The sequence below is a fragment of the Pseudomonas sp. R4-39-08 genome (genome assembly GCF_003852275.1).
Classification (GTDB): domain Bacteria; phylum Pseudomonadota; class Gammaproteobacteria; order Pseudomonadales; family Pseudomonadaceae; genus Aquipseudomonas.
Window position 1 is genome coordinate 4284396 of record NZ_CP027733.1, and the last position, 57671, is coordinate 4342066.

Genomic DNA, 57671 nt, shown 5'->3' on the forward strand with positions numbered 1-57671 from the left:
GTTTCTGCGCCGGGTCGCCGGCCGCGCGTTCCCTGAAGTGCATGCCGCCAGCGGGCGTCAGCATTTGTACTACGTGATGCGTGAATATCCGGGGCAAACCCTGGCCGAACTGTTCAAGCGCCAGGGCCCCTTGCCCCTGGCTCAATGGCAGTCCATCGCCGAGCGTTTGCTGCGCGCGATCGGCCTGCTGCATCGGCGGCAGATCCTGCACCGCGATATCAAGCCGGAAAACCTGTTGCTGGGGGACGATGGCGAACTGCGCGTGCTGGATTTCGGCCTGGCCTACTGCCCAGGGCTGTCCGAAGACCGTGCGCATGTGCTGCCCGGCACCCCGAGTTTTATCGCGCCGGAGTCGTTCAATGGCGAGCGGCCTACGGCGCAACAAGATTTGTATAGCGTCGGCGTCACGCTCTATTACCTGCTGACCGGCCACTATCCCTACGGCGAAATCGAAGCCTTCCAACGTCCGCGCTTCACTCAGGCGGTCAGCGCCAGCCGCTACCGTCCCGACTTGCCCGACTGGTTGCCCGCGAGCCTCGAACGGGCCGTGGCCGCGCAACCGCAGCAACGTTATGAAACCGCCGAAGAATGGCTGCTGGTGCTGGAACAGGCCGACCGCCGTGAGCTGAGCGTGCGCGCCCGCCCCTTGCTGGAGCGTGAACCGCTGAAGGTCTGGCAAACCCTGGCGATGGCTTCGCTGCTGATCAATCTGGTGCTGCTCTACTGGCTATTGCACCACTAACGGGCAAAACCCTGCGGCATTCGGGTTAAACGCTCAATAAAACCAGGGACATCGGCACTTGGCACAGCTGCTGCATTAGCTATCCCAACAACCCACATATAGCCGCTCCTTCAACGTCGAAGGGCCGAGCTTCCCGAGAGAACGGGACCAGGACAAAGGCGTCCTCGCTAGGTAACTAGCGGGGACGCCTTTTTTTGTTTGCGCGTGATTGGTCGGAGAGCGACATGAAAAAACTCAAACTGGTGATGATCGGCAACGGCATGGCCGGGGTTCGCACCCTGGAAGAACTGCTCAAGCTCAGCAGCGACCTCTATGACATCACCGTGTTCGGCGCCGAGCCCCACACCAACTACAACCGCATCCTGCTGTCGCCGGTGCTGGCCGGCGAGCAGACCTTCGAAGAGATCGTGCTCAACGACCTGGACTGGTACCTCGATAACAACGTCAAGCTGCTGCTCAACCGCAAGGTGGTGCAGATCGACCGGATCAAGCGCCGGGTCATCGCCGAAGACGGTACCGAAGCCGAGTACGATCGCCTGCTGATCGCCACCGGTTCCACTCCGTTTATCCTGCCCATTCCCGGTAACACCTTGCAGGGCGTGATCGGCTACCGCGATATCGCCGACACCCAGGCCATGATCGACACCGCCAAGACCCACAAGCACGCCGTGGTTATCGGTGGCGGGCTGCTGGGCCTTGAGGCCGCCAACGGCTTGATGCTGCGCGGCATGCAGGTGACCGTGGTGCACATCGGTGAATGGCTCCTGGAGCGGCAACTGGACAAGACCAGCGGCCAACTGCTGCAAACCGAACTGGAAAACCGTGGCCTGGTGTTCCGCCTGTGCGAACAGACCCAGGCCTTGCACGATGCCGGCAACGGCCGGGTCGGCTCGGTGCAGTTCAAGAATGGCGACATCATTCCCGCCGACCTGGTGGTGATGGCCGCCGGTATCCGCCCCAACACCGAACTTGCAGAAAAGTCCGGCATCCCCTGCAACCGTGGGATTCTGGTCAACGACACGATGCAAACCTACGACCCGCGCATCTATGCCATCGGCGAATGCGCCAGCCACCGTGGGATTGCCTACGGCCTGGTGGCGCCGCTGTTCGAACAGGCCAAGGTCTGCGCCAACCATCTCGCCCAACTGGGTTTTGCCACCTACAAAGGTTCGGTCACCTCCACCAAGCTGAAAGTCACCGGCATCGACCTGTTCTCTGCCGGAGACTTCATGGGCGGCGAAGGCACTGAAACCATCACCCTCTCCGACCCCATCGGCGGCGTGTACAAAAAACTGGTGATCAAGGACGACATCCTGGTCGGCGCCTGCCTGTACGGCGATACCGCCGACGGCGGTTGGTATTTCCGCCAGATCCGTGAGAACCACGCGATTGGCGAGATCCGTGACCATCTGATGTTTGGCGAAAATGCACTGGGCGATGTAGGCCATCAGGGCCAGGACAAAGCCATGAGCATGGCCGACAATGCCGAGGTCTGCGGCTGCAATGGCGTGTGCAAGGGCACCATCGTCAAGGCGATCCAGGAACAAGGGCTGTTCAGCGTCGATGAGGTGAAAAAGCACACCAAGGCCGCCAGCTCGTGCGGATCTTGCGCGGGGCTGGTGGAGCAGATCCTGATCAACACCGTGGGCGGCGCCGCCGACGTCAAACCCAAGAGCGAAAAAGCCATCTGCGGTTGCAGCGACCTCAACCACGGGCAAATCCGCCAGGCTATTCGCGACCAGCACCTGCTGACCATCGCCGGCACCATGAGCTACCTGAACTGGCGCACGCCCAACGGTTGCGCCACCTGCCGTCCGGCGCTGAACTACTACCTGATCTCCACCTGGCCGGGCGAAGCCAAGGACGACCCGCAATCGCGCCTGATCAACGAGCGCGCCCACGCCAACATCCAGAAAGACGGCACCTATTCCGTCGTCCCACGGATGTGGGGCGGTGTGACCAATCCGTCGGAGCTGCGCCGTATCGCCGATGTGGCCGACAAGTACAACGTGCCCATGGTCAAGGTGACCGGCGGCCAGCGCATCGACTTGCTCGGCATCAAGAAGCAGGACTTGCCCGGCGTCTGGAAAGACCTCGACATGCCGTCCGGGCATGCCTACGGCAAATCCATCCGTACCGTGAAGACCTGCGTGGGCAGCGAGTTCTGCCGCTTCGGTACGCAAAACTCGACGCAACTGGGCATCGAGCTGGAGCACGACCTGTTCAATATGTGGTCGCCGCACAAGGTCAAGCTGGCGGTGTCCGGTTGCCCGCGCAATTGCTCGGAAGCAGGCATCAAGGACGTGGGAATCATTGGTGTGGACTCGGGCTGGGAGATGTACATCGGCGGCAACGGCGGGATCAAAACCGAAGTCGCGGAATTCTTCGTCAAGCTCAAGACCGCCGAGGAAGTGCGCGAATACAACGGCGCATTCCTGCAGTTGTACCGCGAAGAAGCCTTCTACCTGGAGCGCACCGTGCATTACCTGCAGCGGGTGGGCATGGACCATATCAAGAAAGCCGTGCTCGAAGACCCGGCCCGGCGCCAGGCCCTCAACGAGCGCTTGCAGTTTTCGCTGTCGTTCGAGCAAGACCCCTGGAAAGAACGCCTGGAACAGCCGCTGCTGAAAAAGGAATTCGACGTCATCCCGGTCAAGCAATTGGAGGTGCCAGCATGAACTGGCTGGATATCTGCGCCCTGGAAGAAATCAACGCATTGGGCTCGCGCATCATCAGCGGGCCCAAGGGCGACATTGCGATTTTTCGCACCAGCGACGATGAGGTCTTCGCACTCGATGACCGTTGTCCGCACAAAGGCGGGCCACTGTCCCAAGGCTTGATCTATGGCAAGCGCGTTGCCTGCCCGCTGCACAATTGGCAGATCGACCTGGCGTCCGGCGAAGCCCAGGCGCCGGATATCGGTTGCGCCCATCATCACCTCGCCCGCGTGGAAAACGGCCGAGTGATGCTGGCCCTGCGGGACGCAGGGTGATGGACCGCCAGGTCACCGCATCCACCTGCTGTTATTGCGGGGTGGGCTGCGGCGTGCTGATTGAGCATGACGGCACCCGAATCCTTGGCGTGCAAGGCGATCCGGACCACCCGGCCAACTTCGGCAAGCTGTGCAGCAAGGGTGCCAGCCTGCATCTGACCGGTGACCTCGACGCCCGCGCCTTGTACCCGGAGTTGCGCTTGGGCAAAGACCTGGCCCGCGCCCGTACCGACTGGGATACCGCGCTGGAACATGCGGCCACGGTATTTGCCGAGACCATCGCCGCGCACGGGCCGGACAGCGTGGCCTTCTACATCTCCGGGCAATTGCTGACCGAGGACTACTACAGCTTCAACAAACTGGCGCGCGCCCTGGTCGGCACCAACAATATCGACAGCAACTCACGGCTGTGCATGTCCTCGGCCGTCGTTGGATACAAGCGCAGCCTGGGCGCCGATGCCCCACCCTGCAGCTATGAAGATCTGGACACCAGCGACTGCGTGATGATCGTCGGCAGTAACATGGCCTACGCTCATCCAGTGTTGTTCCGACGTTTGGAAGAAGCCAAGGCGCGCCGCCCACAGATGAAAGTCGTGGTGATCGACCCACGGCGCACAGACACCTGCGAACTGGCTGACCTGCACCTGGCGATCCTGCCGGGGACCGACGTCGCGCTGTTCCATGGGATTTTGCATCTGCTGTTGTGGGAAGACTGGATCGACCGCGATTTTATCCAGGCGCATACCGACGGCCTGGCCGAGCTCAAACGCCTGGTGCATGACTACACGCCGCAGATGGTCACGCAACTGTGCGGGATCAGCGTGGAGCAGTTGCGCCTGTGCGCGCAGTGGGTGGGCACCTCCAATAGCTTTTTGTCGCTGTGGTGCATGGGGTTGAACCAATCTACTGCGGGCAGTGCAAAAAACAGCGCGCTGATCAACCTGCACCTGGCCACCGGGACGATTGGCCGGCCAGGCTGCGGGCCGTTTTCCCTGACCGGCCAACCCAATGCCATGGGCGGGCGCGAGACCGGCAGCTTGTCGAATTTGCTGCCTGGGCATCGCGACGCCGCCAACCCCGAACATCGCGCAGAAGTCGCCGCTTATTGGGGCGTCGATCAACTGCCCGCCACCACCGGCCTCACGGCCATCGAACTGTTCGAGCAGGTACAGGCGGGCAAGATCAAAGCGTTGTGGATCGCCTGCACCAACCCCGCCCAATCATTGCCGGACCAGAATGCCGTGCGTGCCGCCTTGGCGACATGTCCGTTTGTGGTGTTGCAGGAGGCGTTTCGAACCACCGAGACCGCCGCCTACGCCGACCTGCTGCTGCCCGCCGCCAGCTGGGGTGAAAAAGAAGGCACGGTGACCAACTCCGAACGGCGTATTTCCCATGTGCGACGCGCCATCAGCGCACCGGGAGAAGCGCGGCCGGATTGGGCGATTACGGTGGATTTCGCCCGACGCCTGGAGCGTCGTCTGCGGCCGGGGCTGAACAGCCTGTTTGCCTTCGAGCAACCTGCGCAGATTTTTGACGAGTTCAAGCTGTTGACGCAGGACCGCGACCTGGATTTGTCAGGCATCAGCCATGCCCTGCTGGACCGGCTCGGCCCGCAACAGTGGCCGTTTCCCAGGGGTGCACAAGCCGGAACGCCGCGCCTCTACGTGGATGGCATTTTCCCCACCGCTAATGGCCGTGCGCAGTTTGTCGCCGACCCTTACCGCGCCGCCAAGGAGCAGCGTGACGCACGCTTCCCCTTGACCCTGATCACCGGCCGCCTGCGCGACCAATGGCACGGCATGAGCCGTACCGGCACGGCAGCGCAGTTGTTCGGGCATGTCAGCGAAGCGCTGTTGAGCCTGCACCCGGACGAGTTGCGCCGTCACCGCTTCAAAGAAGGCGACCTGGTCAGCCTGAAAAGCCGTCGAGGCAATGTCATCGTCGCGGTCACCAGCGATGACAGCGTGCGCCCCGGCCAGGCGTTCCTGCCCATGCATTGGGGCGACCGTTTTCTCAAAGGCGGCGTCAACGTGCTGACCCAGCCGGCGTGCGACCCGTTGTCGAAACAGCCGGAACTCAAACACAGCGGTGTGCGCCTGGAAGCGGTGCAACTGCCGTGGCAGCTGTTTGCGCTGATCGAGGGCGACGTGCAGCGACATTTCGAAGCCCTGCGTCCGCTCTGTGAGGGTTTTGCCTACGTCAGCCTGAGCCTGTCCGGACGTGAGCGTCCCGCGTTGCTGGTACGCGCAGCCCATACCGAGGCGCCCGACCTGCAGTTGCTGAACCGCATCGATCAGTTACTGGGGCTCAATGACGGCCCGGTGATGGCGTATGACGACCCGCGCCGTTCCATCGGTAAACGGGTAAAAATCGAAAAAGGCCGCATTACCGCGTTGCGCCTGGCCGGCGAAACCCTCGCCCGCCATTGGCTGCAGAGCCTCTGGCTGGAAGGCCGCGCCGACGATCAATTACGCCGCTGGCTATTGGCGCCGTTAAGCGCGCCACCGGGGGGTGCCGCAGCCAGCAGCAAGGTCCTGTGCAACTGCATAAATGTCAGCGAAAACGCAGTGTGCGCCGGGATCGCCCGTGGCCTGGACCTGAGTGGACTCAAACAAGAACTGGGGTGCGGCACGCAATGCGGCTCCTGCGTGCCAGAAATCAAACGTCTTTTGGCCGCCAGCCCGCAGCCAATCGCAATCAGTCTGTGAGGTAACAACATGAGCGCAAAAGTTTGGCTGGTAGGCGCCGGGCCCGGTGATCCGGAATTGCTCACCCTCAAAGCGGTAAGGGCCCTGCATGAAGCGGATGTGGTGCTGATTGACGATCTGGTCAACCCCGCCGTGCTGGAACACTGTGCCGATGCGCGAGTGATCACCGTCGGCAAGCGTGGCGGCTGTCGTTCCACGCCGCAGGATTTTATTCACCGCCTGATGCTGCGTTACGCGCGCCAGGGCAAGTGCGTGGTGCGGCTTAAAGGTGGCGACCCGTGCATTTTCGGCCGGGGTGGTGAGGAAGCAACCTGGCTGCGCGAGCGTGGAGTCGAGGTGGAGTTAGTCAACGGCATCACCTCAGGGCTGGCCGGAGCGACGAATTGCGATATCCCGTTGACGTTGCGCGGTGTAAGCCGTGGCGTGACGCTGGTCACGGCGCATACCCAGGACGACAGCAGCCTGAATTGGCGCGCACTGGCCGAGGGGGGCACGACGCTGGTGGTGTATATGGGCGTCGCCAAGCTGGAAGAGATTCGGCAACAGTTGCTGGAAGGTGGCATGGCTGCGGATATGCCGGTGGCGATGATCGAAAATGCGTCGTTGCCCGAACAGCGCGAATGCCGTAGCGACCTCGCCGCCATGCATGAAGACGCGCAGGCGTTTGCGCTGAAGAGCCCGGCAATCCTGGTGATTGGCCGTGTTGCCAGCGCAGCCCAGATGGCTTGCGCCGCAGCAGCCGCCAGCGCCTGAGGCAAATCGCAGGCGAAAAAAAGCCCGGCCTAAGCCGGGCTTTTTGTGAAACTCGGCTAATTACTTAGCTTGAGCTTCAACCGCTGCTTCTACGCGACGGTTTACAGCGCGACCAGCTTCAGTTGCGTTGTCAGCAACTGGGCGGGATTCGCCGTAACCTACGGAAGTGATGCGGCTAGGAGCTACGCCATCTTTAACCAGGACTTGCTTAACAGCGTCAGCACGACGCTGGGACAGCTTCTGGTTGTAAGCGTCTGGACCTACGGAGTCAGTGTGACCAGCAACTTCTACGTTGGTGTCTGGGTACTGAGCCATGAAGTCGGCCAGGTTTTTGACGTCGCCGTAGCTGTTAGGCTTAACAACGGCCTTGTCGAAGTCGAACTTAACGTCCAGCTCAACACGAACAACCTGAGCAACCGGAGCTTCTGGCTCTGGAACTGGCTCTGGAGCTGGTGCTGGGGTAGGAGCTGGAGCAGCTGCGCCAGCGTTACCGCCGAAGTTCACACCCAGGCCAACCAGTGCGGAGTAGTCCCACTTGCCGTTGTCCAGACCGTAGTCAGCTTCAACGCCAGCACGAGCGTACAGGTTGTTGGTGAAGTAGTACTTCACGCCGGTACCGATGGTAGCGAAAGTAGTCTGATCGCGACCGCTGTGACCGTCAGCTTTTACGTTGCCACGGCTCTGGTGGCCGAAACCGCCTTCAACGTATGGACGCAGGCTGTCAACGCCAGCTTGACCGAAGTGATATTGGGCAACCAGGCTGCCGGTATCACCTTTGATCTTCTGGCTACCAGTACCGTCGTTCGAACGGGTGTGGTTAGTCTTGTCGTAGGACAGGTTCAAGGACAGGTCGTCGGTCAAGAAGTAACCGATGCGAGCGCCAGGATTGAAGCCGTCTTCGATGTGCTTGACGCTATCGTTGTACTGCTTCTTGTAGAACAGCTCGCCTTCAACTGCGCCTTGGCCTTGTGCCAGAACGCCGAAAGAAGTAGCGGCAATAAGAGAACCAATGGCCAAGCCCAAGGTGTTTTTCAGTTTCATCCGTTAAATCCCCATCTGGTGATTGTAAAGCAGTCCCACAAACCGGGGGACAACTCGGCGACAAGTCTAACAGAACTTGCCTACACGTAAGAGATATTTGCTACGCACTAAGTTTCAGTCTCGCCCGCAAATTTCTCACGTAATTTATCAAGAGCACGTTTGTAACGCATTTTTGTAGCACTCAAGCCCATATGCATGATGTCAGCGATTTCCTGAAATTCCAATTCTGCGACGAAACGTAGCACCAGAATTTCACGGTCAATCGGGTTCACATGCACCAGCCAGCGATCAAGTCCGCCCTTTTCCTCGGGTGCCGGCGCCTTTTCCTCAGACGCCTCCTCAAGGGGGTCCAGACTCAAAGCGTCCATCAAGCGACGCTTTCGCCGTTCCTTCCGATACTGCGTGATGCACTCGTTGTAGGTGATGCTGTAGAGCCAGGTCTTGAACTTCGATTTGCCCTCGAAGTTCTTCAGGCCGTACAGCACCTTGAGCATCACTTCCTGACAGACATCATCCGCATCTCTATCGTTCCCCAAATACCTTGAACAAACGTTGAACAGAGTGCGTTGATACCTGCGCATCAATTCTTCGTACGCGCGTGTTACGTGAAACAGCTCCGTGTGCGAACGCGCGACCAACTCCTCATCAGAGAGCTCACGGGGGTCATAGCGCGTGGACAGCGTTTGGGCTTTATTCAAAACAAGTCGTGCCGGCAGTCAGGTCAATGTCCGCTGCAACCCGGTCAGCCGGGTTCGCGGCGGCGTACATTAGCAGGGTTTGCCGGTTTAGCGGCTACTGACCTGCTGCTCCAGGAGAATCCGGTTGGACAGCGACACCAGTTCTCCGTCATCGGTCAGCACGGTCGTCTTGACTGTGCCGATCTCCTCGATTTGCCCTTCGACCTCGCCCACACGCACCTGTTGCCCAACTTGATATAGCTCACGCACATAGATTCCCGCAAGAATCTGACCGGCAATTTCCCGGCTTCCCAACCCCATGGCCAGCGCAACGGCCAGACCAACGGTAATCAAAACGATCACAATAACGTGGTTCAGCAGGTCAGTCTTGACCTCCAGCTGGCTGATCGCGACGGAAATGCTGATGATGATCACCAGCCCCTGGGCAATTCGCCCCAGGCCTGCCGCGTAGTCCAGCCCGACGCCTTCAGCGGCTCCGCGCACCAGGCCATTGGCCAGTTGCGCGAGCAAAACACCGACCAGCAACACCAGCGCGCCGCCGAAAACTTTCGGCAAATACAGTGCCAGCATGTCGAGCGTAGCTGAAACTCGCTCAAGTCCAAGGGACTGAGCCGCAGAAACCAGGAAAATCAGTAGAACGAACCAATAAACGATCTTGCCGATCAGCGTAGAGATCGGCACTTGCAGCCCGGCGCGGCCCAGCAGCTTGGTCAGGCCGGTGCCGGCCATCAGGCGATCCAGCCCGAGTTTGGCGAGCAATTTGGACAGCAGGGTGTCGAGCAACTTGGCCACGACAAAGCCCAGCAATACCAGGACCAGGGCACCAAACAGGTTGGGAATGAAATTCGCCACCTTGGTCCACAATGCGGTCATCGCGGTGACCAGGCTCTGGGTCCAGAGATCAAGTTCCATATTCAGTCAGCCTTATCAGCAGTGCGAGCAAGAGGTTTACTACGGGAAACCGGTGACACATGGGCCGAACCGTTGTTCAGGGCCATCATCAATGCCGGCACCCAGCGCCCGAGCAGACCGAACAGGTCACCCGCCCCTACCCGACGGTTGGCGGTTTTCAGTACGCGACCCAGGCAAGCGTCGTCATCACGGTTGGATGGCGAAGCATTGAGCATGTCACGCAAAGACTGTTCGAACGGATCGTGCATAAGAGACCTCTCGCAAGTGATTTAAAAGACGAGGGTAAAATTCATCGGGTCACATCGGCCCTTTCCTACGCTCAGCTCATATTCAGTTCAAACCCAGCGCAACCGTCGAAACAACCACCATTGCCCCAAGGCCACGCAGACCATCAGCAGGCAGGCAATCATGAATCCGTAGGGGCTGCTGGAAAACGGTATCCCCCCCACATTGATGCCCAGCAGGCCGGTCAAAAAACTCATCGGCAAGAAGATGCCGGTGATGATTCCGAAACGGTACATCGTGCGGTTCATGCGCAGGCTCAAGCGCCGGTCTTCTGCCTCAAGCACAAGCCCCACGCGCTCCCTGGCCAATTCGAGCTCTTCCAGGTAACGGGTCAGGCTGTTGTGCAATTCGTTCCAGTAGTCGGCGTCGTCTTCACAGAACCACGCCAGTTTGATCCGCGTCAGTTGCGCGAAAATATCCCGTTGCGGCGCCAGAAAACGCTTGAGCCCGGCCGCTCGCCGACGGATCTGCAAGACGCTGCCGTGCTCCGGCGTATACCGTTCGTCGGCATCGAGTTTTTCTTCCTCGGAATCGACAATTTCGGACAGCCCGGTGACCAGATCCTGCACTTTGTTGGTCAGGTACTGCGCCATATAAAGGATGAGTTCAGACGCAGTTCTTGGCCCCTTACCCTCGGCCAGTTGCACCAGCAGCTCATCGGTGGCGCGTAGCGGGCGCAAACGCAGGGAAATCACACGACTGGCAGCTGCGAAGATACGTACCGAAACCATATCCTCCGGTTCCGCGCCGGGATTGAGATTGATCCCACGCAAAAACAGCAGCAGTTCGGCATCCGGTAACGGCAGCAGCCGCGGGCGGGTGTTTTCTTCCAGCAGGAGGTCACACGCAAATTCGCTCAAACCGCTGGATTTGCGCAGCCAGGTCTGGGTTTGAGGGTGGCTGCGGTCCCAATGCAGCCACAGGCTCTCCTGAGGCTGCAGTTGCAACGCGTCAAGCTCAGTCCGGGCAATCGAACGCGCACCGCCTTTACCGTCCAGCACCAGGGCATGCACCAGCCCCCATTGCGCGTTTTCTTCCTCGAACATCCTCACCCCTTTCGGCTACTGCGTTTATTCAGGCATTTTCAGTGGGCTGGGCGAGACGATCACACCGTTGTTATCGGCATACACGTATTCGCCTGGGCGGAACGTCACGCCCGCAAAGGTCACCACCACGTTCAGGTCGCCAAGGCCGCGCTTGTCGGTTTTCATAGGATGGGAAGCCAGGGCCTGCACGCCCAGATCGGTCTGGGCAATCACATCGACGTCGCGGATGCACCCGTAGATCACCATGCCTTCCCAGCCGTTTTTCGCGGCTTTCTCGGCGATCAGGTCACCCAGCAACGCACGCCGCAGCGAACCACCGCCATCGACCACCAACACCTTGCCGGTGCCGGGCTGCTCGGCCTGTTCCTTAACCAGGGAGTTATCTTCGAAGCACTTGATGGTGACAATTTCGCCGCCGAAGGAATCTCGGCCACCGAAGTTGCTGAACATCGGCTCGACCACCTGTACCAGCTCCGGGTACGCGTCGCACAGGTCGGGGGTCACGTAATGGTTCATCGAGAAACTCCAGTCGTCAAAAATGAGGTCGGACATCCCAGGGTGTACATCAGAAAAACGTCTTGCAACAGGCATTCTTTAAGGGCTTGGCCGGTAATGGCGGCCATGATCAGACTCACCTGCGCGTAACGCAATGGCCGTTACGCGACTGAATATGACCAGAGGCGTCTGAGGCGTCATATCTTAGCCGCAACCACATAAGAGTGAAACGCCCCGGTAGAGCGCTTCGTTAAACCGCAACAGCCACCTCGGGCCGGGAGCCGAACAAAGGTGTCAACGGGTCTTTCAACCAACGTTCCACCAACGGCCACACTTCGGCCTGTGCGGCTTTGCTGACCAGCATTTGTACATGCCCGAAATCCTCGCTGAAACCCTGCCGACGCCCCAGGCACAGGTATTGGCGATGTTCGCTGCCGAATTGCTCGAACAGCTTGCGACACGCCCAGTCCGGATCTTGCCGGTCGCCCGCCGCGCTGACCGCCAACAGCGGCACGTCGACTTCTGCCAGGCCTTTCCACCAATCACGCTCGGCGTCGCCAAAGCGGCCGAACAGGCCATTCCATCGCATGACTTCGATCATCACGCCGGCCGGCTCGTCCTCGGGCCCGCGTTTGAATCGTGGGCCGGACACCTGGGCAAGACGCTTCAAGATAAATCGGCCGCCCCATTCCACCGGAGGGATTTTCAACGGCCAATGGGTGCGGCTGACCTGGCAACCAAAGATCGCCACCGAAGCCACCCACTGCGCGCTCAGGTATTGCCCGCCCAGCGCGGCAACCAACGTGGTGGCGCCGAGGGAATGCCCGATCCAGTGCGCAGCCTGCCCGCTTTGCTCGTGCACAAATGCACCAATGGCCGGCAAATCGTAACGGGCGTAGCCGGCGACACGGTTGCGGGCGTAGTCGTGGTTGCGCTTGGACAGGCCATGGCCGCGCATTTCCGGGATCCATACATCAAACCCCTGGCGTGCCAGGTGAGCTCCCAGGCCTATGCCCTTGGGCGAATACCAGAAGCGCCGATTGGAAAAACTGCCATGCAAGAAAATAACCGGCGTGCCCCGGTTTTCCGGGACATCGGCCAGGCCCAGACGGGTAACCGCCAGCTCGACGGTAGCGTCGGGGCTGTTACCGGGTTTGAGGCGGTACACATCTTCACTCAGGTCGCCACGACGTTCAGCGCTGATCAGGGCGACGGGAAACAGGTTACTGCTGCTTTGCATAATCTTCTTGCACAAAAAAGGGCGGCGTCCGGTAGGAGTTCCGCCCTGTACAGATAAGAATGCCGGTCACCCTCAACGAGTGACCGGCACTTTTGACGTAGCGACGTTAAGCGGGCGCTTGGCCTTCGGCGAGGAAGAACCAGGTTTCCAGCACGGAGTCGGGGTTCAGCGAGACGCTTTCGATGCCCTGTTCCATCAGCCACTTAGCCAGGTCAGGGTGATCGGAAGGGCCCTGACCGCAGATACCGATGTACTTGCCGGCCTTGTTACACGCCTGGATAGCGTTGGCCAGCAGCTTCTTGACCGCAGGGTTTCGCTCGTCGAACAGGTGAGCGATGATCCCGGAGTCGCGGTCCAGGCCCAGGGTCAGCTGGGTCAGGTCGTTGGAGCCGATGGAGAAACCGTCGAAGAATTCCAGGAACTCCTCGGCCAGGATGGCGTTGGACGGCAGCTCGCACATCATGATGACCCGCAGGCCGTTCTCGCCGCGCGTCAAACCGTTTTCAGCCAGCAGGTCGACCACCTGGCTCGCCTCACCCAGGGTGCGCACGAACGGCACCATGATTTCGACGTTGGTCAGCCCCATCTCGTTGCGCACACGCTTGAGGGCGCGGCATTCGAGTTCGAAGCAGTCACGGAACGCTTCGCTGATATAACGCGAGGCGCCACGGAAGCCCAGCATCGGGTTTTCTTCTTCCGGCTCGTAGAGCTTGCCGCCGATCAGGTTCGCGTATTCGTTGGACTTGAAGTCCGACAGGCGCACGATGACCTTTTTCGGGTAGAACGCTGCCGCCAGGGTGCTGATGCCTTCCACCAGCTTCTCGACATAGAAGCCCACCGGGTCGTTGTAGCCGGCGATGCGCTTGTCGACGCTTTCCTTGATGTCCAGCGGCAGGCCGTCGTAGTTCAACAGGGCCTTGGGGTGCACGCCGATCATGCGGTTGATGATGAACTCCAGGCGGGCCAGGCCCACACCGGCGTTCGGCAACTGCGCGAAGTCGAAGGCGCGGTCCGGGTTGCCGACGTTCATCATGATCTTGAACGGCAGGTCCGGCATGGCGTCGATGGAGTTCTGCTTGATGTCGAAGCCCAGCTCGCCTTCGAAAATGAAACCGGTGTCGCCTTCGGCGCAGGACACGGTCACACCCTGGCCGTCTTTCAACAGCTGGGTGGCGTTGCCGCAACCGACGACCGCAGGAATGCCCAGCTCACGGGCGATGATCGCCGCGTGGCATGTGCGCCCGCCACGGTTGGTGACGATGGCGCTGGCGCGTTTCATCACCGGTTCCCAGTCCGGGTCGGTCATGTCGGAGACCAGCACGTCACCCGGCTGGACCTTGTCCATCTCGGACACGTCCTTGATGATGCGTACCTTGCCGGCGCCGATGCGCTGGCCAATGGCGCGGCCTTCCACCAGCACCGTGCCGGTTTCTTTCAGCAGGTAGCGTTCCATGACGTTGGCCGACGTGCGGCTCTTAACGGTCTCGGGACGGGCCTGCACGATGTACAGCTTGCCGTCATCACCGTCCTTGGCCCATTCGATGTCCATCGGGCACTTATAGTGCTTCTCGATGATCATCGCTTGCTTGGCCAATTCGCTGACTTCAGCGTCGGAGAGGCAGAAACGCGCGCGCTCGGCCTTGTCGACGTCCACAGTTTTAACGGAACGACCGGCCTTGGCCTCGTCGCCGTAGATCATCTTGATCGCCTTGCTGCCCAGGTTGCGGCGCAGGATAGCCGGGCGGCCGGCCTCAAGGGTGTGCTTGTGCACGTAGAATTCATCCGGATTCACCGCGCCTTGTACGACGGTTTCGCCCAGGCCGTAGGCGCCGGTGATGAATACCACGTCACGGAAGCCCGATTCGGTATCGAGGGTGAACATCACGCCGGCGGTGCCGGTTTCGGAACGCACCATGCGCTGCACACCGGCAGACAAGGCCACCAGCTTGTGGTCGAAACCCTGGTGCACGCGGTAGGAAATGGCGCGGTCGTTGAACAGCGAGGCAAACACTTCCTTGGCCGCGCGAATCACGTTTTCCACGCCGCGGATGTTGAGGAAGGTCTCTTGCTGACCGGCGAACGAGGCGTCCGGCAAATCTTCGGCGGTGGCCGAGGAGCGCACGGCGACGGCCATATCCGGGTTACCGGCGGACAAGGTGGCGAAGGCGGTGCGGATCTCTTCGTTGAGCTTCTCGGGGAACTCGGCGTCCATGATCCATTGGCGGATCTGGCTGCCGGTTTTGGCCAGGGCGTTGACGTCATCGACGTCCAGGGCGTCCAGCGCGGCGTGGATCTGGGCGTTGAGGCCGCTCAGCTCGAGGAAATCACGGTAAGCCTGGGCCGTGGTGGCAAAACCACCCGGCACCGAGACACCGGCGCCTGCAAGATTACTGATCATCTCGCCGAGGGATGCGTTCTTGCCCCCCACATGCTCTACATCATGGACGCCGAGCTTATCGAGGGAAACTACGTACTCTACCAAGGTGATCTCTCCACTTTCTGTGTTGGAAAAGCTCAGGACGCGGCTTGCTCAGTAGGAGCGAACGCCAGCGCTTGTGGCCTGGACCTGGAAAATAAGTGAGAATGCGGCCCACTGCGGGACGGCAAAATCGCGCCTATCATATCCAAGATTCGCCATCAGCTTAAGGCCCAGGGCTCAAATGAAACGATCTGCTTTCTTTATTTCCGATGGCACCGGCATCACGGCCGAAACACTAGGCCAGAGCCTGCTCGCGCAGTTCGAAAACATTACCTTCGCCAAATTCACACGGCCTTATATAGACAGCGTGGACAAAGCGCGGGCCATGGTACAACAAATCAATCTGGCGGCTGAAAAAGACGGCTTTCGCCCGATCATTTTCGACACCATCGTCAATCAAGACATTCGTGAGATTCTCGCAACGTCGAATGGTTTCATGATCGACATTTTCTCCACGTTCCTGGCGCCATTGGAACAGGAGCTGAGCGAACATTCCTCTTACTCCGTCGGAAAGTCTCATTCCATTGGGCATAACTCCAACTATATGGAGCGGATCGAGGCGGTGAACTTCGCCCTCGACAATGATGACGGTGCTCGCACGCATTACTATGACAAAGCCGACCTGATCCTGGTTGGCGTGTCGCGCTGCGGCAAGACACCTACCTGCCTGTACATGGCCATGCAATTCGGTATCCGCGCGGCCAACTACCCGCTGACCGAAGACGACATGGAACATCTGACGCTGCCAGCCGCCCTGCGCGCGCACTCCCACAAGCTGTTCGGCCTGACCATCGACCCGGACCGGCTCACTGCGATCCGCAATGAACGCAAGCCCAACAGCCGCTATTCCAGCTACGCCCAGTGCGAATTTGAAGTGCGTGAAGTAGAAAATCTGTTCCGGCGCGAGAATATTGCGCACATCAATTCCACGCATTTTTCGGTGGAAGAGATTTCAGCGAAGATTTTGGTGGAGAAAGGTGTGGAGCGACGGTTCAAGTAGCCTTTGGGAGGTTTGCTCTTGACGGAGGTGTGTCAGTTGGCGAATTAACCGGCTGATCCAGCGCCATCGGGGGCAAGCCCCCTCCCACATGGTGGCCGGTGTACATCAGGCTTACAGATGAAACCTGCCGCCACCCTGCCCCAGCGCGGTCGCCAGCGCATCGAAGCCCTCGCGCAACAGCTGATCATCCCCCGACGTATTACAGATACTCGCCCGGATGAACTGCGGCACTGCGGTCTGTCCCACCGCGAACGCCTCGGCGGTCGCGATCAGGTAATTGTTCTGTTTGAGCTCCGCCTCGATTTCCGACGCGCGCCAGGGTTCAGGCACTTCGATCCAGAAGTGTGGGCTGTTGAGGTGAGTACGGTAGGCCAGTCCATTCAATAAGCCTTCGACCAACGCCTTGCGCCGGCTGATCTCGTTGATCTGCTGGCGCAGCAGGTATTCGGCCGTGCCGTTTTCGATCCACTGGGTCGCCAACTCCAGGGTCACCGGGGTGGCCATCCAGCAGGTCGAACGCAACGCCGCCGACACCCGACTGACCAGCGCCGGTGGCGCATGCACGTAGCCAACGCGCAGCCCAGCCGACACCGCTTTGCTCAGGCTGCTGATCAAAATCGTCCGCTCGGGCGCAAAGGCGCTCAACGGTGGCGGGCGGTCTTCCACCAAAACGCCATGGGCCTCGTCCTCGAGAATCAGCAGATTGTGTTCGCGACAGACTTTGACCAAGGCCTCCCGGCGCGCCACCGATAACACCGCCGTCGTAGGATTCTGGATGGTCGGTGTGCAGTACAGCGCCGAAACCCGGTGATTACGACAGACTTCATCCAGTGCGCCCGGCAGCACACCTTCTTCGTCCATTTCCAGCCCGATCAGCCGCACACCCAGCATACGCGCGGCAGTGATCAGCCCTGGGTAAGTCAGTTGCTCGGTGACCACCGTGTCGCCGGCGCGCAGCAACGCCATCATCGCGCAGAGCAGGCCGTGCTGGCCGCCATTGACGCAGATGACCTGCTCGGGAATCGGATGGAAGTCGCGTTGCACCAGCCATTGCGCACCGGCCTCACGGTAGCGCGGCAGGCCTGCGTCCGGGGTGTAGGCGCTGATGTCCTGGAGGAATTTGCCGTTGGTCGACAGGGTCTGGAAGCTCTGGGCGAGAAACACCGTTTCCTGCCCGGGAATGTGCATGTTGCGGCTCATATCGAAGTACTGGCGTGGCTCCTCGCTGAAATTGCGAAAGCCCTCATCACGCTGGCGCTCCATCCCACGCTTGCGCACGAATGTGCCGTCACCCACACGCGCCACCACCAACCCTAACCGCTCCAGCTCACCGTAGGCCCGGCTGATGGTGCCGATGGTGACACCCAGATTGTCGGAAAGCACCCGATGGGGCGGCAGTTTTCTTCCCGGTTCAATCGTGCCTTCAAGGATGCCCCTTTCCATGACATCGGACAGGCGCTTGTACTTCACGCCCTGACCGTTGGACAACCCCTCACGCATAATTGACACCATGTCAATATTTGTTTTGACAGTCATCATTCGCCCTAATAGTGTGCTTTTGCGGGTTCAATCACCGGATTGAATCACTTATAACAAGTTCAATATAGAGTTCAATTCCGGCTCAGGGAAGCAATAAACGATGCCAATGTCCGCCGTTCTTGAAAACACTGCAAAAACCAAAACCCACAAACAGTGGCTGGCCGGCCTGATCACGAGCGTCATGTTCCTGATCGTGTGCTTGAGCTGGGGCACGACCTGGCTGGGCATCAAGATCGCGGTGGAAAGCGTGCCGCCACTGACCTCTGCGGGCCTGCGCTTCCTGATCGCCTTCCCGTTGTTCCTGTGTTTTGCCATGGTGCGCCGCGAGCCGATTCTGTTTCCGCGAGAAAGCCGCTGGTTCTTCGTGTTCGTGACCCTGTCCTACTTCAGCATTCCCTATTACCTGCTCAACTACGGCGAGATGCATGTCTCGTCCGGCCTGACCGCCCTGCTGTTCAGCTGCATGCCGGTGTTCATCCTGATCTTCTCCGCGCTGTTCCTGCGTGAGCGCATCTACCTCTCCCAGGTGGTCGGCATCGGCATCGGGTTCGCCAGCCTCTACATGATCATCAAAAGCCAGGGCCTGCAACTGGACCACGCCGAGTTTTTCGGCGTATTGGCGATTCTGACCGCCGCGATCATGCACGCGTTGTGCTACGTGATTACCAAGCAAAAAGGCAGCGCCATCAGTGTCATCACCTACAACACCCTGCCCATCGGCATTGCCGGGCTGATGCTGTTCGTGGCCGGCCTGTGGTTCGAGACCCCGACCTTCGACGACATCACCCTGCGCTCCTGGAGCGCGCTGTTCTACCTCGGGCTGGTGGCGTCGGTGGGCGGCTTCATTGTGTATTTCATGCTGCTCAAGCGCCTGAGCCCGATCATCTTGTCCTTCGTGTTCATCATTTTTCCGGTGTTCGCGGTGATCATCGGCGCCTGGTACGAAGGCGTGGAAATTTCCCGTGACCTGATGCTGTACTCGGCGATCCTGCTGGGCGGTTTTGCGATCACCAAGTTGCCGATCGAAAAACTGCTGGCCAAGAAAAATTGAGCACCCCACCCCCCACCCAGCGACGCGAGAGAAACATGGACGTCCTGCGCCCCGAAGCCCTGGAACAGATCTACGCCCACGCAAGCCGCAGCTATCCCGAGGAATGCTGTGGCTTCATCTTCGCCGATGGCAGCGTGTACCTGGGCAGCAATATCCAGAACGAGTTGCACCGCAAGAATCCGCAGATGTACCCGCGCAGCGCGGCCAGCGGCTACACCTTTTCAGTCGCCGACACCTTGTTGATGAACAAGGCGTTTCGCAGCGACAACCCGGTGGTGGTGATCTACCACTCGCACCCGGATGTCGGTGCCTATTTCAGCGAGGAAGACCAGGACAAGGCGCTGTTTCTCGGCGAGCCGATCTATCCCGTCAGTTACCTGGTGGTGGATGTTCGCCAAGGCCAGGCCCTGGGGTCAAAGCTGTTTGCCTGGGATGGCAAGCATTTCGCCCTTCAACCTTTCAACGACCTGCACACGGAGTTGTCCATGAACGCTGTCTCTTTCCCTGACATTCTGGTTCGCGTGGCCAAGCTGCCGGAATCGACCCTCGAGGGCGCCGGATCGACATTGCGCGAAGTCATTGAAAACCTCTGCGACAGTCACCCACAGTTGCGCCAGCACCTGTTTCACGAGAAGAACAACCAGCTCAAGGAACACTTCCTGTTCACCGCCGAGGAGGAGCTGATCGACGCTGACGACAGCTTGCCGGCAAAGGCCCGGATCGAAGTGCTGCTCGCCACCTCCGGCGGCATCGACACCCTGAGCAATGAGGAAGTGCAACGCTACGTCCGCCATATCACCCTGCCCGGCGTCGGCCGTGAAGGTCAGTTGAACCTGAAAAAGGCCAAGGTGCTGATCATCGGCACCGGTGGCCTGGGCTCGCCCATCAGTCTTTACCTGGCAGCGGCCGGCATCGGCACCCTGGGCCTGGTGGACTTCGACGTGGTGGAAAGCAGCAACCTGCAACGCCAGATCGTGCATGGCAACAGCACCCTGGGCCTGCCCAAGGTGGAATCCGCCAAGCAACGCTTGCAGGACCTCAACCGCCACATCCAGATCAACGCGCACAACACTGCGCTCACTGCCGACAACGCCCTGGAGCTGGTGGGCGCCTATGACCTGGTGATCGACGGCACGGACAATTTCGAGACCCGCTACCTGGTCAATGACGCCTGCGTACAATTGGGCAAACCCTTGGTGTACGGCGCCATCTACCGTTTCGACGGACAAATCAGCGTACTCAACTATAAAGGTGGGCCTTGCTACCGCTGCCTGTTTCCCAGTGCACCGCCTGCGGAACTGGCGCCCAATTGCAACGCCGGTGGGGTGATCGGCGTGCTGCCGGGGGTGGTCGGGATGATCCAGGCGACCGAGGCGATCAAATTGCTCATCGGTATTGGTGAACCCTTGTCCGGCCGCTTGATGCGCTTCGATGCGCTGGCGATGAAATTCAGCGAGATCCGCTTCAAGCGCCGTGCCGACTGCCCGTGCTGCTCGGAACGGCGCCACAGCGAAGCCGTCGCACCGACGCTGTGCGCGGATGCGGTGCCGAGCCAACCGTCCCTCGCCGAGGAACGCTACATCAAGCCCCGCGTGCTCAAGCAAGTGATCGACAACCACCGCAGCGCCGACGTCTTGCTCGACGTGCGTGACGCCAGCGAACTGGAAGTGTGCAAATTGCCGGGGGTGGTGCACATCCCCCTGGCAGAGCTGGATGAACAGCTCGACAGCCTGAGCCGCGACAACACCCATTACCTGATCTGCTATGCCGGGACCCGTGCCGAGCAGGCCGCCAGTACCTTGTTGGCCGCAGGCTTCGCCAATACCAAGGTGCTGCAGGGCGGCATGAAACACTGGGTGCGCGACGTCGAACCCGACATGCCGCTGTACTGATCGGGGGCCGACTGATGCTGCATAACTCCATTCTCGACGTGATCGGCCATACCCCGATCGTACGTCTGGCGCAGTTTTCCGAAGACCTCGGCATTGAGGTCTATGCCAAGCTGGAATCCCTCAACCCGGGCGGCAGCCACAAGGCGCGCATCGCCCTGGGCATGATCCTCGACGCCGAACGCCGTGGCGTGCTGATGCGCGACTCCGGGCAGACCATCATCGAACCCAGCGGCGGCAATACCGGTATCGGCCTGGTGATGGCGGGCAATGTGCTTGGCTACAAAGTGGTGCTGGTGATTCCGGACAACTACAGCCCCGAAAAACAGAAGCTGCTGCGCCTGTACGGCGCCCGGGTGGTGCTGTCGGACAGCCGCCTCGGTAACAATTCCCACGGCGAAAAGTGCATGGAGCTGCAGTTGGAAAATCCCAACTACGTGATGCTCAACCAGCAACGCAACGGCGCCAACCCGCAAACCCACCGCGACACCACCGCGCCGGAAATCATCCGCGCCTTCGGTGAGCGGCGTGTGGACTACTTCGTCAGCGGCATCGGCACCGGTGGGCATATCACCGGTATCGGCGAAACCCTCAAGGCCGCCTGGCCGGCGATCCGCGTGATGGGCGTGGAGCCGGAGGAATGCGACCTGCTCAAGGACCAGCACGCCTCGCACGCCATCCAGGGCCTGTCGATTGGGCTGATCCCGAGCATTCTCAACCTGGACGTACTGGACGGCATGCTCAAGGTGTCGCACTCGGCGTGCCTGGAAATGATCAAACGCATCATGCGCACCGACGCCATCAGTCTGGGGCTGTCCTCAGCCGCCAACATGGTCGCAGTCGCCCAACTCGCCCCGGAACTGCCGCCCGAAACGGTGGTGCTGACCATGGTCTACGACAATGCCGACAGCTACCTGCCCAGTTTCGAATAACCGGTTACCCAACCAACCAGAATGCGGGGGTGCCTCCATGGGAGGCTTTATCGACATGCAACAGCTGCACGATGAGTTGCTGACCCACCTCATCCAAACCCTGACGCCTGCGCAGATGAAGCAACTGGAACCGCACCTGGCGCCGCTGGTGCAGACTGCCGCCCAGGCGGTGGCCGAGGACTTGATCGCCTACGCCTATCGCGACCCGGCCTCGCGCGGGCGCGGCGAATTGATCCTGGAATCCTACGCCTCGTTCAAGGCGGTGTTGTTCTACCGGCTTGCGCACCTGGTGTGGAATTTCCCGGAGCCCGCCCCCGGCGTCTTTACCCGCATCGCCCTCAAGCTCAGCAACCAGGGCAAGATCCTCTCCGGGGCCGAGATTCACCCGGCTGCGCGCATCGGCCGGCGCTTTGTGCTGGACCATGGCTACGGCACGGTCATCGGCGAAACCTGCGAGATCGGTAACGACTGCTACATCCTGTGTGGCGTGACCCTGGGCGCGCGCGGTATCGCCAACAACCCGGACGGCAAGCGCCATCCACGCCTGGGCAACAATGTCGAGGTCGGCGCCGGGGCACGGGTGCTGGGCTATGTGCAGATCGGCGACAACGTATTTATCAGCCCCTCCTGTGTCATTACCCAGGACGTGCCGGCGGGCACCAAGGTCAAGGTGGTCAACCAGATCCAGCTGCAGAAAAACGATGAATCGGATCACAGCAGCTACCTTGGCGCATTCGCCCTGGATGAGCGCCTGCACGTGGTCGGCGAGGTGGATGCCGGCCATAAGGTCACGGTGCTGGACGCCGACTTCCATCCGCTGCCAGGGCTGATGCTCGAACCCACGGTGAAAGAGCGTCATCACCTGCAGTTTCGCCTGCGCCGCCTCGATACCGGCGAGCAACTGCCGCGCCTGCCGCTGAATCTGAAAGTCTGCGGCCCCGCGTTCGAGATCACCCTGCTCTCCCCCCCTGGCTTGAGCGCAATGGTGCGTCACCTGCTGCAAACCAGCCCACTGATCGTCGGAGGTTGAACATGTCCGTGCATACCATGGAAACCCTGGCGCTGTTCGACAGCGCACCTTATCAAAACGCCTTCAGCGCCCGGGTGATTGCGGTCAGCGAGCATGGCGTCGCCCTGGAGCACACGCTGTTCTACCCCACCGGCGGTGGGCAACCGGGTGACACTGGCCACCTCACCCTGGCCGATGGCACCCGCGTGGCAGTCACCGGCACGGTGCGCGATCCGGTGCTGCGCTCGATCATCTGGCATCAGGTGGAACAGTGCCCCGCGCACCTGACCGCTGGCGTCCAGGTAGACGCCGGCCTGGATTGGGAGCGGCGCTACCAGCATATGAAGATGCATACTTGCCTGCACTTGCTGTGCTCGATCATCGACGCGCCGGTGACGGGATGCAGTATCAGTGCAGACAAAGGTCGCCTGGATTTCGACCTGCCGGAAATGACCCTGGATAAAGACACCATTACCCGCGACCTTAACGCCTTGATCGAACAGGCCCACGCGGTGAAAACCCTGTCGATGCCGGCTACGGAATATTCGACGCTGCTGCAGATCACCCGCACCCAGGCCGTTGCGCCGCCGGTCATCCAGGGTTCCGTACGGGTGATTGAGATTCCCGGCATCGACATCCAGCCGTGCGGTGGCACCCATGTGCTCAACACCGAGGAAATCGGCCGGGTGTTCTGCGAGAAAATCGAGAAGAAGAGCAAGCACAACCGTCGGGTGATTTTGCGGTTCGAAGGCTGAACACAAGCAAGAAAATGTGGGAGGGGGCTTGCTCCCGATAGCGGTGGATCAGCCAATGAACCTGTTGACTGACACTCTGCTATCGGGGGCAAGTCGAATCGTCGCACCGCCCCTCTCACATTGGGTTGTGTGGTGTTTTTCAGATCATGAACAGGTCCATGAATCGGTTGACGGGGGTCGCTTCCAGCCGTGCCTGGTCCTTGCACAACGCAAAGATTTCGGCACTGCGCTGCGCGGTAAACCGCGTCGCCAGGTTGGCTTTGAACTTGTCTTCCAGCAGCGGGATTCCATCCTCTCGACGACGACGATGGCCAATCGGATATTCCACCGCCACCTGCTCGGTGCAGGTGCCGTCGGTGAAGAACACCTGCACCGCATTGGCGATGGAGCGCTTGTCGGCCTGCAGATATTCGCGGCTGTAACGGGGGTCTTCGACGATCACCATTTTCCCGCGCAGCTCATCGATGATCGGGTGGGCAGCATGGAATTGATCCTCATAGTGCTCGGCCACCAGGTTGCCGAAGGCCAACGGCACGGCGGTCATGTATTGCAGGCAATGGTCGCGGTCCGCCGCGTTGGCCAAGGGGCCGACTTTGGAAATGATGCGAATCGCCGACTCGTGGGTGGTGATCACGATGCGCTCGATTGCATGCAGGCGGTTCTTCACCAATGGATGCAAGGTCACCGCCGCTTCGCAGGCCGTCTGCGCATGGAATTCAGCGGGGAAGCTGATCTTGAACAGCACGTTTTCCATCACGTAGGTACCGTAGAGCTGGGACAGGCTGAACCTGCGTTGCTCTTCAGGTTTGAGGGCCAGATCCTTGTTGGTATGGCTGAACAATACGTCGTAGAACCCCCACTGTGGCGCGCTCAGCACGCCGGGGATACCCATCTCGCCGCGCAATGCGATATCCGCCAGGCGCACCCCGCGACTCGACGCATCGCCCGCTGCCCAGGATTTGCGCGAACCGGCGTTCGGCGCATGGCGGTAAGTGCGCAACGCCTGCCCGTCGACAAACGCATGGGACAAGGCCGCGAGCAATTGCTCACGGTTGGCGCCCATCAGCTTGGCGGTGACTGCCGTCGAGGCGACTTTCACCAGCAGCACATGGTCGAGGCCGACGCGATTGAAGGCGTTTTCCAGAGCAATCACGCCCTGGATTTCGTGGGCCATGATCATGGCTTCCAGCACGGCGCGGACGGTCAACGGTGCCTCGCCATGGGCCACGCGTTTTTGCGACAGGTGATCGGCCACGGCGAGGATGCCGCCCAGGTTGTCCGAAGGGTGGCCCCATTCAGCCGCGAGCCAGGTGTCGTTGTAGTCGAGCCAGCGCACGATGCAGCCGATGTCCCAGGCGGCCTTGACCGGGTCCAACCGCAACGAAGTGCCCGGCACCCGTGCCCCGAACGGCACCACGGTACCCTCGACGAGCGGCCCAAGGTGCTTGGTGCACTCAGGGAAGCGCAAGGCCAGCAGGCCGCAACCGAGGGTGTCTATCAGGCAGTTGCGGGCGGTGTCCAGTGCGGCCTCGGACTCGATCCGGTAGGTGAGGACATAGTCGGCAATGTCCTGCAGGACCTGATCGTAGTCGGGGCGATGGTTCTGGTCGACGTTGGCGCTCATGGCAGTTCTCCAAAAAGGTGGTTTATTCCTCAGGGTCACGGTTGATCATCAGGGCCGGTCTGGTTGCCTGCCTTGGAATAGAGATCCCTTGTGGGAGGGGCAAGACCTATTGCCAGTCAGTTAAGGCTTTTGGTAGGAGCGAGCTTGCTCGCGAAGAACTCAGGGCCCCCGCGTTTATCCAGAATGAACGCGTTGCCTGGGCGTTTTTCGCGAGCAAGCTCGCTCCTACATTGAATCGCTCAAACCCCCTCCCACAGGGATGGGGTTGGGCTTTAGAAGGCATCGCCGGGAACACGCACAAACCCCTCCATCAACACCCGCGCACTACGGCTCATGATGGCTTTCTTCACCACCCATTCACCGTTCACTTGAGTCGCCTCGGCACCGACGCGCAAGGTGCCCGACGGATGCCCGAAGCGCACGGCATTGCGCTCCATGCCACCTGCCGCCTGGTTGACCAGGGTGCCGGAAATCGCCGCCGCCGTGCCGATCGCCACCGCCGCCGTGCCCATCATTGCGTGGTGCAATTTGCCCATGGACAACGCCCGCACCAGCAAATCCACATCGCCGGCCTTGATCGCCTTGCCGCTGGACGCCACGTAATCCGCAGGCTTGGCCACAAACGCCAGCTTCGGTGTGTGCTGGCGCAGGGCTGCTTCGTCCAGGTGCTTGATCAGGCCCATGCGCAACGCGCCATAGGCACGCACGGTCTCGAACATCGCCAGGGCTTTCGGGTCGCCGTTGACCGCGCCTTGCAATTCAGTGCCGGTGTAGCCGAGGTCTTGAGCATTGATAAAAATCGTCGGGATGCCGGCGTTGATCAGGGTGGCCTTGAAGGTGCCGACGCCGGGCACTTCCAGCTCATCGATCAGGTTGCCGGTGGGGAACATCGAGCCACCACCGCCCTCTTCTTCCGCCGCCGGGTCGATGAATTCCAGCTGCACTTCGGCAGCCGGAAAGGTCACGCCATCCAGTTCAAAATCACCGGTTTCCTGCACAGCGCCGTCGGTGATCGGCACATGGGCGATGATGGTCTTGCCGATATTGGCTTGCCATATGCGCACCACGGCCACGCCGTTGTGGGGTACGCGGCCTGGGTCGACCAGGCCGGCGCTGATGGCGAACGAACCGACCGCCGCCGAGAGGTTGCCGCAGTTGCCACTCCAGTCGACAAATGGCTTGTCGATGGACACCTGGCCGAACAGGTAATCCACGTCGTGCCCGGCACGCGTGCTCTTGGCCAGGATCACGGTTTTGCTGGTGCTGGACGTGGCGCCGCCCATGCCATCGATTTGCTTGTCATAGGGGTCGGGGCTGCCGATCACCCGCAACAGCAAGGCGTCGCGGGCAGCGCCCGGTACCTGCGCCGAGGGCGGCAGGTCCTCGAGGCTGAAGAAAACCCCCTTGCTGGTGCCGCCACGCATATAGGTGGCGGGGATCTTGATTTGCGCTACGTGTGCCATGGTTAACCCCTCAGGCCGTCGCCGCCGATTCCAGGAAGTCCTGGGCAAAACGTTGCAACACGCCGCCCGCCTCGTAGATCGACACTTCTTCAGCGGTGTCCAGGCGGCAGGTCACCGGCACTTCGACACGCTCGCCATTCCTGCGGTTGATCACCAGGGTCAATTGCGCGCGCGGCGTGCGTTCGCCGACCACGTCATAGGTTTCGCTGCCGTCGATCTTGAGGGTGTGGCGGTCGGTGCCCGGCAAGAACTCCAGGGGCAACACGCCCATGCCGACCAGGTTGGTGCGGTGGATGCGCTCGAAACCTTCGGCGGCGATCGCTTCCACACCGGCCAGGCGCACGCCCTTGGCCGCCCAGTCGCGGGACGAACCCTGGCCATAGTCGGCGCCCGCGATAATGATCAGCGGCTGCTTGCGTTCCATGTAGGTTTCGATGGCTTCCCACATGCGCGTGACCGTGCCTTCCGGCTCGATACGCGCCAGGGAGCCCTGCTTGACCTTGCCGTTTTCCTGCACCATTTCGTTGAACAGTTTCGGGTTGGCGAAGGTGGCGCGCTGTGCGGTCAGGTGGTCGCCCCTGTGGGTCGCGTAGGAGTTGAAGTCAACTTCCGGCAAGCCCATTTTCGCCAGGTACTCGCCGGCGGCGCTGTCGAGCATGATCGCGTTGGAGGGCGACAGGTGGTCGGTGGTGATGTTGTCCGGCAGCACGGCCAGCGGGCGCATGCCCTTGAGCGGACGTGCGCCGGCCAAGGCGCCCTCCCAATACGGCGGGCGGCGAATATAGGTGCTTTGCGGGCGCCAGTCGTACAGCGGGGTGACTTTAGGGCCGGTGTCTTCGTGAATCGCGAACATCGGGATATACACGGCGCGAAACTGTTCCGGCTTGACCGAGGCCTTGACCACTGCGTCGATCTCTTCGTCGCTCGGCCAGATGTCCTGCAGGCGGATTTCCTTGCCGTCGACGTCGAGCCCGAGCACGTCTTTCTCGATATCGAAACGAATGGTGCCGGCAATCGCATAGGCCACTACCAGCGGCGGCGAAGCGAGGAAGGCCTGCTTGGCGTACGGATGAATACGCCCGTCGAAGTTGCGGTTACCTGACAGCACAGCGGTGGCGTAGAGGTCGCGGTCGATGATTTCCTGCTGGATCACCGGGTCGAGCGCGCCGGACATGCCGTTGCAGGTCGTGCACGCAAAGGCCACCACGCCGAAACCAAGTTTTTCCAGTTCATGCCCCAGGCCGGCCTCTTCCAAATACATGGCCACGGTTTTCGAACCCGGCGCCAGGGACGACTTGACCCACGGCTTGCGCGTCAGCCCGAGCCGGTTGGCGTTGCGCGCCAGCAGGCCGGCGGCGATCACGTTGCGCGGGTTGCTGGTGTTGGTGCAACTGGTGATGGCGGCAATGATCACTGCGCCGTCGGGCATTTGCCCCGGCACGTCGTCCCACTGGCCGCTGATGCCTTTGGCCGCCAGGTCACGGGTGGCGACACGGGCGTGAGGGTTGCTCGGGCCCGCCATGTTGCGCACCACGCTGGACAGGTCGAACCTCAGACCGCGCTCGTATTGCGCGCCTTTCAGCTCGTCGGCCCACAGCCCGGTGTGGCGTGCGTACTGTTCCACCAGGGCGACCTGTTCCTCTTCGCGACCGGTGAGCTTCAGGTAGGCGATGGTCTGCGGGTCGATGTAGAACATCGCCGCAGTTGCGCCGTATTCCGGGGCCATGTTGGAGATGGTGGCACGGTCGCCCAGGGTCAGGGCCGAAGCGCCTTCACCGAAGAATTCCAGCCATGCGCCGACGACTTTCTGTTGGCGCAGGAACTCGGTCAGCGCCAGCACCATGTCGGTGGCAGTGATGCCCGGCTGCAGCTTGCCGGTCAGCTCCACCCCGACAATTTCCGGCAGGCGCATCCATGAGGCACGCCCGAGCATCACGCTTTCGGCTTCAAGGCCGCCGACCCCGATGGCGATCACGCCCAGGGCATCCACATGCGGGGTGTGGCTGTCGGTACCGACGCAGGTGTCCGGGAAGGCCACGCCGTCGCGCACCTGAATCACCGGTGACATTTTCTCCAGGTTGATCTGGTGCATGATGCCGTTGCCGGGCGGGATCACGTCGACGTTCTTGAAGGCCTTTTTGGTCCACTCGATAAAATGGAAGCGATCTTCGTTGCGGCGGTCTTCGATGGCGCGGTTTTTTTCGAACGCCTGCGGGTCGGCGCCACCGGCTTCGACAGCCAGGGAGTGGTCGACGATCAACTGGGTCGGCACCACCGGGTTGACCTGCGCCGGATCGCCGCCTTGCAGGGCGATGGCGTCGCGCAGGCCGGCGAGGTCTACCAGAGCGGTCTGGCCGAGGATGTCATGGCACACCACGCGGGCCGGGAACCATGGGAAATCGAGGTCACGCTTGCGCTCGATCAACTGGCTCAGGGAGGCATTGAGGCTGGCCGGGTCGCAACGACGCACCAGGTTTTCCGCGAGTACGCGGGAGGTATACGGCAAGGTGGCGTAGGCGCCGGGAGTGATTGCCTCGACAGCCGCGCGGGCGTCGAAGTAATCCAGGCGGCTGCCGGGAAGCGGTTTGCGAAATTCAGTGTTCATCGTCAGGACTCGGTCACGGTATAGGGTGCTGCGGGAACCAGCCCCTGTAGGAGCGAGCTTGCTCGCGAAAAACGTCCAGGCATCGCGATCATTCAGTATGCCCGCGTTATCGTTGACGACCTTCGCGAGCAAGCTCGCTCCTACAGAGAGCAGGGTTACGCCTGCAATTCAGCGACGTTCGATTGGCACGAACTTGCGCTGCTCAACGCCGGTGTACTCGGCGCTTGGACGGATGATGCGGTTATTGGCGCGTTGCTCGAACACGTGCGCCGCCCAGCCGGTGAGCCGCGAACAAACGAAGATCGGCGTGAACAGCTTGGTCGGGATGCCCATGAAGTGGTACGCCGAGGCATGGTAGAAATCGGCGTTGGGGAACAGCTTCTTCTGCTCCCACATGGTCTTGTCGATGGCTTCGGAAACCGCAAACAACACCGTGTCGCCCACTTCGTCAGCGAGTTTTTTCGACCAACCCTTGATCACTTCATTACGCGGGTCGTTGTCTTTGTAGATGGCGTGGCCAAAGCCCATGATCTTGTCCTTGCGCGCCAGCATGCCGAGGGTGCCTTCGACGGCCTCTTCGGCCGAACCGAAACGCTCGATCATCTCCATCGCCGCTTCGTTGGCGCCGCCGTGCAGCGGGCCGCGCAGGGAACCGATGGCGGCGGTGACGCAGGAATACAGGTCGGACAAGGTCGAGGCGCACACCCGGGCAGTGAAGGTCGAGGCGTTGAATTCGTGCTCGGCATAGAGGATCAGCGACACATTCATCACTTTGACGTGCAGATCGCTCGGCTTCTTGCCATGCAGCAGGTGCAGGAAGTGCCCGCCGATGCTGGGCTCGTCGGTGACGCAGTCGATGCGCTTGCCGTCGTGGCTGAAGCGGTACCAGTAGCACATGATTGCCGGGAACGCGGCGAGCAGGCGATCGGTGACGTCACGCTGCACGCTGAAGTCTTTTTCCGGCTCGATATTGCCCAGGAACGAGCAACCGGTGCGCATCACGTCCATCGGGTGGGCGTCGGCGGGGATGCGTTCCAGCACTTCTTTCAACGCTTGCGGCAAGTCGCGCAGCTGGCTCAGCCTGGCGCTGTAGGCCGCCAGTTCGGCGCTGGTCGGCAGTTCGCCGTACAGCAGCAGATAGGCGACTTCTTCAAATTGCGCATCGGCGGCCAGTTCACGCACGTCATAGCCGCGATAGGTCAAGCCGGCGCCGGCCTGGCCGACGGTCGACAGTGCGGTCTGCCCGGCCACCTGGCCACGCAGGCCGGCACCACTCAATACTTTTGCTTCAGCCATGGTTTTTCTCCAATTTTGTCGTTATTCAAGGAGGCGCGCTTGCTACTTCTTTGCGGCAAACAGCGCGTCGAGCTTCTGCTCGAAGGTGTGGTAGTCGATACGATCGTAAAGCTCCATGCGGGTTTGCATGGTGTCGATCACGTTCTGTTGCGTACCGTCGCGGCGGATCGCGGTGTAGACGTTCTCGGCAGCCTTGTTCATGGCGCGGAAGGCCGAGAGCGGGTACAGCACGATGGAAACATCGGCAGATTTCAACTGTTCGGTGGTAAACAGCGGGGTCGCGCCGAATTCGGTGATGTTGGCCAGGATCGGCGCTTTCACCCGCGAGGCGAACAGCTTGTACATCTCAAGTTCAGTGATGGCTTCCGGGAACACCATGTCGGCACCGGCCTCGATGCACGCAGCGGCACGCTCCAGGGCGGATTCCAAACCTTCCACGGCCAGGGCATCGGTGCGGGCCATGATCACGAAGCTGTCATCGGTGCGCGCGTCCACGGCGGCCTTGATGCGGTCGACCATTTCCTGCAGGGACACGATCTCCTTGTTGGGCCGATGGCCGCAGCGCTTGGCGCCGACCTGGTCTTCGATGTGGATGGCCGCCGCGCCGAACTTGATCATCGACTTGACGGTGCGCGCCACGTTGAACGCCGAGGAACCGAAACCGGTGTCCACGTCCACCAGCAGCGGCAGGTCGCATACGTCAGTGATGCGGCGTACGTCGGTCAGCACGTCATCCAGGCCGGTGATGCCCAGGTCCGGAACACCCAGGGAGCCTGCCGCCACGCCGCCACCGGACAGGTAAATCGCCTTGAAGCCGGCGCGTTTGGCCAGCAAGGCGTGGTTGGCGTTGATTGCACCGACCACCTGCAACGGCTGTTCACTGGCGACCGCGTCACGGAAACGCTGGCCTGGGGTGCTGTTGTTCGTGGAACTCATGACTCACCTCTATTTATTGGGGAGCGCCGTCCGGGAAGTGACGGGCGATGTTGCGTTTGGAAGCGCCGATATGCCGGCGCATCAACAGTTCGGCCAGTTCACCGTCGCGATCGGCAATCGCGTCAAGAATGCGGTGATGCTCGGCAAAGGCCTGGCGTGGACGATTGGGGGTGGCGGAAAACTGGATGCGGTACATGCGCACCAATTGGTATAGCTCGCCGCAGAGCATCTGGGTCAGGGTGCGGTTGCCGGCGCCCTGGATGATCCGGTAATGAAAATCGAAGTCGCCCTCCTGCTGGTAATAGCCGACACCGGCCTGAAACGCGGCATCCCGCTCGTGGGTGTGCAATACCTGGCGCAGCTCTTCGATTTCCGCGTCGGTCATGCGCTCGGCCGCCAGCCGGCACGCCATGCCTTCCAATGACTCGCGGATTTCATAGAGCTCGATCAGCTCGGCGTGGCTCAACGACACCACGCGGGCGCCGACGTGGGGCACCCGCACCAGCAGGCGTTGGCCTTCCAGGCGGTGAATCGCCTCGCGCAGCGGGCCACGGCTGATGCCATAGGTGCGCGCCAGCTCAGGTTCGGAAATCTTGGAGCCCGGGGCGATCTCGCCCTTGACGATGGCGGCCTGGATTCGCCGGAAGACGTTTTCCGACATAGTTTGGGATTCGTCCGACAGCGCCGGCGGAGATTCCGTTTGATCCAGCATATTGTCGACACCTTTAAAAGCAATGCTGCAAAAACTAGCCAATTACCCCTGCTTAGTCAAAGAATAAATCAACATTGTCGACAATCGTCTAATAACCTCCGGCGTGGATCCAAGAGCATGGCCGCCTGCCAGCGCTGGCGCCAAAAAAGCATCATGTTAGAATGCCCGCCGCATTTGCCTGACATCGCTAGATGAAATGGCGCACGAGGGAGCTTGCGCAGTAATGCCAGTCGCCTTGAATTTCGCACTGCATCGCCTCAGGAATTATGAGACTCAAGCCCTTCCCCCTACTGTTATGCCTACTGTCCCTGCCGAGCCTTGGCGTTGCCGCCGAGAAGACGGTGTATGGCCTGAATGAATACGCCAAGCTGGCGGGCCTCGACCTGGAAGTCGCGGCCAAACTCGACACGGGCGCCAAGACCGCTTCGCTGAGTGCGCGCGATATCAAACGCTTCAAGCGCAATGGGGAATCCTGGGTACGCTTCTACCTGGCCATCGATGCCGCCCATTCCCACCCCATCGAACGTCCACTGGCCCGCGTCAGCAAGATCAAGCGCCGTGCCGATGATTACGACCCCGATGAGGACAAGCAGTACACCGCTCGTCCGGTGATTGCCCTGGATATCTGCATGGGCAGCGCTTTACGCAGCATCGAAGTGAACTTGACTGACCGCAGCACCTTCCAATACCCGCTGCTGATCGGCTCCGAAGCGCTCAAGCGCTTTGATGCGCTGATCGACCCCAGCCTTAAATATGCAGCAGGCAAACCTGCCTGCGCCGCCGACGCTCATACCGCCGAGTAAACCGAATGCGCTCTCTGACCCTGCACCTGAAAATCCTGATCACCATTCTGGTGGTGCTGGGTATTTCGGTCACCGCCTACCAGATCTTCGTGCTGGGCATCCCTGTCACCGAGGACGCCACCGATGACTTATGGAACATCGACGCGAAGGTCGAGTTCGTCGCCAACCCCAAGGACCCGGTGAAGGTTTCGATGTTCGTGCCGCCGTTGAGCCGCGACTTCGTCAGCCTCAATGAGAGCTTTATTTCGAACAACTACGGGGTGAGCGTCAATCGCGCCGATGGCAACCGCAAGGTCACCTGGTCGGCGCGCCGCGCCAAGGGCAACCAGACCCTGTATTACCGCCTGGTGCTGACCAAGCGCTACAGCGGTGAAAAGGTCAAGATCAAGGGCCCGACGTTCCGCGACAGCATCGCCGTGGAGGGCCCGGAAAAAATCGCCGCCGAAGCCTTGCTCGCGCCGATTCGCCAGCACTCGGCAGACGTCGAGACCTTTATTACCGAAGCCATCAAGCGCACCAACAACCTCAACGACGACAATGTGAAACTGCTGCTGGCGGGCGACCCATCGACGTCGCACAAGGCCAAGATCGTTGAATTGCTGCTGTCCATCGCCCACGTACCGGTGGAAAAAGTCCACACCATTCGCCTCGTCGCCGACCAGCCGCAATCTCCGGAACTGTGGCTGCGCAGCTTCAATGGGAATGACTGGCTGTACTTCAACCCGGAAACCGGTGAACAAGGCCTGCCCGCCGACCGCCTGCTGTGGTGGACCGGCGATGAAAACCTGATCACGGTCGATGGCGGCAAGAAAGCCATGGTGACCTTCAGCCTGAACAACAGCGAAATGAACGCGATTCGCCTGGCCAAGCTGACCGACGAAAACACCGACGCCAACTTCCTCGAATACTCGCTGTACGGCCTGCCGCTGCAAACCCAACAGACGTTCATGATCATGGTGATGATCCCGATTGGCGTGCTGGTGATCCTGATCCTGCGTAACCTGATCGGCCTGCAGACCCTCGGCACCTTTACCCCGGTGCTGATCGCCCTGGCCTTCCGCGAGACGCAACTGGGTTTCGGGATTGTGCTGTTTACAATCATCACCGCGCTGGGGCTGTCGCTCAGGTCCTACCTGGAACACCTGAAGCTGCAGATGCTGCCGAGGCTGTCGGTGGTGCTGACCTTCGTGGTGGTGCTGATTGCCGCCATCAGCCTGTTCAGCCACAAGCTGGGCCTGGAGCGGGGCCTGTCGGTGGCACTGTTCCCGATGGTGATCCTGACCATGACCATCGAACGCCTGTCGATCACCTGGGAAGAGCGCGGCGCCAACCATGCGCTGAAAGTGGCAATCGGCACGCTGTTCGCGGCATCCCTGGCGCACATCATCATGAGCGTGCCGGAGCTGATCTACTTCGTGTTCACCTTCCCGGCGATCCTGCTGATCCTGGTGGGTTTCATGCTGGCCATGGGCCGTTATCGCGGCTACCGCCTGACCGAACTGGTACGTTTCAAGGCATTCCTGAAGGCTGACTCCTAATGTTCGGCTTCTGGAAGACCTGGAAGGCCCTGGAAGCGCGCGGGATCATGGGCATCAACCGGCGGAACGCCGACTACGTGCTCAAGTACAACAAGCGCAGCCTGTACCCGATCGTGGATGACAAGATCATCACCAAGGAACGGGCCATGGCGGCCGGTATTCACGTACCTGAAATGTATGGAGTCATCTCCACCGAGAAGGAAATCGACAAGCTCGACGAAATCATCGGCGGGCGCAGCGACTTCGTGATCAAGCCCGCCCAGGGCGCCGGCGGCGACGGCATCCTGGTGGTGGCGGACCGCTTTGAGGGGCGCTATCGCACGGTGTCCGGCAAGATCATCAGCCATGAGGAAATCGAGCACCAGATTTCCAGCATTCTTACCGGCCTCTACTCCCTGGGCGGCCACCGCGATCGCGCCTTGATCGAATACCGCGTGGTACCCGACCAGATCTTCAAGAGCATCAGCTACGAAGGCGTGCCGGACATCCGCATCATCGTGCTGATGGGCTATCCGGTGATGGCGATGCTGCGCTTGCCGACGCGCCAGTCCGGTGGCAAGGCCAACCTGCACCAGGGCGCGATAGGTGTGGGCGTCGACCTCGCCACCGGCCTGACGTTGCGTGGCACTTGGCTGAACAACATCATCACCAAGCACCCCGATACCACCAATGCGGTGGACGGCGTACAACTGCCCAACTGGGACGGTTTCATGAAGCTGGCGGCCGGCTGCTATGAACTGTGCGGCCTGGGCTATATCGGTGTGGACATGGTGCTGGACCAGGAAAAAGGCCCGCTGATCCTGGAATTGAACGCGCGGCCGGGGCTGAATATCCAGATTGCCAACGACTGCGGCCTGACCCTGCGCACCCATGCGGTGGAGGCGCGACTGGAAGAACTGAAAGCCGCTGGCGTGAGCGAAACCCCGGAAGAACGGGTGAAGTTCGTGCAAGAGATGTTTGGCCATATACCGCCCGTGGAAGGCTGATCCGGCCTTCGAACTGTCTATCCCCGACATCCCCTCTAGGAGCAAATCCTACAGGGGACTACAATCCCCTCTCCCGCGCCACTGGCTGATCCACCCCCGCATGCCGACCTGTTCCGTTTACCCGTTGCCCTATCGAGCCAACCCCGCCGAGTATTTTGCGGCGATTCGCCATGCGCCCGGTGCGGTGCTGCTCGACAGCGGCCGCCCGGCGGCCGAGCGTGGCCGTTATGACCTGCTCAGCGCCTGGCCTGAGGCGACCTTGGCGGTTGCGCCTGACGAAAGCGGCGGCGATTTCCTGCAACGTTTGCGCAAAAGCCTGACGTACTTGGGCGAAGCGGCATTGCCCGCTGGCTTGGAGCTGCCGTTTGCCGGTGGCTTGATCGGCTATCTGAGTTACGATTTCGGCCGACACCTGGAACAGATGCCGCACCTGGCGGTAGACGACTTGCACCTGCCGGACGCGCGCTTCGGACTGTATGCCTGGGCGCTGATCAGCGATCACGCTGCGCAGTCCAGCCAACTGGTATTCCACCCCAGTCTCGCAGACAGCGAACGGCAACGCCTGATCAGCCTGTTCAGCGTCGGCGTCGGCGACAGGTCTGCGGCGTTCAAGTTGCAAGGTCCCATGGCACCGGACCTGACGGCCGAGGCCTATCGGCAGGCCATCGTGCGTATTCAGGACTATATCGAGGCCGGCGACTGCTACCAGGTCAACTTCGCCCAGCGCTTTCGCGCGCCCTGCATCGGTGATCCATGGTCCGCCTATTGCGCGCTGCGCGAGGCCTGCCCAACGCCGTTTTCCGGGTTCCAGAGCCTGCCGGAAGGTGGCGCGGTGCTCAGCCTGTCACCGGAACGCTTCGTCAAGGTCAGCCAGCGCCAGGTTGAAACCCGCCCGATCAAAGGCACCCGCCCCCGCGGCCCGACGCCGCAAGAAGATGCGGCACACGCCGCCGAACTCTTGGCCAGTCCCAAGGATCGCGCAGAAAACCTGATGATCGTCGACCTGCTGCGCAACGACCTCGGCCGCAGTTGCCGTATCGGCTCGGTAAAAGTACCCGAATTGTTCAGCCTGGAAAGCTACCCCAACGTGCACCATCTGGTGAGCAGCGTCACCGGCACATTAGCCGACGATAAAGATGCCCTCGACCTTATCGCCGGCAGCTTCCCCGGCGGCTCCATCACCGGTGCGCCGAAGATCCGCGCGATGCAGATCATCGACGAACTGGAGCCGACCCGACGCGGCCTGTACTGCGGTTCGCTGATGTACCTGGACGTGCGCGGCGAAATGGACAGCTCTATCGCCATCCGCAGTTTGCTGGTCAAGGACGCGCAGGTGTGCTGCTGGGGCGGCGGCGGGATCGTAGCGGACTCGCAGTGGGAGGCGGAATATCAGGAGTCGCTGACCAAGGTACAGGTGTTGTTACACACGTTGGAAGGCCTCTAGCACCCAAGCCACTCCTGCCGCTGAGGGCAGCGAGTTCGGCACGAAAAAACCTGAATCAGAACGGTAATGGACCAACAGTGAGCGGCGCGATAGCGTCCGACTTCCGCCGCCCACCGCCGTCTGTGAAGGATCACATATGCCACTCAATCGTCAGAGCTTGTTTCAGGGATTGCATGCTCACCCACTCGGGCCTACTATCTCCCAATATGGGAGGAAAGAGCGATGCGAATAATCGCCCTCTCAACCTTACGAAGGTTCTGGGAAAGCCACCCGGCTTCTGCCGATGCAAAAACGCCCTTGGTCGAGTGGTATCGCCATATGGAAAAGACCCTTTACCCAACACCACAGGCACTCAAGGCCGAGCTCAGGACTGCAAGCATCCTCAAAAGCGGCAGGGTTGTATTCAACGTGGGCGGCAACAAGTACCGGGTGATCATGGCGATCGATTATGAGCGACAGCTTGGCTTCATCCGCTTTGTCGGCACCCACGCGCAGTACGACACAATCAATGCGGAGACCGTGTAATGAACATCAAACCTATTCACTCTCAGGAAGACCTGGCCGCTGCGCTCGCGCGCGTCGAGCAAATTTGGGGAGCGGCCAGCGGCAGTGCCGAAGGTGACGAGCTGGAAGTTCTCGCTGTTCTGATTGAGAAGTACGAGGCGGAGCACTTTCCGATGCCGCCTTCGGACCCAGTGGAAGCGATCAAATTCCGCATGGAACAAATGGGCTTGACTGCCCGCGATCTGGAGCCATTCATCGGCCCCAGCGGGCGCGTTTCAGAAGTGTTGAACGGCAAGCGCAAGCTGAGCCTGGCGATGATCAAACGCCTGCATGAGGGATTGTGTATCCCTTATGAGCGGTTGCTGGCGGGCATTTAGGCGGGGCTGGGAGGGCCTTGGGAGAGGGGGCCTGCTCCTGATGAGGCCATCAGCCGCGCCAGATAATTTACAGGCTCAACTGTCGGCTGGACGCCTTGATAAACTCCCGCTTCAAATCCTCAAACGTATGCACCGCCGGAAACTGCGGGAACTCGCGAATCACATTCTCCGGCGCATGGAACAGAATCCCCCGGTCTGCCTCACCCAGCATGGTGGTGTCGTTATAGGAATCCCCCGCCGCAATCACTCGGTAGTACAGCGTCTTGAACGCCAATACCGACTGGCGCTTGGGATCTTTCTGGCGCAGTTGGTAGCTGACCACCCGGTCGTTTTCATCCGTGATCAGGCGATGGCAAAGCAAGGTCGGAAAGCCCAGCTGACGCATCAGCGGCTGGGAGAATTCGTAGAAGGTGTCGGAGAGGATCACTACCTGAAAGCGCTCGCGCAGCCAGTTGACGAACTCGATGGCGCCGTCCAGTGGCTTGAGGGTGGCAATCACTTCCTGGATATCGGCAAGCTTGAGCCCGTGCTCATCGAGGATACGCAGGCGCTGCTGCATCAACACGTCGTAGTCGGGAATGTCACGGGTGGTGGCGCGCAGGGATTGGATACCGGTTTTTTCGGCGAAGGCGATCCAGATTTCCGGAACCAGTACCCCTTCCAGGTCGAGACAGGCAATTTCCACAGGACACTCCGTTCGTATTATTCAAGTTGAGCGAGCAAAAGGACTGGCGAACTCTAGCGACTCAAGCACGCCGCCGCAACGCAGGGTAGATTTTGATACCATCGCCCCCTATAGAGCGCTCAGCGCCACTGACCTGTAGGAACCGTCCTGATGAACCAAGCCTTCGACGTCGTTGAACTCGCCACGACCTATGCCAACAAGTCCGCTCAGGACATCCTCAAGCTGGCGTTCAGCCAGTTCGGTGACGACCTGTGGATTTCCTTCAGCGGCGCCGAGGATGTGGTGCTGGTGGACATGGCCTGGAAACTGAACAAGAACGTCAAGGTGTTCAGCCTCGACACCGGCCGCCTGCACCCGGAAACCTACCGGTTCATCGAACAGGTGCGTGAGTTCTACAAGATCGACATCGAACTGATCTCGCCGGACCAGAGCAAGCTGGAACCCTTCGTCAAAGAGAAGGGCCTGTTCAGCTTCTATAAGGACGGTCATGGCGAGTGCTGTGGCATACGCAAGATCGAACCGCTGCGCCGCAAGCTCGCAGGCGTGCGTGCCTGGGCCACCGGCCAGCGCCGCGACCAGAGCCCGGGCACCCGCAGCCAGGTGGCTGCGTTGGAAATCGATACGGCGTTTTCTACCCCTGAACGTACCTTGTACAAATTCAACCCGCTGGCGCAGATGACCAGCGAGGAGATCTGGGGTTATATCCGCATGCTGGAGCTGCCCTATAACAGCCTGCATGAACGCGGTTTTATCAGCATCGGCTGCGAGCCCTGCACCCGTCCTGTGCTGCCGAACCAGCATGAGCGCGAAGGCCGTTGGTGGTGGGAGGAAGCCACGCAGAAGGAATGCGGGCTGCATGCGGGGAATATCATCAGCAAGGCGAAGGCCTGACACACTTGACCTGTGGGAGGGGGCTTGCTCCCGATGGCGTAGTGTCAGGCACTGTATGGGGTGACTGACCCAGCGCTATCGGGGGCAAGCCCCCCACATTTGTTTTGTGTTCGCGACGAAAATGTACACATAGTTGTAACCATCGGTGCCATTTATGTGTGCAATCCAGTATGAATCGCACCAAAACGTAACACTTCTTTCCTCTCTATTTTTGCCCTCCTGAGTCTGCCCCCTTCCCCATAAAAATAAATAGCTGTTCGAACGGTCAATTTATATCGCTTTCAATTCAGCCAGTTATTTCAATAAGCGATAAAAACGAAATTAACCGTAGTTTTGATCGCTGCAAAACTGGCACGCATGTGGCTTAAGGTGAAATACGCTTTGTATACAATAAATACAAAACATACATACACTTTGTCATCTGCCGCTTTGCTGCGGATGCGCTGGAGCCTGCCGGAATGCGTACAAGCCTCTCGAATGACATCGCACTGGATCTGCCCTCCTCCGTCTTGAATCCCGAGGCGGCAAGCCCCGGCCCGCTGGTACTCAGCTCACGCCTGCACAACAAAGACCTCGCCCCGACCAAGATCGAAGGCCGTCGCTGGGGGCGCTACAGTATCTTTGCGCTGTGGACCAATGACGTGCACAACATCGCCAACTATTCATTTGCCATCGGCTTGTATGCATTGGGTCTGGGCGGCTGGCAGATCCTGTTGTCCCTGGGGATCGGTGCGGCACTGGTGTACTTTTTCATGAACTTGTCGGGGTACATGGGCCAGAAGACCGGCGTGCCGTTTCCCGTGATCAGCCGTATCAGCTTCGGTATTCATGGAGCACAGATTCCGGCGTTGATCCGCGCCGTGATTGCGATTGCCTGGTTCGGTATCCAGACCTACCTGGCTTCGGTGGTTTTCCGTGTGTTGTTGACGGCGGTTCATCCAGGGTTTGCCGACTATGATCACAACGCGATCCTCGGCCTGTCATCGCTCGGCTGGGCGTGTTTCGTGGCGATCTGGCTGGTGCAATTGGTGATCCTGGCCTATGGCATGGAAATGGTACGTCGCTATGAGGGGTTTGCCGGACCGGTGATTCTGCTCACCGTGGCCTCGCTGGCCGGCTGGATGTACTTCCAGGCAGGCGGCAACATTGCCTGGTCGATCCGCGAACCGCTGAGCGGCGGCGAGATGTGGCGCAATATCTTTGCCGGCGGTGCGCTGTGGTTGGCGATTTACGGCACGCTGATCCTTAACTTCTGCGACTTCGCCCGCTCCTCGCCTTGCCGCAGGACGATCCTGGTGGGTAATTTCTGGGGCCTGCCGGTGAATATCCTGATATTCGCCGCCATCACCGTGCTGCTGTGCGGCGGGCAGTTCCAGCTCAATGGCCGGGTGATCGAAAGCCCGACTGAAATCATCGCCGCCATTCCCAATACCTTCTTTCTGGTGCTCGGCTGCCTGGCCTTCCTGATCGTTACCGTGGCGGTGAATATCATGGCCAACTTCGTCGCACCGGCGTTTGTGCTGAGCAACCTGGCGCCCAAGTACCTGAACTTCCGCCGCGCGGGCCTGATCAGCGCCACCGTGGCGGTGCTGATCCTGCCGTGGAACCTCTATAACAGCCCGCTGGTGATCGTGTATTTCCTTTCCGGGCTGGGCGCACTGCTGGGGCCGTTGTATGGGGTGATCATGGTTGACTACTGGCTGATCCGCAAAAGCCAGGTGGATGTGCCGCAACTGTATAGCGAAGACGCACAGGGCGTTTATTACTACAGCCGGGGCGTGAATCTGCGCGCGGTGGCGGCGTTCGTTCCGGCAGCGGTGATCGCCATCCTGTTGGCATTGTTGCCGGGGTTTGCCAGCGTTTCGCCGTTCTCCTGGCTGTTTGGCGCCGGTATTGCAGGGTTGCTGTACCTGCTGATCGCCAAGCGCCAGCCGTTCTACGCCGATGTCAGCGGCGAAAGCATTGCAGTCGATAACGTCAGTCATTAAACAAGGAGCTTCCATGCGCATCCTCGTGGTCAACGTCAACACCACTGAATCCATCACACAAACCATCGCTCAGCAGGCGCGCAGCGTGGCCTCGCCGGGCACCGAGATCGTCGGGCTCACCCCCTACTTCGGCGCCGAGTCGGTGGAGGGCAACTTTGAAAGCTACCTGGCCGCCATCGCGGTAATGGATCGCGTAATGGCCTACGACCAGCCATTCGATGCGGTGATTCAGGCCGGCTACGGCGAGCATGGCCGCGAAGGCCTGCAGGAATTGCTCAACGTGCCGGTGGTGGATATCACCGAGGCCGCGGCCAGCATGGCGATGTTCCTGGGCCACGCCTATTCGGTGGTGACCACCCTGGACCGCACAGTGCCGTTGATCGAAGACCGGCTGAAACTCGCCGGCCTGTACCAGCGCTGCGCCTCAGTGCGCGCCAGCGGCATGGCGGTGCTGGAGCTGGAAGCAGACCCACTGGCCGCCATGCAAGCCATCGTGCGCCAGGCGGAACTGGCCATCCTTGAGGACAAGGCAGAAGTGATCTGCCTGGGATGCGGCGGCATGGCCGGGCTGGACGAGCAGATTCGCCAGCGCACCGGGGTGCCGGTGGTGGATGGGGTGACGGCGGCGGTGACCATCGCCGAGTCGCTGGTGCGGTTGGGTTTGTCGACGTCAAAGATCAGGACCTATGCAACGCCCAGGTCAAAGAAAGTCATCGGTTGGCCCGGCAAGTTCGGGCACTGAGGATCAACTGTGGGGGGGCTTGCTCCCGATTGCGGTGTATCAGCCAGCTTATCTATAGCTGACCCACCGCTATCGGGAGCAAGCCCCCTCCCACATTTTGTTCACTGCACGGCAGTTAGGTCGCACTGAATCGCTGCCCCAACCGTCGCTCGACAAACTGCTCGATCACAAAATCCACAAACGCCCGGGTCTTGCCCGGCAGCAGTTTGTGCTCGGCGTAGTAGATGGAGATATTGCCGTCGTCCACATACCAGTCCGGCAACACTCGCACCACCGCACCGCTGTCGAGGAACGGCACAGCCATCGGCATGCTGACCAACGCAATGCCCAGGCCCTGGGCGCTTGCGCAGCAGGCGGCTTCAGAATCGCTCATGGTCATCGCGGGTTTGAGCACCAGGGGACTGTGCTCGCGCTCGCGATGGGTCAGTTGCCATGAGCGCACCCGGCCGGTTTGCGGTGAGCGGATCAGGATGCCATGGCAGCGCGACAAATCCTCGGGCGTACGTACCGCAGAGCGTTGCGCCAGGTAAGCCGGCGCAGCCACCAGCACCCGGTGCGCCGGCGTCAGCTTGCGCGCCACCACGCCTTGGGGCAGTTCAAAGCCGCCGCCAATGGCGGCGTCAAAGCCCTGGCCGATCAAGTCGACCTGGCGGTTATCGAAATGCCAATCCGGGCTGATAGCCGGGAAGCGTCGCATGAACTCACCCAGCAACGGCACCACATACCGATTGCCAAATACGGTGCCCATGCTGACTTTCAGCGTGCCCACCGGCCGGCCTTCGGCGCTGGCCAGGTTGGCCACGGCGTTTTGAATCGTGGTGAGGCTGCCGCTGACTTCGCCGAGGAACAGCTTGCCGGCTTCGGTCAAGGTCAGGCGGCGGGTGCTGCGCTGAAACAGCCTGACGCCCAGGCGCGCTTCCAGCTTGGCCACGCTTTTGCCGACCGCTGCCGGCGTCAGGCTCAGGTGCCGCGCAGCCTCCGCGAAGCTACCGCCTTCGGCGCTGCGCACAAAGCATTCGATACTCCCAAAGCTTTCCATATCGCCTACTCTAAACTTTTGGTTTACACAGACTATAGCAATCATGCTCTACCGGTATCGGTGGGCGAGGTCGATACTCGGCTCATCAACTACTTGGAGATCGACATGACCCCATCTACCCTCACTGGCAAAGTCGCCTTGGTTCAAGGCGGTTCCCGCGGCATCGGCGCGGCCATCGTCAAGCGCCTCGCCGCCCAAGGCGCCGCCGTTGCCTTTACCTACATCAACTCGGCCGCCAAGGCTGAAGCCTTGCAGAACAGCGTGATCAGCGCAGGCGGCAAAGCCCTGGCGATTCAGGCCGACAGCGCCGATGCCACGGCGATTCGCAACGCAGTCAACGTCACAGTCGACACCTTCGGGCGCCTGGATATTTTGGTGAACAATGCAGGAGTGCTGGCCATCGCGCCGCTGGAAGCGTTCAAGCTGGAAGACTTCGATCAGACCCTGGCAATCAACGTGCGCAGCGTCTTTATCGCCACTCAGGAGGCTGCCAAGCACATGGGCGAAGGCGGCCGGGTGATCAATATCGGCAGCACCAACGCCGAGCGCATGCCGTTTGGCGGTGGTGGTCCGTACGCGATGAGCAAGGCGGCGTTGGTCGGTTTGACCAAAGGCCTGGCGCGCGACCTGGGGCCACGAGGTATCACCATCAATAACGTGCAGCCAGGCCCGGTGGATACCGATATGAACCCGGCAAACAGTGATTTTGCCGATAGCTTGATTGGGCTGATGGCGGTGGGTCGGTATGGGCATGTGGAGGAAATTGCCAGCTTCGTGGCGTACCTTGCCGGGCCGGAAGCCGGGTACATCACAGGCGCCAGCTTGACCATCGACGGTGGCTTCAGCGCCTGATATGTAGCAACACGGCACAACCCATGTGGGAGGGGGCTTGCCCCCGATTGAGGTGGGTCAGCTATTGATAAGTTGGCTGATACACCGCTATCGGGGGCAAGCCCCCTCCCACATTTTTCCGGGTTGAATCAAGTCATGGGCGGCAGGCCGTAGGCAGCCAGGTCGAAATCCGCAAGTTTGCGGATGATCTGGTCGGCATGCTGATACTTGTTGTCGGCCATGGCCTCATCGGGCACGGCGATGGCGGTCATGTGCGCCGCTTTCGCTGCCGTCACGCCGAACGGCGAGTCCTCGAACACCAGGCAATCCTCGGGCGCCACACCCAGGCGGCGCGCGGCAGTGAGAAAGATGTCCGGCGCAGGCTTGGCGGCACCGACTTCCGGGTCGTCGGCGGTCACGATGGTGTCGAACAGGCCAAACCAATCGCGGTGCAAGGTGGTCTTGTGGCCGAACGAGTTGCGCGACGAACTGGTGCCCACCGCAATCGGGATGTTATGCGCCTTCAAATGCCGCACCAACGCCTCGGCGCCGGGCATGCCCAGGGCTTTGGGGAAACGCTCGCTCATCAGCGGTTCGCGAATCTGCAGAAACTCAGCCGGCGTGATCGGCAAGTCCAGCGCCTTGACCACATAGTCCGCCAAGTCCTGGGCACCGCGCCCAATGATGTGCTGCTTGATGCTCCAGTCATAGGTGCGGCCATAGCGTTCGGCGATGATCTGCGTGACTTCGGTGTAGATGCCTTCGGTGTCCAGCAACAACCCGTCCATATCGAAAATCACAGCCTTGATCGGGACAGCGGTACGCGGTGCATTCATCACAACAGAACCCTGGAGGAAGGACTAAAAGGATTCAGCACAATAACGGCCCTGGTTGCTTGCAGGCAACCTTCCTGAAGCCTGGATCGGATATTCATACCAGGCAACAGTTTTATCAACCGGCGCGCGCGGCGCACGTCTAGGGTTTGTGTGTGGGAGCGACCAGTCTTTGATCAGGGCCCGAAAATACACCTTGCAAACCTTATAAAAGACTTATTAACCTCCAATGAATTCGATCCACTGGACTCGTAAATCCGTCAAACAGCTACTTCGGCTGCATACCTATCATCAGCAACAGGTACGCGATGCGGTGTCGGCGCTTGAGCGCATGCCCGACGCAGTCAATGTCAAGAAGCTGGTTAATTACCCTCACGGCTATCGGCTTCGGGTAGGTCATTACCGCGTAGTGTTCGACTGGGACGGGGACATTCATGTGGTCAGCATTCAAGAGGTCAAGAAACGTGACGAGCGAACCTACTGCCGTACAGATCATCCACAATACCGAGGGCAAGCCAGCCTTCGTGGTGATTCCCTATGAACACTATGTGGCCCAGCAAAACGACCCGAATCTTATTCCTCATGCTGTCGTCAGTCGCTTGGTGGATGGAGCTACGCCTATACGTGCCTGGCGCGAGCACCTGAACCTCACCCAGGAAGAAGTCGCCAAGCGACTGGGCATTTCACAATCTGCATTCGCCCAGCAAGAAGCGGTAAACAAACCGCGTCGGACCACGCGGGAAAAGATTGCCAAGGCATTTGGTATAAACGCCTGTCAACTTGAGCTATGACCTCGTGCTGCACGTGCCCTGATCCGACGTTATCGACAGCGTTGAGACAGCTGCACTGGTGAAGAATCAGGCTCCCTCTGCCCCTTCATAGACGCCGCCATGTCCGAAGCCTTCGACGTTCCCAGCCCCCACGAAAAACACCTCGAGCACACCACCGAACATGCCCACGGCCGCGGCGACACCTTTGCCAGCCGTATCGCGGTGATGACCGCGATCATGGCCACCGTTGGCGCCATGCTCAGCTACCAGGCCGGCTCCAGCGAAAGCGAGGCGGCGATGGACAAGAACAACGCCGCTATCATCAAGACCGAAGCCGCCAACCAATGGAATTACTATCAGGCCAAATCCAGCCGCCAGAATCTGGCAGAACTGGCCACGCACATTCCCGGCGTGGATGCCGCCCACTACAACGACGAAATCCAGCGCTATAAAAGCCAGAAGGAAGAGGTGCGCAAACAGGCCGAGAAGCTTGAAGCGACCTCCCTGGAATGGGACCGCAAATCCGAAGAAGCGCTGCACCAGCACCATCGTTGGGCCCAGGCGATGACGGCGATTCAGATCGCGATCTCACTGGCGGCGATCACCTTGCTCACGCGCAAGGAATGGCTCAAGCGCATGGCGTATTCGGCCGGCGGTGTGGCCGTGGTGCTGGGTAGCCTGGCATGGCTGCATCTCTGACCGAGCGCGGGCAAATGTGGGAGGCGGCCTGACTGTCGCCACATAAAATGAAACCTTGGCGCGCTGATTTCAATCCGCCCTCTGAGCGATTAAAGTATCGCGCCTCGAGAATTGAATCTCGATATTCAGCCCATGGAGTTACGCGTGAAGTACATCAGTAAAGTAGTTGCAGCAGCCGTTCTTGGTTTCACCCTGGCAGGTTGCACCGGCACCGCCATGAAAACCCAGCAATACGACGCCAGCCAATACACCGTGCTCGGCCACAGCGAAGCCAGCGCCACCGGCATTATGCTGCTGGGTATTATCCCGATCGGCCAGAACAGCCGCTTCGTCCGCGCCCAGGATGCAGCCATCAAGGCCAAAGGCGGCGACGCCATGATCAACACCCAAGTGCAGGAAAAATGGTTCTGGGCCTGGGTACTGAACGGCTACACCACCAAGATTTCCGGTGATGTAGTCAAGTTGAAAACCGCGCAATAAGTAAGTTGCCGGGCGCTGAGCCTGGCAAGCGACGTTTCATGGGCCTGACTTCAGGGGATGGCCCATGAACTTCAGTAGTATTGACGTAATCGCGGCTGTCCTATTACTTAACAGTACTGGCCTGCTAAGTTGCGTGCTTGATCAAGTTGAAAACGCGGATACACCGATAGTCTAAGGTTCACATTCTTCCGTTATCACACGCCCCCTTATGTGCCCTTCAATTGTCAGCTTCCACTCACGGTAACTGGCGGGCATGCATCGAAAGCAGGGGCGATAGCCTGCCAATCGTGCGGTCTGTTCATCGATAAAAAACACACGATCCTTCACATACCCGCCTTTGCTCAATGCCCGTAGTGCAGCCGGGCAGTCCAGGCGCCCGTAGATCTTGCTTCCTTTATGCCCGACAAACTGACCCGGCTTGGAACTGAGGGCGGGTTTGCCGTGGGAATCCATGACTTTCCATCGCCTCATTACGCACCCTCCCCCGTCCGGTGCAGTCATCCGACAACATGTGCAGCGTGCATGCTCTTCTCGCGCTCGATCAACTTGCGCTTACGCTCCACTCCCCAACGGTAGCCAGACAAAGATCCATCACTGCGCACCACGCGATGGCATGGAATCGCCACCGCGAGTTTATTGGCCCCGCATGCGTTAGCCACTGCACGGGTGGCATTGGGCATACCTATCCGCGCGGCGACCTGGGCGTATGTCTCGGTCGTTCCTGCAGGAATATCCCTCAGCGCCTGCCAAACCCGTTCCTGAAATACGGTGCCACGGATGTCCAATGGCAACGCAAAACCGGTGCCGGGCGATTCGACAAAGCCGACGACGGTGGCCACCAGCGCCTCGAACTCGGCGTCGCCGCCAATCAGGTTGGCGTTGGGGAACTGGTCCTGAAAGCTCTCCACCAGCACATTAGGGTCATCGCCCAATAAAATTGCGCAAATGCCGCGCGCGCTTCGGGCCACCAGGATCGAGCCCAGCGCGCTTTCGCCCAGTGCGAATTTGATATCCACATTGGCCCCCCTGCGCGGTACTCGGTGGGTTTCATGCCGAGGATATTTTGCGACGCCTCATAGAATCGGCTGTTGGAGTTATAGCCCGCCTCATAAAGAGCGTCGGTGATGGTGCCACTGAGCGAAAGCTGGTCTCTGACGCGCGAACGCAACGAAGCGACGCTGTAGGCTTTAGGCGTGAGGCCCGTAAGTTTCTTGAAGACTCGATGGAAGTGGAAGCTGCTCATGCCCACCTGTTCGGCCAGATCACCCAGGTTGGGAACCACGTCCGATGCATCGATAAGCCGGCAGGCTTCGGCAACAGCCGCCGCATGCTTCTGGGCGACGGCCGCCGGGTTGCTGCTGTCGCGCTTGGAGGGGCGAAACCCGGCCCTTTCGGCTTCAGCTGCGGTGTCGAAAAACACGATATTTTCTGGCCGAGGCAGCTTGGTCGGACTGAAGGGTTTGCAGTAAACCCCAGTGGTCAGCACGCCGTAGACGAAATCGAGCTCTGCATCAGCCTGGCGGTTGACGAGAATATTCCAGCGCGGATCGTCCTCGGCCCTCAGCACGGGCTGGGTGGTTTGGTCTTTAACGCATTCCATGGCAATGCCCCCATCTTCGCAATTTGCACAAGCCTATCGCTATTGAACCGCGTTAAAACTCCGAGTCTTGCTTTCAAATTCGAACGCTTGGCCGCCCCATCACTGCGCGTCATGGAATATTACCCCAAGGGTAAACCGGTGCCCCGCTCTGACCTCGCTCACGCCGTGGCGCGTAAATACGGAGTAGAAGCCTCTCACCCCCTTCACGGGCCTGCGGTTGACGGCAAAAATCACTGCATCGCCCTTGCGCAACGGCACTACGTTGACCCTGGACTGCATCCGTGGCCGCTGTTCGGTAAGCACGAATTCGCCGCCGCTAAAGTCGTCATTGGGCTCAGACAGGAGGATAGCCATCTGCACGGGAAACAGAATGTCTCCATATAGGTCGCGGTGCAGGCAATTGTAGTCTCCTGCACCGTAGCGCAGCAGCAGTGGGGTGGGGCGCTCTTGCCGGGCGTCGTGGCACTGGCTTAGAAAGTCTTCGTGGCGTTCGGGATAGGGAGGTTCGAGGCCAAGTTTAGTGTTCCAATAGTTGGCCAGTGGGACCATCTGCGGGTAAACACAGGATCTCAATGTGGCGATAATCGGCGGCAGCGGGTAGGCAAAATATTTATATTGGCCTGAACCGAAGCCGTGCCTGCTCATATTGATACACGACCTGAAGATGTCCGGCTCGTAGTAACTATCGATAAGACGCTGGCAGACGTCTGGGTCGAGCAGGTTCTCGATGACGGTAAAGCCGCTGGCGTTTACGCGATGTAGATGCTCACTCCAGTTTTCGCAAGCGAGCCTTGTTTCCAATGCCCTATCGACCATTGCCATTCCCTTGTGGATTGCATGATTGTCAACATACCGCAGGCAATCCACGGGAGCCTCCGGTTTGTTGCTATCAAATTAATCCAGTGAACCGGCATGGGTTTCTAGGAGGCTTCAACGTTTGAGAGAATGGAGCCAGCTATGTCAATGAGCAACGCTCTCGCAACATGGACAGTCGATTAAAGTATCAGCGTGCACTCAAGCTCTCGCCCCAATGTCTCATGTTTCCAAGACGTCCTCTGACTGGTGTTCTACCCGATTGCGCCCTCTTTTCTTCGCGCCATAAAGAAAACCATCAGCCTTTGCTAGCAAATCAGTCGCTGTATTCACACCACGCTGATGGTTGGAACTTACACCTGCGCTGATGGTGACAAAGCCAACCGGACTCCCCTGATGTGCAATTTTTTCGGCCTCTATAGCTGAACGCACTTCTTCAGCAATCTTGACTGCTCCTGAAAGCTCTGTTTCTGGAAGCAGTATTACAAACTCTTCCCCACCATATCGCGCAGCGAGGTCGGCTGGACGGTTTATGTTTGTACCTATTAGTTCTGCAATTCGCCGCAGGCATTCGTCACCGACAACGTGACCATAATAGTCGTTGTACTGCTTGAACCAATCAATATCGATAAGTATGAGCGCTACGCTATTCCCAGTGCGACATGCTCTTGACCATTCTTTTTCGAGTGTAGAGTCGAAGCACCTACGGTTAGGTAAACCGGTAAGGCTATCAGTCTTAGCAATATGTTCTAAATCGCAATGCGCAAGACGCAGTTCTTCCTCTGCCACCAACACGCGTTGAATTTGCCGGTAAAAAAGGAACCCCAGGCTAGTCAGCACAAAAATTATAAGCACCACCATAACCGATGCTTGATAGACGTACGTCCACCAGGTGGCGAATACTGAATCTAACGATAAACCGGCTGCAGTGACCAGGGGTAGGCCTTGTATACGGCTGTAGGCATAGACTCGCTCAACCCCGTCCACGACAGAGGTGAGGGTCGCTGTGCCCTCGTCGTTGTGTATCAAATACCGACTAAACAGGTCTCCCTTTGAGATATTAGTTGTCATTAACGCGTCAATCATTGGTCGGCGCGCAAGCAAGTCGCCATTACTGAGTGCGAGAAGTATTACTCCCCGTTTGTCGACATCCAACCGGTTAAAAAAACTCTGGAAATATGCAACTGGCAACGTTGCCAAAACGACGCCGCTGAAGCTGCCATCACTGTGCTCGGTGCGCCGGCTTACAGGAATGATCATATCGCCCGTGGTTCGGCTCAAAATCACCTCGCCTATACGGACGGCCGTGCCAGGATGATTCTTGTGGTAGATAAAATAAGATCGATCACTATTGTTCTTGGCGACCGGCTTTGAAGAAAAGGAATTCGCTACCCAGTCCCCATGTTCGTCGTATATGAACAACCCTTGAATTCCGTCGGTTGCTTGAACATTGCTGGCCATCACTTTGGATAAGCGGGCCATGTGTTCGGCGTCAAGCCCGTCGTTTTCAAACCGCTCAACAAGGTTATCGAGTATGTTTTCAGCCTGACGTATGGTGTCTTGAGCTTGCTGCTCGGAAGCGCGAACAATGTTATGCGCAGCAATCTTCGCATTTGCCAGTCGTTCGTCCGCCGATTGTTTTAACTGCCAAGCAATTGCGGTCACTAGCATGACACAGGCCAGGAAAATAAACGCTATCAAGCCCACAGAGAGGGCTTTAGGTGTTAATCGACCGGACACGAGCGTTATCGTTTTCATTGAGCTCATCTTAGCTTGGAGTGCTGAATCTTCCTGTGAATTTTCCATAACTCATAAATCTAGGTGGAGTCTACCCACAGCAATCAGATCCCGAGTCCATGGACTCGACAAGCGTCGGCCCTATCAGCGCCGCCGACCAGATTAGACTTCACTCCTCGTAGCAGGCCAACCAGCCACCATTTACGCACCCAAAAAGCGCACCAGTCCCATGGCGGTCCCATAGGCCCATTTTTCGGGTGCCAAAAATCACAAACCCCCGACTTTCTCTAGGAAAATCAGGGGTTTGCGATTTAAGAATGTGGCGGTGAAGGAGAGATTCGAACTCTCGATACAATTTCTTGTATACACACTTTCCAGGCGTGCTCCTTAAGCCACTCGGACACTTCACCGTATCTCGTCAAACCAGTTCAGTCTGTCGAGGCGCGCTAATGTAGTCGAAAGCCTTTCTGATGGCAAAGGTTTTTTTCAGAATTTTCATGCGGTTAGACGGGTATGCCGGAACACGGCCTGTGCGCGGTGGTGATTGTGCCAATCTCGGGCATGGCTCGGGATGGTCTACGCTGGCTGTGGTGCCCTGCCCCAGGCGCTCTGCTGCCGGGCGTTAAGCGAAAGCCTGACTGGGCAGTCAGTCACGGCGCTTTACCCGCGCGGGCGTGGTGGGTAACGTCTGCTGCATCTTCTATAACAAGTCCTACAAGGAACCGCGTCATGAGTGAGTTGATTGCCTACCACCTCGAAGACGGTATCGCGACCCTGACCCTGAGCAACGGCAAGGTAAATGCCATTTCTCCCGCCGTGGTCAGTGCGTTCAATGCGGCGCTGGACCAGGCGGAGAAGGATCGGGCGGTGGTGGTGATCACGGGCACGCCGGGGATTCTGTCGGGGGGTTATGATTTGAAGGTGATGACGGCCGGCCCTAAAGAGGCCATAGGCCTGGTCACGTCGGGCTCGACGCTGGCGCGTCGGCTGTTGGCGCATCCGTTCCCGGTGATTGTGGCGTGCCCTGGGCATGCGGTGGCCAAGGGTGCGTTCCTGCTGCTGTCGGCGGATTACCGGATTGGTGTGGAAGGCCCGTTCAGCATTGGCCTGAATGAAGTGGCGATTGGCATGACCATGCACCACGCCGGTATCGAGCTGGCGCGGGATCGTCTGCGCAAGTCGGCATTTCATCGATCGGTGATCAACGCCGAGATGTTTGACCCGCAAGGCGCTCTGCAAGCGGGCTTCCTCGACAAGGTGGTAGCGCCGGAAGAATTGCACGCGGCGGCACTGGAAGCGGCGCGGCAGTTGAAGAAGATCAATATGAATGCGCACAAACACACCAAGTTGAAAGTGCGCAAGGCACTGCTGGATGCGTTGGATGATGCAATCATCCAGGACCAAGGCCATAACCTGATTTAACGTCCCACACTTGCTGTACCGAAGCCCGACCTTGAGTCGGGCTTTTTCTTACAATCCAAACCGAAATAACCCGGGCCGCTCTAGACAAGCGTTATCGGCGCACGTTGAAACATACGCTTAAACATCGCCTATCTCCTACCTCTGCTGGGGCAATTGCCGAATACAGTGCACATCCGTACACTGCGCCACCTTTTGTCTCGGTGAGCCCCGTCGATGCTTTTTCTGTTACGTATGTTGTTGATGGGCCTGCACTTTATAGTCGCCGGTGTACTGGGCGTGCTGTTGGGGATCTGCCGGCCGTTCAATCCGGACAACAGCCGTCTGTGCGCACGCCTTTACGCGCTGCCAGCGATGTGGATCCTGCGCCTGAACGTGAAAGCCGATGTCGACTCCCTGCGTAACAAGCCCGGCACTTGCGTGGTGATCGCCAACCACCAGTCCAACTACGATCTGTTTGTGCTCGGTACCGTGGTGCCCCACCGCACGGTATGCATCGCCAAGAAGAGCCTGAAATGGGTGCCGTTGTTCGGCCAGTTGTTCTGGCTGGCCGGCAATGTGTTGATCGACCGCGGCAATGCGCACAAGGCGCGCCGGGCCATGCTCACCGTTACCCGCACCTTGCAACACGAAGACACGTCTATCTGGGTGTTTCCAGAAGGCACGCGCAACCTGGGCAAAGGTTTGTTGCCGTTCAAAAAAGGCGCGTTCCATATGGCGATTGCGGCCGGTGTGCCGATCGTGCAGGTGTGTGTCAGTCATTACGTCACGCATATGCGACTTAATCGCTGGAACAGTGGGGATGTACTCATACGCTCGTTGGCGCCGATTCCTACTGCGGGCATGACTGCGGATGACGTTCCGGCGTTGATGCAAGCGTGTCAGGCGCAGATGGATGAGTGCATTGCGCAGATGGATCGCGAGCTGCAAAGCGCTTGAACGCCTGCGGCGTGGTCTGAGGAGCGCGCAGGGCGACGCGGAGCGTCACGGGGGGCATTACCACGCAGAGCGTGGGAACGATCACCCTCGCTACAACGGAACGCCATTCAGGCTAAGCTGCCCAACATTTGTCCTCCTGATAAGAAGTGATCAGCACCATGGGTAGAGTCGTTGCGGCCGCCGTCTACAGCGCCGGAAAGAAAGTCACTGATATCACCCTCGACGAAGGCGCGGCCTGGGCCGCCAAACCCGGCCACTTTGTGTGGATCGGCCTGGAAGAGCCCAGTGCTCAGGAGCTGAACAACCTGCAACGCCAGTTCAACCTGCACGAGCTGGCGATCGAAGACGCCATGGAAAAGCATAGCCGCCCGAAGCTGGAAACCTTCGGCGACGCGCTGTTTATCGTCACCTATTCACCGGTGCGGGAGAACGGCAAGCTGGAGTTTATCGAAACTCATATCTTCGCCGGCAATGGCTACATCATCACCGCCCGTAATGGACACTCAGCTTCCTACGGTTTTGTACGCCAGCGCTGTGAGGCGCGTCCGTTGTTGCTGGAGCATGGCGAAGATTTCGTACTCTATGCCTTGCTGGATTTCGTCACTGAAAACTATCAGCCGGTCAGCGAGGCGATCCACGCCGAGATCGATGAACTGGAGCGCAACGTGCTGTGCAGTTCCCTGAGCGAGCGCGACATCCAGAACCTTCACGGCCTGCGCCGCGACGTGTTGCGGCTCAAGCGCTATGTGGCGCCGATGGTGGAGATCAGCCAGGAACTGCAGAAGCTGAGCTTCCCGTTTATCGACAAGAACATGCGCCCGTATTTCCGTGATGTGCAGATCCACGTCACGCGGCAGATGGAAGACCTGACGACCCTGCGCGATATCGCCAGTCAGACCATCGAGATCGGCGTGTTACTGGAGGCCTCGCGCCAGAGCGTGGTGCAGCGCAAGTTCGCCGCTTGGGCGGCGATCCTCGCGTTCCCCACGGCGGTCGCGGGGATTTATGGGATGAATTTCCAGAACATGCCCGAGCTGCAATGGCACTACGGCTATTTTGCAGTGCTCGGGTTGATTGCGGTGGGCTGCACCAGCCTGTGGGCGAGCTTCAAACGGTCGGGTTGGCTTTAACGTTGTGCGCTACAAAGCGCATCATCCATTCCGCCACGGTCGCGCCGTGGTGGTCCCGCTCCAGGCTGGCCACGCCGTTGGTGTAGACCTTTTCGCCCAGGGTTGTCTGAAGAATCTCAAGCAGTTCGCGGGAATAGTCGTGAACAAATTCCGGATGACCCTGGAAGCACAACACCTGGTCACCGATGTGATACGCCGCGATGGGGCAAAACTCGCTCGAGGCAATGACCGTGGCATTTTCCGGCAGGGTCGTGACCTGGTCCTGGTGGCTGATCAATAGCGTCAGTTCCGGCACTTGCGGGCTCATCCAGGGTGCCTTGGCATCGATGGTGTAGTCGTGAATGCCCATGCCCCAGCCTTGGCTGGCGCGTTCGGTCTTGCCGCCGAGCAGCAACGCCAGCAACTGGTGGCCGAAGCAGATACCCAATAACTTGTCGCCGCGCTCGTAGCGCTGGAGCACGTAGGTCTTGAGGGTCTGGATCCACGGGTCGGTGCCGAACGAGTCGGCTTTGCTGCCGGTGATCAGGTACGCGTCAAAGGCTTCGTCATCCGGCGGGTATTCACCCTGCACCACGTTGTAAACCACAAACTCTGCGGCAATCGGCTGCTTGGCAAACAGGCGCTTGAACATCTGCCCGTAACCTTGGTACTGATCGATCAGGCCTGGACGCAGGATATCGGTTTCCAGGATGCAGACGCGTAGCGACATAAAAAATACCTGACACGGCGATGGGAATATTGAACACCCAGAGCGTGCCTTGAAACACCTGTTCAAAGCAAGCCCTGCCCCCTGATCAGCGGAACGTTTCACCCTGTGCGGCTTTCTCCAGGAGCAGCGCCGGCGGCGCAAACCGCTCGCCATACGCGTCGGCCAGATAGCGCGCCCGGGCGATGAAGTCGTTCAGGCCGTACTGGTTGATAAACTGCAACGCACCGCCACTCCAGGCGGCAAAGCCAATGCCGAAGACCGAGCCGATATTGGCGTCGGCCGTGGACATCAACACGCCCTCCTCCACGCAACGCACGGTTTCGATGGCTTGGATAAACAGCAAGCGGTCGCGCACGTCCTGGGGCGAAATCTGTTTACCGGGCTGTTCGAACCGCGCCTTGAGTTCTGGCCACAGGTGCTTCCGGGCGCCTGCTGGATAGTCATAAAAACCGCCACCGGCGGCCTTGCCCGTGCGTTTGTATTCGTTGACCAGCAGGTCGATCACCGCCGTCGCCGGGTGGGCCTTCGGCACCTCGCCTTGGGCTTGCAGGTCCTTGGCGGTTTGCTGTCGGATATGGCTCATGAGGCTCAGGGATACTTCATCCGACACCGCCAGTGGCCCGACCGGCATACCGGCCTTGCGCGCTTCGGTCTCGATCATCGGCGCGGCCACGCCTTCGCCGAGCATGGCGATGCCTTCGTTGGTGAACGTGGCGAACACCCGCGAGGTGAAGAACCCGCGGCTGTCGTTGACCACAATCGGGGTTTTCTTGATTTGCAGTACGAAGTCAAAACCTCGAGCCAGGGTTTCGTCGCTGGTGCGCGCGCCCTTGATGATTTCCACCAGGGCCATCTTGTCCACCGGGCTGAAGAAATGCAGGCCGATGAATTTGCCTGGGTCGGGCACCGCGGTCGCCAAGCCGCTGATGGGCAAGGTCGAGGTATTGGAAGCGATCACGACGTCCGCCCCGACTACGCGTTGCGCGGCGGACGATACCCTGGCCTTGAGGTCGCGTTCTTCGAACACCGCTTCGATCACCAGGTCACAGCCGGCCAAGTCGGCGTCATCCTGTGTAGGGCAAATCCGCGCCAAGGTGGCTTCGCGCTGCTCGGCGGTCAATTGCCCACGGCTGACGTTCTTGTCGAGCAACGCGGCCGAATGGGCCTTGCCCTTTTCGGCCGCCGCCAGGTTGACGTCCTTGAGTACCACGTCGATCCCTGCACAGGCGCTGGCATACGCAATGCCCGCCCCCATCATGCCGGCGCCGAGCACACCGAGCTTGCGCGTCACAAAAGGTGCAAAACCCTGTGGTCGCGAACGGCCGGCGTTGATTTCATTGAGCTGAAACCAGAATGTACCGATCATGTTTTTCGCCACCTGCCCGGTCACCAGCTCGGTGAAATAGCGGGTTTCGATCAAGTGCGCAGTGTCGAAATCCACTTGAGCGCCTTCCACGGCAGCGCAAAGGATTTTCTCCGGCGCAGGGAAACAGCCCTGGGTCTTGCTGCGCAGAATCGACGGTGCGATGGCGAGCATCTGCGCGACTTTCGGGTTCGACGGCGTGCCCCCGGGAATCTGATAGCCCTTATGGTCCCAAGGCTGCCGGGCCTCGGGATGGGCGAGGATCCAGGCGCGGGACTTGGCCAGCAGCTCATCGCGATCTGCCGCCATCTCATCGATCAGGCCCGCCTGCAATGCCTGCACCGGCCGCACTTTCTTGCCTTCCAGCAGATATGGCAGGGCTTTTTCCAGGCCCAGCAGGCGCACCATGCGCACCACCCCGCCGCCGCCCGGCAACAGGCCCAGGGTGACTTCGGGCAGGCCGAGCTGCACCGACTTGTCGTCCAGCGCGATCCGGTGATGGCAGGCCAGGCAAATCTCCCAGCCACCGCCAAGGGCCGCACCGTTGATCGCGGCCACCACCGGTTTGCCAAGAGTTTCCAGGCTGCGCAGTTGCGCCTTGAGCACGCCGACGCCGTCGTAGAATTGCTTGGCGTGGGCAGTGTCGACCTGGATCAGCTCATTGAGGTCACCGCCGGCAAAAAACGTGTTCTTGGCCGAAGTAATGATCACCCCGGCCAGGTCGGCTTTTTCTGCCTCCAGGCGCGCAATGGTGGCCGCCATGGCCGCACGGTACGTGGCGTTCATGGTGTTGGCGCTTTGGCCGGGCGTGTCGAGAGTCAGCACCACGATCTGGTCCTGGCCTTTTTCATAACGAATGGCGTCGGTCATGACAGTTTCCCTAAGGCTCAGAGGCGTTCGATGATAGTGGCGATGCCCATGCCACCGCCGACACACAGGGTGGCGAGGCCGTAGCGCTGCTGACGCACTTCCAGCTCATCGAGCAAGGTGCCGAGGATCGCGCAGCCGGTGGCGCCCAGCGGGTGGCCCAGAGCGATGGAGCCGCCATTGACATTGACCCGGGCGGCGTCGATGCCCATGTCCTTGATGAATTTGAGCACGACCGAAGCGAACGCCTCATTGACCTCGAACAGGTCGATGTCCTCGACG

The 57671-nt window shown here is 59.9% G+C and carries 51 protein-coding genes, 1 tRNA gene and 2 pseudogenes (2 of these 54 cut by a window edge); 28 read left to right on the top strand and 26 right to left on the bottom strand.

The features are described from left to right. From C4J88_RS19705 to cobA, 5 genes are all read left to right on the top strand, one after another. Positions 1-742, top strand: the 3' end of a protein-coding gene (locus C4J88_RS19705; protein ID WP_124367954.1) for a bifunctional protein-serine/threonine kinase/phosphatase. The gene continues 929 nt to the left of window position 1, outside the view; 742 of the gene's 1671 nt are visible here — the last part of the coding sequence; its start codon lies beyond the left edge, outside the window; the stop codon is at positions 740-742. Between the two features lie 224 nt (positions 743-966). Beyond that, positions 967-3420 carry a nitrite reductase large subunit NirB gene (nirB, locus tag C4J88_RS19710; protein WP_124407903.1) on the top strand — a complete coding sequence of 818 codons (2454 nt, stop codon included), beginning with the start codon at positions 967-969 and terminating at the stop codon, positions 3418-3420. After that, positions 3417-3734: a nitrite reductase small subunit NirD gene (gene nirD / locus C4J88_RS19715; protein WP_124407904.1), complete on the top strand. Its 318-nt coding sequence runs from the start codon at positions 3417-3419 to the stop codon at positions 3732-3734. The genes nirB and nirD overlap by 4 nt, the downstream gene beginning before the upstream one ends. Next, positions 3734-6442, top strand: coding sequence for a nitrate reductase (locus tag C4J88_RS19720; protein WP_124407905.1), 2709 nt, complete (start codon positions 3734-3736; stop codon positions 6440-6442). Before nirD ends, C4J88_RS19720 begins: the two co-directional genes overlap by 1 nt. A gap of 9 nt (positions 6443-6451) precedes the next feature. Further along, positions 6452-7195 carry a uroporphyrinogen-III C-methyltransferase gene (cobA, locus tag C4J88_RS19725; protein ID WP_124407906.1) on the top strand — a complete coding sequence of 248 codons (744 nt, stop codon included), beginning with the start codon at positions 6452-6454 and terminating at the stop codon, positions 7193-7195. Positions 7196-7255: 60 nt separating this feature from the next. Here the strand turns inward: cobA and C4J88_RS19730 are convergent, their stop codons facing one another. The 8 genes from C4J88_RS19730 to ppsA form a co-directional block, all read right to left on the bottom strand. Continuing rightward, on the bottom strand, positions 7256-8236 hold the full coding sequence (locus C4J88_RS19730; RefSeq protein WP_124367958.1) for an OmpA family protein: 981 nt from the start codon (positions 8234-8236) through the stop codon (positions 7256-7258). A 107-nt stretch (positions 8237-8343) separates the two neighbouring features. After that, the gene (gene sigX, locus C4J88_RS19735; protein ID WP_003193286.1) at positions 8344-8934 is read right to left on the bottom strand and encodes an RNA polymerase sigma factor SigX; all 591 of its coding nucleotides are present in this window, start codon (positions 8932-8934) and stop codon (positions 8344-8346) included. A gap of 87 nt (positions 8935-9021) precedes the next feature. Further along, entirely contained in the window at positions 9022-9846 is an 825-nt protein-coding gene (locus tag C4J88_RS19740) for a mechanosensitive ion channel domain-containing protein (RefSeq protein WP_003193288.1), read from the bottom strand. Positions 9847-9848: 2 nt separating this feature from the next. Continuing rightward, the gene (locus C4J88_RS19745; RefSeq protein ID WP_124407907.1) at positions 9849-10094 is read right to left on the bottom strand and encodes a CrfX protein; all 246 of its coding nucleotides are present in this window, start codon (positions 10092-10094) and stop codon (positions 9849-9851) included. An 87-nt stretch (positions 10095-10181) separates the two neighbouring features. Next, a complete protein-coding gene (locus C4J88_RS19750) occupies positions 10182-11177 on the bottom strand; it encodes a zinc transporter ZntB (protein WP_124407908.1) in 996 nt (331 codons plus the stop codon). A gap of 24 nt (positions 11178-11201) precedes the next feature. Beyond that, positions 11202-11693, bottom strand: a complete 492-nt coding sequence (rraA, locus tag C4J88_RS19755) for a ribonuclease E activity regulator RraA (protein WP_124363934.1) — start codon at positions 11691-11693, stop codon at positions 11202-11204. A 229-nt stretch (positions 11694-11922) separates the two neighbouring features. Then, a complete protein-coding gene (locus tag C4J88_RS19760) occupies positions 11923-12912 on the bottom strand; it encodes an alpha/beta fold hydrolase (RefSeq protein WP_124407909.1) in 990 nt (329 codons plus the stop codon). A 106-nt stretch (positions 12913-13018) separates the two neighbouring features. Next, on the bottom strand, positions 13019-15394 hold the full coding sequence (gene ppsA, locus C4J88_RS19765) for a phosphoenolpyruvate synthase (RefSeq protein WP_124363936.1): 2376 nt from the start codon (positions 15392-15394) through the stop codon (positions 13019-13021). A 178-nt stretch (positions 15395-15572) separates the two neighbouring features. Here ppsA and C4J88_RS19770 point away from each other — a divergent pair, with 178 nt between their 5' ends. Further along, positions 15573-16391 carry a pyruvate, water dikinase regulatory protein gene (locus C4J88_RS19770; RefSeq protein WP_003193298.1) on the top strand — a complete coding sequence of 273 codons (819 nt, stop codon included), beginning with the start codon at positions 15573-15575 and terminating at the stop codon, positions 16389-16391. Between the two features lie 111 nt (positions 16392-16502). On the opposite strand, the gene C4J88_RS19775 is transcribed toward C4J88_RS19770, so the two are convergent. Continuing rightward, the gene (locus tag C4J88_RS19775; protein WP_124363937.1) at positions 16503-17927 is read right to left on the bottom strand and encodes a PLP-dependent aminotransferase family protein; all 1425 of its coding nucleotides are present in this window, start codon (positions 17925-17927) and stop codon (positions 16503-16505) included. Positions 17928-18087: 160 nt separating this feature from the next. Here C4J88_RS19775 and C4J88_RS19780 point away from each other — a divergent pair, with 160 nt between their 5' ends. Genes C4J88_RS19780 through C4J88_RS19800 form a run of 5 tightly spaced genes read left to right on the top strand, consistent with a single transcriptional unit; the run spans position 18088 to position 23566 of the window. Further along, on the top strand, positions 18088-18981 hold the full coding sequence (locus tag C4J88_RS19780) for a DMT family transporter (RefSeq protein WP_164487745.1): 894 nt from the start codon (positions 18088-18090) through the stop codon (positions 18979-18981). Between the two features lie 35 nt (positions 18982-19016). Further along, positions 19017-20873 carry a molybdopterin-synthase adenylyltransferase MoeB gene (moeB, locus tag C4J88_RS19785; RefSeq protein ID WP_124407911.1) on the top strand — a complete coding sequence of 619 codons (1857 nt, stop codon included), beginning with the start codon at positions 19017-19019 and terminating at the stop codon, positions 20871-20873. A gap of 14 nt (positions 20874-20887) precedes the next feature. Beyond that, complete coding sequence (locus C4J88_RS19790) at positions 20888-21802, top strand: PLP-dependent cysteine synthase family protein (protein ID WP_124407912.1); 915 nt, start codon at positions 20888-20890, stop codon at positions 21800-21802. Positions 21803-21839: 37 nt separating this feature from the next. Next, positions 21840-22832 carry a serine O-acetyltransferase gene (locus C4J88_RS19795; protein WP_124407913.1) on the top strand — a complete coding sequence of 331 codons (993 nt, stop codon included), beginning with the start codon at positions 21840-21842 and terminating at the stop codon, positions 22830-22832. A 2-nt stretch (positions 22833-22834) separates the two neighbouring features. Further along, entirely contained in the window at positions 22835-23566 is a 732-nt protein-coding gene (locus tag C4J88_RS19800) for an alanyl-tRNA editing protein (RefSeq protein ID WP_124407914.1), read from the top strand. A gap of 139 nt (positions 23567-23705) precedes the next feature. Here the strand turns inward: C4J88_RS19800 and prpD are convergent, their stop codons facing one another. From prpD to C4J88_RS19830, 6 genes are all read right to left on the bottom strand, one after another. After that, on the bottom strand, positions 23706-25190 hold the full coding sequence (gene prpD, locus C4J88_RS19805; RefSeq protein WP_124407915.1) for a 2-methylcitrate dehydratase: 1485 nt from the start codon (positions 25188-25190) through the stop codon (positions 23706-23708). 272 nt (positions 25191-25462) lie between these two features. After that, positions 25463-26653: a 2-methylaconitate cis-trans isomerase PrpF gene (gene prpF / locus C4J88_RS19810; protein ID WP_124407916.1), complete on the bottom strand. Its 1191-nt coding sequence runs from the start codon at positions 26651-26653 to the stop codon at positions 25463-25465. 10 nt (positions 26654-26663) lie between these two features. Then, complete coding sequence (acnD, locus tag C4J88_RS19815) at positions 26664-29258, bottom strand: Fe/S-dependent 2-methylisocitrate dehydratase AcnD (protein WP_124407917.1); 2595 nt, start codon at positions 29256-29258, stop codon at positions 26664-26666. Between the two features lie 168 nt (positions 29259-29426). Further along, positions 29427-30554, bottom strand: a complete 1128-nt coding sequence (gene prpC, locus C4J88_RS19820) for a 2-methylcitrate synthase (RefSeq protein ID WP_124363945.1) — start codon at positions 30552-30554, stop codon at positions 29427-29429. 42 nt (positions 30555-30596) lie between these two features. Beyond that, positions 30597-31490 carry a methylisocitrate lyase gene (gene prpB / locus C4J88_RS19825; RefSeq protein WP_124363946.1) on the bottom strand — a complete coding sequence of 298 codons (894 nt, stop codon included), beginning with the start codon at positions 31488-31490 and terminating at the stop codon, positions 30597-30599. A 13-nt stretch (positions 31491-31503) separates the two neighbouring features. Further along, on the bottom strand, positions 31504-32202 hold the full coding sequence (locus C4J88_RS19830; protein WP_124407918.1) for a GntR family transcriptional regulator: 699 nt from the start codon (positions 32200-32202) through the stop codon (positions 31504-31506). 266 nt (positions 32203-32468) lie between these two features. On the opposite strand from C4J88_RS19830, the gene C4J88_RS19835 reads away from it, so the two are divergent. The 6 genes from C4J88_RS19835 to C4J88_RS19860 all read left to right on the top strand — a co-directional run bounded on the left by C4J88_RS19835 (position 32469) and on the right by C4J88_RS19860 (position 37854). Continuing rightward, the gene (locus tag C4J88_RS19835; RefSeq protein ID WP_124363948.1) at positions 32469-33005 is read left to right on the top strand and encodes an ATP-dependent zinc protease; all 537 of its coding nucleotides are present in this window, start codon (positions 32469-32471) and stop codon (positions 33003-33005) included. 5 nt (positions 33006-33010) lie between these two features. After that, positions 33011-34543, top strand: coding sequence for an inactive transglutaminase family protein (locus C4J88_RS19840; RefSeq protein ID WP_124363949.1), 1533 nt, complete (start codon positions 33011-33013; stop codon positions 34541-34543). Then, complete coding sequence (locus C4J88_RS19845) at positions 34543-35529, top strand: alpha-L-glutamate ligase-like protein (protein WP_124363950.1); 987 nt, start codon at positions 34543-34545, stop codon at positions 35527-35529. Before C4J88_RS19840 ends, C4J88_RS19845 begins: the two co-directional genes overlap by 1 nt. A 100-nt stretch (positions 35530-35629) precedes the next feature. Continuing rightward, entirely contained in the window at positions 35630-36973 is a 1344-nt protein-coding gene (gene pabB, locus C4J88_RS19850) for an aminodeoxychorismate synthase component I (RefSeq protein ID WP_124407919.1), read from the top strand. Positions 36974-37195: 222 nt separating this feature from the next. Next, entirely contained in the window at positions 37196-37498 is a 303-nt protein-coding gene (locus tag C4J88_RS19855) for a type II toxin-antitoxin system HigB family toxin (protein ID WP_124407920.1), read from the top strand. Continuing rightward, on the top strand, positions 37498-37854 hold the full coding sequence (locus tag C4J88_RS19860) for a type II toxin-antitoxin system HigA family antitoxin (RefSeq protein WP_124407921.1): 357 nt from the start codon (positions 37498-37500) through the stop codon (positions 37852-37854). Before C4J88_RS19855 ends, C4J88_RS19860 begins: the two co-directional genes overlap by 1 nt. A gap of 67 nt (positions 37855-37921) precedes the next feature. Here C4J88_RS19860 and thrH read toward each other — a convergent pair whose 3' ends face one another. Then, positions 37922-38539 carry a bifunctional phosphoserine phosphatase/homoserine phosphotransferase ThrH gene (gene thrH / locus C4J88_RS19865; RefSeq protein ID WP_124363954.1) on the bottom strand — a complete coding sequence of 206 codons (618 nt, stop codon included), beginning with the start codon at positions 38537-38539 and terminating at the stop codon, positions 37922-37924. A gap of 150 nt (positions 38540-38689) precedes the next feature. Between thrH and C4J88_RS19870 the strand changes: the two genes are divergently transcribed. The 3 genes from C4J88_RS19870 (at position 38690) to C4J88_RS19880 (ending at position 42160) form a co-directional block, all read left to right on the top strand. After that, entirely contained in the window at positions 38690-39430 is a 741-nt protein-coding gene (locus C4J88_RS19870; protein WP_124407922.1) for a phosphoadenylyl-sulfate reductase, read from the top strand. Positions 39431-39888: 458 nt separating this feature from the next. After that, positions 39889-41418 (top strand): NCS1 family nucleobase:cation symporter-1, encoded by a 1530-nt coding sequence (locus tag C4J88_RS19875; RefSeq protein ID WP_124407923.1) that lies wholly within the window; start codon positions 39889-39891, stop codon positions 41416-41418. A 13-nt stretch (positions 41419-41431) separates the two neighbouring features. Next, complete coding sequence (locus C4J88_RS19880) at positions 41432-42160, top strand: aspartate/glutamate racemase family protein (RefSeq protein ID WP_124367977.1); 729 nt, start codon at positions 41432-41434, stop codon at positions 42158-42160. 115 nt (positions 42161-42275) lie between these two features. Here the strand turns inward: C4J88_RS19880 and C4J88_RS19885 are convergent, their stop codons facing one another. Next, on the bottom strand, positions 42276-43199 hold the full coding sequence (locus C4J88_RS19885; RefSeq protein ID WP_124407924.1) for a LysR family transcriptional regulator: 924 nt from the start codon (positions 43197-43199) through the stop codon (positions 42276-42278). Between the two features lie 105 nt (positions 43200-43304). On the opposite strand from C4J88_RS19885, the gene C4J88_RS19890 reads away from it, so the two are divergent. Next, complete coding sequence (locus tag C4J88_RS19890) at positions 43305-44051, top strand: 3-oxoacyl-ACP reductase family protein (RefSeq protein WP_124367979.1); 747 nt, start codon at positions 43305-43307, stop codon at positions 44049-44051. Between the two features lie 128 nt (positions 44052-44179). Here the strand turns inward: C4J88_RS19890 and C4J88_RS19895 are convergent, their stop codons facing one another. Then, positions 44180-44866, bottom strand: coding sequence for an HAD-IA family hydrolase (locus C4J88_RS19895; RefSeq protein WP_124407925.1), 687 nt, complete (start codon positions 44864-44866; stop codon positions 44180-44182). A gap of 226 nt (positions 44867-45092) precedes the next feature. Between C4J88_RS19895 and C4J88_RS19900 the strand changes: the two are divergent. The 4 genes and pseudogenes from C4J88_RS19900 to C4J88_RS19915 form a co-directional block, all read left to right on the top strand. After that, positions 45093-45344 (top strand): annotated as a pseudogene (locus C4J88_RS19900) (type II toxin-antitoxin system RelE/ParE family toxin); the annotation flags it as partial. Beyond that, positions 45298-45654: a helix-turn-helix domain-containing protein gene (locus C4J88_RS19905; RefSeq protein ID WP_164485268.1), complete on the top strand. Its 357-nt coding sequence runs from the start codon at positions 45298-45300 to the stop codon at positions 45652-45654. The pseudogene C4J88_RS19900 and the gene C4J88_RS19905, both read left to right, overlap by 47 nt. 99 nt (positions 45655-45753) lie before the next feature. Further along, a complete protein-coding gene (locus C4J88_RS19910; RefSeq protein ID WP_124367982.1) occupies positions 45754-46332 on the top strand; it encodes a DUF4337 domain-containing protein in 579 nt (192 codons plus the stop codon). 144 nt (positions 46333-46476) lie between these two features. Continuing rightward, positions 46477-46812, top strand: coding sequence for a hypothetical protein (locus C4J88_RS19915; RefSeq protein WP_124367983.1), 336 nt, complete (start codon positions 46477-46479; stop codon positions 46810-46812). 171 nt (positions 46813-46983) lie between these two features. On the opposite strand, the gene C4J88_RS19920 is transcribed toward C4J88_RS19915, so the two are convergent. The 5 genes and pseudogenes from C4J88_RS19920 to C4J88_RS19940 all read right to left on the bottom strand — a co-directional run bounded on the left by C4J88_RS19920 (position 46984) and on the right by C4J88_RS19940 (position 51372). Further along, complete coding sequence (locus C4J88_RS19920) at positions 46984-47313, bottom strand: Ada metal-binding domain-containing protein (RefSeq protein ID WP_305955141.1); 330 nt, start codon at positions 47311-47313, stop codon at positions 46984-46986. Further along, positions 47310-48412, bottom strand: a pseudogene (ada, locus tag C4J88_RS19925) (bifunctional DNA-binding transcriptional regulator/O6-methylguanine-DNA methyltransferase Ada). The gene C4J88_RS19920 and the pseudogene ada overlap by 4 nt, the downstream one beginning before the upstream one ends. 99 nt (positions 48413-48511) lie before the next feature. Further along, positions 48512-49228, bottom strand: coding sequence for a 2OG-Fe(II) oxygenase (locus tag C4J88_RS19930; protein ID WP_124408660.1), 717 nt, complete (start codon positions 49226-49228; stop codon positions 48512-48514). A 219-nt stretch (positions 49229-49447) separates the two neighbouring features. Further along, complete coding sequence (locus C4J88_RS19935; RefSeq protein WP_164485269.1) at positions 49448-51031, bottom strand: GGDEF domain-containing protein; 1584 nt, start codon at positions 51029-51031, stop codon at positions 49448-49450. A 251-nt stretch (positions 51032-51282) separates the two neighbouring features. Next, positions 51283-51372: transfer RNA gene (locus C4J88_RS19940), tRNA-Ser, on the bottom strand. Between the two features lie 319 nt (positions 51373-51691). Here C4J88_RS19940 and C4J88_RS19945 point away from each other — a divergent pair. The 3 genes from C4J88_RS19945 to C4J88_RS19955 all read left to right on the top strand — a co-directional run bounded on the left by C4J88_RS19945 (position 51692) and on the right by C4J88_RS19955 (position 54450). Then, entirely contained in the window at positions 51692-52384 is a 693-nt protein-coding gene (locus C4J88_RS19945) for a crotonase/enoyl-CoA hydratase family protein (protein ID WP_124367986.1), read from the top strand. Positions 52385-52597: 213 nt separating this feature from the next. Next, positions 52598-53320, top strand: coding sequence for a 1-acyl-sn-glycerol-3-phosphate acyltransferase (locus C4J88_RS19950; RefSeq protein ID WP_124407927.1), 723 nt, complete (start codon positions 52598-52600; stop codon positions 53318-53320). 158 nt (positions 53321-53478) lie between these two features. Beyond that, positions 53479-54450 carry a magnesium and cobalt transport protein CorA gene (locus C4J88_RS19955; protein WP_124363969.1) on the top strand — a complete coding sequence of 324 codons (972 nt, stop codon included), beginning with the start codon at positions 53479-53481 and terminating at the stop codon, positions 54448-54450. Here C4J88_RS19955 and C4J88_RS19960 read toward each other — a convergent pair. The 3 genes from C4J88_RS19960 to C4J88_RS19970 form a co-directional block, all read right to left on the bottom strand. Further along, on the bottom strand, positions 54428-55159 hold the full coding sequence (locus C4J88_RS19960; protein WP_124367988.1) for an amidotransferase: 732 nt from the start codon (positions 55157-55159) through the stop codon (positions 54428-54430). The two genes, C4J88_RS19955 and C4J88_RS19960, sit on opposite strands and share 23 nt — an antisense overlap. Before the next feature lie 85 nt (positions 55160-55244). After that, on the bottom strand, positions 55245-57392 hold the full coding sequence (locus C4J88_RS19965) for a 3-hydroxyacyl-CoA dehydrogenase NAD-binding domain-containing protein (RefSeq protein ID WP_124407928.1): 2148 nt from the start codon (positions 57390-57392) through the stop codon (positions 55245-55247). A 17-nt stretch (positions 57393-57409) separates the two neighbouring features. Further along, positions 57410-57671 carry the final stretch of an acetyl-CoA C-acetyltransferase gene (locus C4J88_RS19970; protein ID WP_124407929.1) on the bottom strand. It continues 944 nt past the right edge of the window, so only the last 262 of its 1206 coding nucleotides appear in the window; the start codon falls outside the window, past its right edge; its stop codon occupies positions 57410-57412.

Bases quoted from the DNA above. Each gene is read 5' to 3' on its own strand.
- nirB (WP_124407903.1), top strand. From the start codon at position 967: ATGAAAAAACTCAAACTGGTGATGATCGGCAACGGCATGGCCGGGGTT.
- nirD (WP_124407904.1), top strand. From the start codon at position 3,417: ATGAACTGGCTGGATATCTGCGCCCTGGAAGAAATCAACGCATTGGGC.
- C4J88_RS19720 (WP_124407905.1), top strand. From the start codon at position 3,734: ATGGACCGCCAGGTCACCGCATCCACCTGCTGTTATTGCGGGGTGGGC.
- cobA (WP_124407906.1), top strand. From the start codon at position 6,452: ATGAGCGCAAAAGTTTGGCTGGTAGGCGCCGGGCCCGGTGATCCGGAA.
- C4J88_RS19730 (WP_124367958.1), bottom strand. From the start codon at position 8,236: ATGAAACTGAAAAACACCTTGGGCTTGGCCATTGGTTCTCTTATTGCC.
- C4J88_RS19740 (WP_003193288.1), bottom strand. From the start codon at position 9,846: ATGGAACTTGATCTCTGGACCCAGAGCCTGGTCACCGCGATGACCGCA.
- C4J88_RS19745 (WP_124407907.1), bottom strand. From the start codon at position 10,094: ATGCACGATCCGTTCGAACAGTCTTTGCGTGACATGCTCAATGCTTCG.
- C4J88_RS19750 (WP_124407908.1), bottom strand. From the start codon at position 11,177: ATGTTCGAGGAAGAAAACGCGCAATGGGGGCTGGTGCATGCCCTGGTG.
- rraA (WP_124363934.1), bottom strand. From the start codon at position 11,693: ATGAACCATTACGTGACCCCCGACCTGTGCGACGCGTACCCGGAGCTG.
- C4J88_RS19760 (WP_124407909.1), bottom strand. From the start codon at position 12,912: ATGCAAAGCAGCAGTAACCTGTTTCCCGTCGCCCTGATCAGCGCTGAA.
- C4J88_RS19770 (WP_003193298.1), top strand. From the start codon at position 15,573: ATGAAACGATCTGCTTTCTTTATTTCCGATGGCACCGGCATCACGGCC.
- C4J88_RS19775 (WP_124363937.1), bottom strand. From the start codon at position 17,927: ATGACTGTCAAAACAAATATTGACATGGTGTCAATTATGCGTGAGGGG.
- moeB (WP_124407911.1), top strand. From the start codon at position 19,017: ATGGACGTCCTGCGCCCCGAAGCCCTGGAACAGATCTACGCCCACGCA.
- C4J88_RS19790 (WP_124407912.1), top strand. From the start codon at position 20,888: ATGCTGCATAACTCCATTCTCGACGTGATCGGCCATACCCCGATCGTA.
- C4J88_RS19795 (WP_124407913.1), top strand. From the start codon at position 21,840: ATGGGAGGCTTTATCGACATGCAACAGCTGCACGATGAGTTGCTGACC.
- C4J88_RS19800 (WP_124407914.1), top strand. From the start codon at position 22,835: ATGTCCGTGCATACCATGGAAACCCTGGCGCTGTTCGACAGCGCACCT.
- prpD (WP_124407915.1), bottom strand. From the start codon at position 25,190: ATGAGCGCCAACGTCGACCAGAACCATCGCCCCGACTACGATCAGGTC.
- prpF (WP_124407916.1), bottom strand. From the start codon at position 26,653: ATGGCACACGTAGCGCAAATCAAGATCCCCGCCACCTATATGCGTGGC.
- acnD (WP_124407917.1), bottom strand. From the start codon at position 29,258: ATGAACACTGAATTTCGCAAACCGCTTCCCGGCAGCCGCCTGGATTAC.
- prpC (WP_124363945.1), bottom strand. From the start codon at position 30,554: ATGGCTGAAGCAAAAGTATTGAGTGGTGCCGGCCTGCGTGGCCAGGTG.
- prpB (WP_124363946.1), bottom strand. From the start codon at position 31,490: ATGAGTTCCACGAACAACAGCACCCCAGGCCAGCGTTTCCGTGACGCG.
- C4J88_RS19830 (WP_124407918.1), bottom strand. From the start codon at position 32,202: ATGCTGGATCAAACGGAATCTCCGCCGGCGCTGTCGGACGAATCCCAA.
- C4J88_RS19835 (WP_124363948.1), top strand. From the start codon at position 32,469: ATGAGACTCAAGCCCTTCCCCCTACTGTTATGCCTACTGTCCCTGCCG.
- C4J88_RS19840 (WP_124363949.1), top strand. From the start codon at position 33,011: ATGCGCTCTCTGACCCTGCACCTGAAAATCCTGATCACCATTCTGGTG.
- C4J88_RS19845 (WP_124363950.1), top strand. From the start codon at position 34,543: ATGTTCGGCTTCTGGAAGACCTGGAAGGCCCTGGAAGCGCGCGGGATC.
- pabB (WP_124407919.1), top strand. From the start codon at position 35,630: ATGCCGACCTGTTCCGTTTACCCGTTGCCCTATCGAGCCAACCCCGCC.
- C4J88_RS19855 (WP_124407920.1), top strand. From the start codon at position 37,196: ATGCGAATAATCGCCCTCTCAACCTTACGAAGGTTCTGGGAAAGCCAC.
- C4J88_RS19860 (WP_124407921.1), top strand. From the start codon at position 37,498: ATGAACATCAAACCTATTCACTCTCAGGAAGACCTGGCCGCTGCGCTC.
- C4J88_RS19870 (WP_124407922.1), top strand. From the start codon at position 38,690: ATGAACCAAGCCTTCGACGTCGTTGAACTCGCCACGACCTATGCCAAC.
- C4J88_RS19875 (WP_124407923.1), top strand. From the start codon at position 39,889: ATGCGTACAAGCCTCTCGAATGACATCGCACTGGATCTGCCCTCCTCC.
- C4J88_RS19880 (WP_124367977.1), top strand. From the start codon at position 41,432: ATGCGCATCCTCGTGGTCAACGTCAACACCACTGAATCCATCACACAA.
- C4J88_RS19885 (WP_124407924.1), bottom strand. From the start codon at position 43,199: ATGGAAAGCTTTGGGAGTATCGAATGCTTTGTGCGCAGCGCCGAAGGC.
- C4J88_RS19890 (WP_124367979.1), top strand. From the start codon at position 43,305: ATGACCCCATCTACCCTCACTGGCAAAGTCGCCTTGGTTCAAGGCGGT.
- C4J88_RS19895 (WP_124407925.1), bottom strand. From the start codon at position 44,866: ATGAATGCACCGCGTACCGCTGTCCCGATCAAGGCTGTGATTTTCGAT.
- C4J88_RS19905 (WP_164485268.1), top strand. From the start codon at position 45,298: ATGTGGTCAGCATTCAAGAGGTCAAGAAACGTGACGAGCGAACCTACT.
- C4J88_RS19910 (WP_124367982.1), top strand. From the start codon at position 45,754: ATGTCCGAAGCCTTCGACGTTCCCAGCCCCCACGAAAAACACCTCGAG.
- C4J88_RS19920 (WP_305955141.1), bottom strand. From the start codon at position 47,313: ATGACTGCACCGGACGGGGGAGGGTGCGTAATGAGGCGATGGAAAGTC.
- C4J88_RS19930 (WP_124408660.1), bottom strand. From the start codon at position 49,228: ATGGTCGATAGGGCATTGGAAACAAGGCTCGCTTGCGAAAACTGGAGT.
- C4J88_RS19935 (WP_164485269.1), bottom strand. From the start codon at position 51,031: ATGGAAAATTCACAGGAAGATTCAGCACTCCAAGCTAAGATGAGCTCA.
- C4J88_RS19945 (WP_124367986.1), top strand. From the start codon at position 51,692: ATGAGTGAGTTGATTGCCTACCACCTCGAAGACGGTATCGCGACCCTG.
- C4J88_RS19950 (WP_124407927.1), top strand. From the start codon at position 52,598: ATGCTTTTTCTGTTACGTATGTTGTTGATGGGCCTGCACTTTATAGTC.
- C4J88_RS19955 (WP_124363969.1), top strand. From the start codon at position 53,479: ATGGGTAGAGTCGTTGCGGCCGCCGTCTACAGCGCCGGAAAGAAAGTC.
- C4J88_RS19960 (WP_124367988.1), bottom strand. From the start codon at position 55,159: ATGTCGCTACGCGTCTGCATCCTGGAAACCGATATCCTGCGTCCAGGC.
- C4J88_RS19965 (WP_124407928.1), bottom strand. From the start codon at position 57,392: ATGACCGACGCCATTCGTTATGAAAAAGGCCAGGACCAGATCGTGGTG.